Annotated in this window: 60 protein-coding genes and 1 pseudogene (2 of these 61 running past the window's edge); 47 read left to right on the forward strand and 14 right to left on the reverse strand. The window is 62.8% G+C overall.

Going from position 1 to position 54,734, the window contains the following annotated elements:
* The 6 genes from AC5P9I_RS09785 to AC5P9I_RS09810 form a co-directional block, all read left to right on the forward strand.
* Nucleotides 1-696, forward strand: the 3' portion of a protein-coding gene (locus AC5P9I_RS09785; protein ID WP_481527127.1) for a DUF262 domain-containing protein. Its footprint begins 1,182 nt before the window's first position; the window shows 696 of its 1,878 coding nt (coding positions 1,183-1,878); the start codon falls outside the window, past its left edge; it ends in the stop codon at nt 694-696.
* Between the two features lie 13 nt (nt 697-709).
* Complete coding sequence (locus AC5P9I_RS09790) at nt 710-1,684, forward strand: SOS response-associated peptidase family protein (RefSeq protein ID WP_481527126.1); 975 nt, start codon at nt 710-712, stop codon at nt 1,682-1,684.
* Between the two features lie 74 nt (nt 1,685-1,758).
* Nucleotides 1,759-2,046, forward strand: a complete 288-nt coding sequence (locus tag AC5P9I_RS09795) for a hypothetical protein (protein WP_481527125.1) — start codon at nt 1,759-1,761, stop codon at nt 2,044-2,046.
* Nucleotides 2,047-2,145: 99 nt separating this feature from the next.
* A complete protein-coding gene (locus tag AC5P9I_RS09800; protein WP_481527124.1) occupies nt 2,146-2,658 on the forward strand; it encodes an H-NS family nucleoid-associated regulatory protein in 513 nt (170 codons plus the stop codon).
* Between the two features lie 2 nt (nt 2,659-2,660).
* Nucleotides 2,661-3,056, forward strand: a complete 396-nt coding sequence (locus AC5P9I_RS09805; RefSeq protein ID WP_481527123.1) for a hypothetical protein — start codon at nt 2,661-2,663, stop codon at nt 3,054-3,056.
* Nucleotides 3,056-3,688, forward strand: coding sequence for an ankyrin repeat domain-containing protein (locus AC5P9I_RS09810; RefSeq protein WP_481527122.1), 633 nt, complete (start codon nt 3,056-3,058; stop codon nt 3,686-3,688). The genes AC5P9I_RS09805 and AC5P9I_RS09810 overlap by 1 nt, the downstream gene beginning before the upstream one ends.
* A gap of 253 nt (nt 3,689-3,941) precedes the next feature.
* On the opposite strand, the gene AC5P9I_RS09815 is transcribed toward AC5P9I_RS09810, so the two are convergent.
* From AC5P9I_RS09815 to AC5P9I_RS09825, 3 genes are read right to left on the reverse strand one after another with little or no spacing between them, the layout of a single operon-like run.
* On the reverse strand, nt 3,942-4,763 hold the full coding sequence (locus AC5P9I_RS09815) for a GIY-YIG nuclease family protein (RefSeq protein WP_495217201.1): 822 nt from the start codon (nt 4,761-4,763) through the stop codon (nt 3,942-3,944).
* Nucleotides 4,760-5,611 (reverse strand): HNH endonuclease, encoded by an 852-nt coding sequence (locus tag AC5P9I_RS09820; RefSeq protein ID WP_481527120.1) that lies wholly within the window; start codon nt 5,609-5,611, stop codon nt 4,760-4,762. Before AC5P9I_RS09820 ends, AC5P9I_RS09815 begins: the two co-directional genes overlap by 4 nt.
* A gap of 3 nt (nt 5,612-5,614) precedes the next feature.
* The gene (locus AC5P9I_RS09825) at nt 5,615-8,950 is read right to left on the reverse strand and encodes a UvrD-helicase domain-containing protein (protein ID WP_495217202.1); all 3,336 of its coding nucleotides are present in this window, start codon (nt 8,948-8,950) and stop codon (nt 5,615-5,617) included.
* A 271-nt stretch (nt 8,951-9,221) separates the two neighbouring features.
* On the opposite strand from AC5P9I_RS09825, the gene AC5P9I_RS09830 reads away from it, so the two are divergent.
* Complete coding sequence (locus AC5P9I_RS09830) at nt 9,222-10,118, forward strand: PDZ domain-containing protein (RefSeq protein WP_495217203.1); 897 nt, start codon at nt 9,222-9,224, stop codon at nt 10,116-10,118.
* Nucleotides 10,091-10,585 (forward strand): hypothetical protein, encoded by a 495-nt coding sequence (locus AC5P9I_RS09835; protein WP_481527117.1) that lies wholly within the window; start codon nt 10,091-10,093, stop codon nt 10,583-10,585. The genes AC5P9I_RS09830 and AC5P9I_RS09835 overlap by 28 nt, the downstream gene beginning before the upstream one ends.
* Nucleotides 10,586-10,594: 9 nt before the next feature.
* Here the strand turns inward: AC5P9I_RS09835 and AC5P9I_RS09840 are convergent, their stop codons facing one another.
* Nucleotides 10,595-11,716: a COG3904 family protein gene (locus AC5P9I_RS09840; protein ID WP_481527116.1), complete on the reverse strand. Its 1,122-nt coding sequence runs from the start codon at nt 11,714-11,716 to the stop codon at nt 10,595-10,597.
* 388 nt (nt 11,717-12,104) lie between these two features.
* Between AC5P9I_RS09840 and AC5P9I_RS09845 the strand changes: the two genes are divergently transcribed.
* From AC5P9I_RS09845 to AC5P9I_RS09870, 6 genes are all read left to right on the forward strand, one after another.
* Nucleotides 12,105-12,311 carry a hypothetical protein gene (locus AC5P9I_RS09845; RefSeq protein WP_133320387.1) on the forward strand — a complete coding sequence of 69 codons (207 nt, stop codon included), beginning with the start codon at nt 12,105-12,107 and terminating at the stop codon, nt 12,309-12,311.
* 49 nt (nt 12,312-12,360) lie between these two features.
* Nucleotides 12,361-12,552 (forward strand): hypothetical protein, encoded by a 192-nt coding sequence (locus tag AC5P9I_RS09850; RefSeq protein WP_481527115.1) that lies wholly within the window; start codon nt 12,361-12,363, stop codon nt 12,550-12,552.
* A 190-nt stretch (nt 12,553-12,742) separates the two neighbouring features.
* Nucleotides 12,743-13,114 (forward strand): hypothetical protein, encoded by a 372-nt coding sequence (locus AC5P9I_RS09855; RefSeq protein WP_481527114.1) that lies wholly within the window; start codon nt 12,743-12,745, stop codon nt 13,112-13,114.
* A complete protein-coding gene (locus tag AC5P9I_RS09860) occupies nt 13,095-13,325 on the forward strand; it encodes a hypothetical protein (RefSeq protein ID WP_481527113.1) in 231 nt (76 codons plus the stop codon). Before AC5P9I_RS09855 ends, AC5P9I_RS09860 begins: the two co-directional genes overlap by 20 nt.
* A complete protein-coding gene (locus tag AC5P9I_RS09865) occupies nt 13,322-13,513 on the forward strand; it encodes a hypothetical protein (protein WP_277433441.1) in 192 nt (63 codons plus the stop codon). The genes AC5P9I_RS09860 and AC5P9I_RS09865 overlap by 4 nt, the downstream gene beginning before the upstream one ends.
* The gene (locus AC5P9I_RS09870; RefSeq protein ID WP_481527112.1) at nt 13,510-13,695 is read left to right on the forward strand and encodes a hypothetical protein; all 186 of its coding nucleotides are present in this window, start codon (nt 13,510-13,512) and stop codon (nt 13,693-13,695) included. Before AC5P9I_RS09865 ends, AC5P9I_RS09870 begins: the two co-directional genes overlap by 4 nt.
* 99 nt (nt 13,696-13,794) lie before the next feature.
* Here AC5P9I_RS09870 and AC5P9I_RS09875 read toward each other — a convergent pair whose 3' ends face one another.
* Together AC5P9I_RS09875 and AC5P9I_RS09880 are read right to left on the reverse strand one after the other, a co-directional pair.
* Nucleotides 13,795-14,136, reverse strand: coding sequence for a hypothetical protein (locus AC5P9I_RS09875; protein WP_481527111.1), 342 nt, complete (start codon nt 14,134-14,136; stop codon nt 13,795-13,797).
* Between the two features lie 24 nt (nt 14,137-14,160).
* Nucleotides 14,161-14,511, reverse strand: a complete 351-nt coding sequence (locus AC5P9I_RS09880) for a helix-turn-helix domain-containing protein (RefSeq protein ID WP_481527110.1) — start codon at nt 14,509-14,511, stop codon at nt 14,161-14,163.
* 143 nt (nt 14,512-14,654) lie between these two features.
* Between AC5P9I_RS09880 and AC5P9I_RS09885 the strand changes: the two genes are divergently transcribed.
* From AC5P9I_RS09885 to AC5P9I_RS09955, 15 genes are all read left to right on the forward strand, one after another.
* Nucleotides 14,655-15,512 carry a hypothetical protein gene (locus AC5P9I_RS09885; RefSeq protein ID WP_481527109.1) on the forward strand — a complete coding sequence of 286 codons (858 nt, stop codon included), beginning with the start codon at nt 14,655-14,657 and terminating at the stop codon, nt 15,510-15,512.
* Complete coding sequence (locus AC5P9I_RS09890) at nt 15,509-16,630, forward strand: hypothetical protein (protein ID WP_481527108.1); 1,122 nt, start codon at nt 15,509-15,511, stop codon at nt 16,628-16,630. The genes AC5P9I_RS09885 and AC5P9I_RS09890 overlap by 4 nt, the downstream gene beginning before the upstream one ends.
* Nucleotides 16,631-16,651: 21 nt before the next feature.
* The gene (locus tag AC5P9I_RS09895; RefSeq protein ID WP_277434258.1) at nt 16,652-16,963 is read left to right on the forward strand and encodes a hypothetical protein; all 312 of its coding nucleotides are present in this window, start codon (nt 16,652-16,654) and stop codon (nt 16,961-16,963) included.
* A 134-nt stretch (nt 16,964-17,097) separates the two neighbouring features.
* Nucleotides 17,098-17,592, forward strand: a complete 495-nt coding sequence (locus tag AC5P9I_RS09900) for an ABC transporter permease (RefSeq protein WP_495217204.1) — start codon at nt 17,098-17,100, stop codon at nt 17,590-17,592.
* A 266-nt stretch (nt 17,593-17,858) separates the two neighbouring features.
* Nucleotides 17,859-18,356, forward strand: coding sequence for a hypothetical protein (locus AC5P9I_RS09905; RefSeq protein WP_481527106.1), 498 nt, complete (start codon nt 17,859-17,861; stop codon nt 18,354-18,356).
* 32 nt (nt 18,357-18,388) lie between these two features.
* The gene (locus AC5P9I_RS09910) at nt 18,389-18,592 is read left to right on the forward strand and encodes a hypothetical protein (protein ID WP_481527105.1); all 204 of its coding nucleotides are present in this window, start codon (nt 18,389-18,391) and stop codon (nt 18,590-18,592) included.
* 230 nt (nt 18,593-18,822) lie between these two features.
* On the forward strand, nt 18,823-19,167 hold the full coding sequence (locus AC5P9I_RS09915; RefSeq protein ID WP_481527104.1) for a hypothetical protein: 345 nt from the start codon (nt 18,823-18,825) through the stop codon (nt 19,165-19,167).
* Nucleotides 19,154-19,651 (forward strand): ankyrin repeat domain-containing protein, encoded by a 498-nt coding sequence (locus AC5P9I_RS09920; RefSeq protein ID WP_481527103.1) that lies wholly within the window; start codon nt 19,154-19,156, stop codon nt 19,649-19,651. Before AC5P9I_RS09915 ends, AC5P9I_RS09920 begins: the two co-directional genes overlap by 14 nt.
* A gap of 246 nt (nt 19,652-19,897) precedes the next feature.
* Nucleotides 19,898-20,152 (forward strand): hypothetical protein, encoded by a 255-nt coding sequence (locus AC5P9I_RS09925; RefSeq protein ID WP_481527102.1) that lies wholly within the window; start codon nt 19,898-19,900, stop codon nt 20,150-20,152.
* A 142-nt stretch (nt 20,153-20,294) separates the two neighbouring features.
* A complete protein-coding gene (locus tag AC5P9I_RS09930) occupies nt 20,295-20,519 on the forward strand; it encodes a hypothetical protein (RefSeq protein WP_481527101.1) in 225 nt (74 codons plus the stop codon).
* 66 nt (nt 20,520-20,585) lie between these two features.
* Nucleotides 20,586-21,425 (forward strand): ankyrin repeat domain-containing protein, encoded by an 840-nt coding sequence (locus AC5P9I_RS09935; protein WP_481527100.1) that lies wholly within the window; start codon nt 20,586-20,588, stop codon nt 21,423-21,425.
* A 477-nt stretch (nt 21,426-21,902) separates the two neighbouring features.
* Entirely contained in the window at nt 21,903-22,568 is a 666-nt protein-coding gene (locus tag AC5P9I_RS09940; RefSeq protein WP_495223778.1) for a hypothetical protein, read from the forward strand.
* 68 nt (nt 22,569-22,636) lie between these two features.
* Complete coding sequence (locus AC5P9I_RS09945; RefSeq protein WP_481527098.1) at nt 22,637-23,122, forward strand: hypothetical protein; 486 nt, start codon at nt 22,637-22,639, stop codon at nt 23,120-23,122.
* A 261-nt stretch (nt 23,123-23,383) separates the two neighbouring features.
* A complete protein-coding gene (locus AC5P9I_RS09950) occupies nt 23,384-23,824 on the forward strand; it encodes a DUF6573 family protein (RefSeq protein ID WP_481527097.1) in 441 nt (146 codons plus the stop codon).
* Between the two features lie 87 nt (nt 23,825-23,911).
* On the forward strand, nt 23,912-24,826 hold the full coding sequence (locus tag AC5P9I_RS09955; protein ID WP_495217205.1) for a hypothetical protein: 915 nt from the start codon (nt 23,912-23,914) through the stop codon (nt 24,824-24,826).
* Nucleotides 24,827-24,868: 42 nt separating this feature from the next.
* Here AC5P9I_RS09955 and AC5P9I_RS09960 read toward each other — a convergent pair whose 3' ends face one another.
* Nucleotides 24,869-26,956, reverse strand: coding sequence for a type 4 pilus major pilin (locus AC5P9I_RS09960; RefSeq protein ID WP_495217206.1), 2,088 nt, complete (start codon nt 26,954-26,956; stop codon nt 24,869-24,871).
* A 346-nt stretch (nt 26,957-27,302) separates the two neighbouring features.
* Here AC5P9I_RS09960 and AC5P9I_RS09965 point away from each other — a divergent pair, with 346 nt between their 5' ends.
* The 3 genes from AC5P9I_RS09965 to AC5P9I_RS09975 all read left to right on the forward strand — a co-directional run bounded on the left by AC5P9I_RS09965 (nt 27,303) and on the right by AC5P9I_RS09975 (nt 29,119).
* Nucleotides 27,303-27,821, forward strand: a complete 519-nt coding sequence (locus AC5P9I_RS09965) for a hypothetical protein (protein ID WP_481527093.1) — start codon at nt 27,303-27,305, stop codon at nt 27,819-27,821.
* A gap of 99 nt (nt 27,822-27,920) precedes the next feature.
* Complete coding sequence (locus tag AC5P9I_RS09970; protein ID WP_495217207.1) at nt 27,921-28,517, forward strand: ParA family protein; 597 nt, start codon at nt 27,921-27,923, stop codon at nt 28,515-28,517.
* Nucleotides 28,518-28,552: 35 nt separating this feature from the next.
* Complete coding sequence (locus tag AC5P9I_RS09975) at nt 28,553-29,119, forward strand: hypothetical protein (protein ID WP_495217208.1); 567 nt, start codon at nt 28,553-28,555, stop codon at nt 29,117-29,119.
* Here the strand turns inward: AC5P9I_RS09975 and AC5P9I_RS09980 are convergent.
* Together AC5P9I_RS09980 and AC5P9I_RS09985 are read right to left on the reverse strand one after the other, a co-directional pair.
* On the reverse strand, nt 29,113-29,982 hold the full coding sequence (locus AC5P9I_RS09980; RefSeq protein ID WP_481527090.1) for an HNH endonuclease: 870 nt from the start codon (nt 29,980-29,982) through the stop codon (nt 29,113-29,115). The two genes, AC5P9I_RS09975 and AC5P9I_RS09980, sit on opposite strands and share 7 nt — an antisense overlap.
* Nucleotides 29,983-30,040: 58 nt before the next feature.
* Entirely contained in the window at nt 30,041-31,096 is a 1,056-nt protein-coding gene (locus tag AC5P9I_RS09985) for a hypothetical protein (protein WP_481527089.1), read from the reverse strand.
* A gap of 769 nt (nt 31,097-31,865) precedes the next feature.
* Between AC5P9I_RS09985 and AC5P9I_RS09990 the strand changes: the two genes are divergently transcribed.
* The 9 genes from AC5P9I_RS09990 (at nt 31,866) to AC5P9I_RS10030 (ending at nt 41,376) form a co-directional block, all read left to right on the forward strand.
* A complete protein-coding gene (locus tag AC5P9I_RS09990) occupies nt 31,866-32,264 on the forward strand; it encodes a hypothetical protein (RefSeq protein WP_481527088.1) in 399 nt (132 codons plus the stop codon).
* Between the two features lie 31 nt (nt 32,265-32,295).
* The gene (locus AC5P9I_RS09995; protein WP_481527087.1) at nt 32,296-32,940 is read left to right on the forward strand and encodes a hypothetical protein; all 645 of its coding nucleotides are present in this window, start codon (nt 32,296-32,298) and stop codon (nt 32,938-32,940) included.
* A 61-nt stretch (nt 32,941-33,001) separates the two neighbouring features.
* Nucleotides 33,002-34,195, forward strand: a complete 1,194-nt coding sequence (locus AC5P9I_RS10000; RefSeq protein ID WP_481527086.1) for a hypothetical protein — start codon at nt 33,002-33,004, stop codon at nt 34,193-34,195.
* A gap of 66 nt (nt 34,196-34,261) precedes the next feature.
* On the forward strand, nt 34,262-34,597 hold the full coding sequence (locus tag AC5P9I_RS10005) for a hypothetical protein (RefSeq protein WP_481527085.1): 336 nt from the start codon (nt 34,262-34,264) through the stop codon (nt 34,595-34,597).
* A 15-nt stretch (nt 34,598-34,612) separates the two neighbouring features.
* Nucleotides 34,613-37,564, forward strand: coding sequence for a TraM recognition domain-containing protein (locus AC5P9I_RS10010; RefSeq protein WP_481527084.1), 2,952 nt, complete (start codon nt 34,613-34,615; stop codon nt 37,562-37,564).
* 87 nt (nt 37,565-37,651) lie between these two features.
* On the forward strand, nt 37,652-38,170 hold the full coding sequence (locus tag AC5P9I_RS10015) for a hypothetical protein (protein WP_495217209.1): 519 nt from the start codon (nt 37,652-37,654) through the stop codon (nt 38,168-38,170).
* Between the two features lie 148 nt (nt 38,171-38,318).
* Entirely contained in the window at nt 38,319-38,516 is a 198-nt protein-coding gene (locus tag AC5P9I_RS10020; RefSeq protein ID WP_481527082.1) for a hypothetical protein, read from the forward strand.
* A gap of 240 nt (nt 38,517-38,756) precedes the next feature.
* Entirely contained in the window at nt 38,757-39,521 is a 765-nt protein-coding gene (locus tag AC5P9I_RS10025) for an ankyrin repeat domain-containing protein (protein WP_481527081.1), read from the forward strand.
* On the forward strand, nt 39,499-41,376 hold the full coding sequence (locus tag AC5P9I_RS10030) for a helicase HerA-like domain-containing protein (RefSeq protein ID WP_495217210.1): 1,878 nt from the start codon (nt 39,499-39,501) through the stop codon (nt 41,374-41,376). The genes AC5P9I_RS10025 and AC5P9I_RS10030 overlap by 23 nt, the downstream gene beginning before the upstream one ends.
* Here AC5P9I_RS10030 and AC5P9I_RS10035 read toward each other — a convergent pair.
* Nucleotides 41,373-41,855 carry a GIY-YIG nuclease family protein gene (locus AC5P9I_RS10035; protein WP_481527080.1) on the reverse strand — a complete coding sequence of 161 codons (483 nt, stop codon included), beginning with the start codon at nt 41,853-41,855 and terminating at the stop codon, nt 41,373-41,375. The genes AC5P9I_RS10030 and AC5P9I_RS10035 overlap by 4 nt on opposite strands.
* 63 nt (nt 41,856-41,918) lie before the next feature.
* On the opposite strand from AC5P9I_RS10035, the gene mobF reads away from it, so the two are divergent.
* Nucleotides 41,919-44,747: a MobF family relaxase gene (mobF, locus tag AC5P9I_RS10040; RefSeq protein WP_481527079.1), complete on the forward strand. Its 2,829-nt coding sequence runs from the start codon at nt 41,919-41,921 to the stop codon at nt 44,745-44,747.
* Here mobF and AC5P9I_RS10045 read toward each other — a convergent pair.
* On the reverse strand, nt 44,737-45,192 hold the full coding sequence (locus AC5P9I_RS10045; RefSeq protein WP_481527078.1) for a GIY-YIG nuclease family protein: 456 nt from the start codon (nt 45,190-45,192) through the stop codon (nt 44,737-44,739). The two genes, mobF and AC5P9I_RS10045, sit on opposite strands and share 11 nt — an antisense overlap.
* A 118-nt stretch (nt 45,193-45,310) precedes the next feature.
* On the opposite strand from AC5P9I_RS10045, the gene AC5P9I_RS10050 reads away from it, so the two are divergent.
* On the forward strand, nt 45,311-45,898 hold the full coding sequence (locus tag AC5P9I_RS10050; RefSeq protein ID WP_481527077.1) for an ankyrin repeat domain-containing protein: 588 nt from the start codon (nt 45,311-45,313) through the stop codon (nt 45,896-45,898).
* Nucleotides 45,899-45,961: 63 nt separating this feature from the next.
* Here AC5P9I_RS10050 and AC5P9I_RS10055 read toward each other — a convergent pair whose 3' ends face one another.
* Together AC5P9I_RS10055 and AC5P9I_RS10060 are read right to left on the reverse strand one after the other, a co-directional pair.
* Nucleotides 45,962-46,117 (reverse strand): hypothetical protein, encoded by a 156-nt coding sequence (locus AC5P9I_RS10055; protein WP_481527076.1) that lies wholly within the window; start codon nt 46,115-46,117, stop codon nt 45,962-45,964.
* Between the two features lie 290 nt (nt 46,118-46,407).
* Nucleotides 46,408-48,480 carry a YadA-like family protein gene (locus AC5P9I_RS10060; RefSeq protein ID WP_481527075.1) on the reverse strand — a complete coding sequence of 691 codons (2,073 nt, stop codon included), beginning with the start codon at nt 48,478-48,480 and terminating at the stop codon, nt 46,408-46,410.
* A gap of 260 nt (nt 48,481-48,740) precedes the next feature.
* On the opposite strand from AC5P9I_RS10060, the gene AC5P9I_RS10065 reads away from it, so the two are divergent.
* The gene (locus AC5P9I_RS10065; RefSeq protein WP_481527074.1) at nt 48,741-49,535 is read left to right on the forward strand and encodes a M15 family metallopeptidase; all 795 of its coding nucleotides are present in this window, start codon (nt 48,741-48,743) and stop codon (nt 49,533-49,535) included.
* Between the two features lie 285 nt (nt 49,536-49,820).
* Here AC5P9I_RS10065 and AC5P9I_RS10070 read toward each other — a convergent pair.
* Nucleotides 49,821-50,024 (reverse strand): annotated as a pseudogene (locus AC5P9I_RS10070) (barstar family protein); the annotation flags it as partial.
* 470 nt (nt 50,025-50,494) lie between these two features.
* Between AC5P9I_RS10070 and AC5P9I_RS10075 the strand changes: the two are divergent.
* The 3 genes from AC5P9I_RS10075 to AC5P9I_RS10085 form a co-directional block, all read left to right on the forward strand.
* Nucleotides 50,495-52,717: a methyl-accepting chemotaxis protein gene (locus tag AC5P9I_RS10075; RefSeq protein WP_049464916.1), complete on the forward strand. Its 2,223-nt coding sequence runs from the start codon at nt 50,495-50,497 to the stop codon at nt 52,715-52,717.
* Between the two features lie 165 nt (nt 52,718-52,882).
* On the forward strand, nt 52,883-53,251 hold the full coding sequence (locus tag AC5P9I_RS10080) for a glycine zipper 2TM domain-containing protein (RefSeq protein WP_049464899.1): 369 nt from the start codon (nt 52,883-52,885) through the stop codon (nt 53,249-53,251).
* Nucleotides 53,160-54,734, forward strand: the 5' portion of a protein-coding gene (locus AC5P9I_RS10085; protein WP_176422011.1) for a hypothetical protein. The gene runs 36 nt beyond the window's last position; only the first 1,575 of its 1,611 coding nucleotides appear in the window; the start codon lies at nt 53,160-53,162; the stop codon falls past the right edge of the window. Before AC5P9I_RS10080 ends, AC5P9I_RS10085 begins: the two co-directional genes overlap by 92 nt.

Consider the following 54,734-nt stretch of genomic DNA (forward strand, 5'->3'; position numbering starts at 1 on the left):
GTGCCCGACGACCGCGCCGAGTTCGACAAGGTGTTGGCGGTGCTCGACTCCTTCCTGATGCGTCGGCTCATCACCAACTATACCGGCAAGAACTACAACCGGCTGTTCGTGGACCTGATCAAAGCAATTGAGCGCGCGGGCACGGTGTCGGCCAAAGCCGTGGCTGAACAACTCGGGAAGGGAACCGGCGAAAGCACCAAGTTCCCCTCAGACATGGAGCTGCTCACCGCCGTGTTTGAGTGGCCACTGTATGGGCGCATCGCGCAATACAAGGTTCGGGCAGTCCTTGAGGCGTTGGACGCGGCGTCCCAGTCTACAAAAAGTCCTGTGCTATCAATTCCAAGCAACCTGACGATCGAGCACGTGCTGCCTCAAACTTGGCAAACGCACTGGCCGTTGCCAGCTGAACTGAAGGACGATCCAGTGGCCGAACGAGAGGCAATCGCGAAGCGCCAAGTGATCCTCAACACGTTGGGCAACCTCACGCTCATTACCGGTCCGTTCAACTCATCGCTCCAGAATGCAGCCTGGGGTGCCAAGCGTCCCGAACTTTTGAAGTATTCGAAGATCAATCTCACTCAGTATTTCCACGGCCCCGAGGCGGACGAGTGGGACGAGGCCGCTATTCGAAAGCGCACCGAGCACCTGTTCAAATTGCTGCTCCAGGTTTGGCCTGACGCCAGCAAGGTTGCCTGATAGGGGGAACGACATGTGTTACTCCGCTGAAGCATGGACGTTGCTGGAAAATTTCCGAAGGGAAACGGACTCCGAAATCGACATCAAGGCGTTCTGGGAAATCTACTTGCGGCGGGACGAGGCCTACCGCGTCCACAAGCCGGCCAAGTTCACCCCCAAGATCCCGAAGGGCATGGATCTGAACTTCCTGCCGCCCAAGTCGGACCTGGAGCGGCAGATCCAGGAGCTCATCTCCGAGTGGAACGGGCGCAAGCTCGCTGAGAGCGAGGCCGAGCTCGACGCGCAGAGGGCACGCCTGGCCGCCGCTGAGGCGAAGCTGGCGAAGAAGGAAACCAAGGCCGCCCTCAACGATCAGCGCATCGCCGGGAACAAGATCAAACAGATGGAGCGCTGGATCGCCGACGCGAAGCGCACCAAGTTGGAACCGGCCAAGGACAACCGGATCTTCCCCGACTGGTATGTCCCCGTCCTGATCTCGGAGAACGGGCGCAAGGTCGTGCGGCCCATGCGCTACCACTGCCGCCCCGCCGGCATGGATCCGTCGATCGACTGGACGAAGGATGGGCGCGTGTCGGGCACCTACAACGCGCGCCGCGACAACCTCCAGCGCTTCTGGCGCAACCAGTTCGGTTACACCCACGGCCTGATGCTGGCCGAAACGTTCTACGAGAACGTGGACGACGGGAAGGGCGGATCGAAGGAAATCCAGTTCCGTCCCCGCACCGGGGAGACCATGTATATCGCCTGCCTCTACTCCCACTGGGTGGACCCGAAGGGGGAGGAGCCCGATTTGTGGTCGTTCGCCGCCATCACCGACGAGCCCGAACCCGAAGTGGCCGCGGCCGGTCACGACCGCACAATCATCAACATCAAGCCCGAACACGTGGATGCCTGGTTGAACCCGGATCCCAACAACCTGGATGCCTTGTTCGCCATCTTCGACGACAAGCGCCACCCCTACTACGAGTTGGTCAAGGAAGCCGCGTAGGCGTGATTCATGGCCACGCCATTTGTTGCTATCGTTCAAAGGCCGCCAGGAAGGCGGTCTACAGGGGATTGCCTATGCACTTGAAAAAGCTGGGTCTGGCCGCCGTGCTGTTGGCCGCGTCCACCACCGTTCTCGCCAAGCAAGGAGAGGTCTGCTCTTCGAAGCCCGTGCTCAAGGACGGAACCCTCACCAACGACACCGTGTTCGAGTGCAAGACCGCCGGCTCGCTCACCATCCCGCAGCTCTACGCCCAGGGGTGGCGGGTCATCAGCGTCTTGCCGCAGGCCACCATGGGGACGGACCCGAACACCGGGTTGCCGCAGGCCAGTTTCGCGTGGACGGTCGTGGTCGAGCGCGATTGATCGGAAGGGGCCGGGGATTACTCTAGATTTTGGCCACTATGTGGCCGAAATCTAGACTTATGGGCTATAACCCCTGGTTCCTCGTAACGGAGATGCCCCTTGGCCCTGACCACCCTTCAGTCCATCAACGCGGAAATCAAACAGCTGGAAGCCCAGCGTAAGCTGGTCGAGAAGCGCGACGGCGAAGTGCCCAAGGCGCTGGCCGTGCTCCAGAAGTTCGCCAAGGTGTTGAGCCCCTCCCAACGTCGCCAGGTGGCCAAGCTCATCGGTGAAACGCTTGAGGACAAGCCGGCGCGCGCGACCAAGGCGGCCACCGCGTCCCGCAAAGGCCGCAAGCTCGGCAAGGTGGCCCCGAAGTATCGACTGCCGACCGGGGAAACCTGGGCGGGCCGTGGGCTGACCCCCAAGGCGTTTGCCGCGTGGGCGAAGTCCGCCGAGGGCAAGGCCTGGGCCCAGGCCAACCCTGGCGCGAAGTTCCCGCCGGCCAGCGGGGCGACGAAGACACCCGCGAAGGCGACCAAGAAGGTGGCCAAGGGGGCGAAGAAGGCGGCACGAAAGGTCGTGAAGAAGCCCTTGAAGAATGTAGCGAAGAAAGCGGCGGAGAAAGCCTGACCGTGCGAGGACTGTTCCCCAAGCGGAAGAGCAGGCTGACGGCGCAGGGCAAGGCGGTGGCCGCCATGCATGCCCTGCTCGACACCGTCGAGGGAAAAGTGGACGAGAAGGCCGCCGCGGCCAGGCTCCGTGAGCAGGTGGGGCTCAACTGGTCGTTTCTAACGTGCATGCAATACCTCTCGGGCAAAGAAGCATTGGCTGCCATTGAGTCGCTGCCCGTTGGATGGGAAGAGCAAGGGCGGACCAAGCGCCATGCCTTTGCTGCATCGGTGCTGGCGGCCCACACCGTGGCCAACCTAAGGTCCGACGGCACGATGCTGTGCGCCAGCCACCTGGCAGAGGAGCTGAAGGGGAAGACAGCTGATCAATGGTTGGCTGAACAGAGAGGGGGAGGATAGTGCGCAATCTGCAAGAACAGCTCTTCGACGCGGCCAAATCCGGGCGGGCAGAGGAGATTCGGAAACTCCTCCGTAGGGGCGCGGATCCCAACGTCGCCGTTGAGGTGGAAGACACCTGGTTTGTCGGCGTCGAGATGCCGTTGCATCGATCGGCGCAGCAGGGGCACCTGGAAGCTTGTGTGGCACTGATCTCTGCTGGCGCCAAGGTGGAGAGCGAAAGCCATTGGCACCATTCGATGGATAAGCCTGGAGATCGGCCGCTGCACGCGGCCTTGCAACAGCAGCACTTGGCGGTAGCCGAGCTGCTGTTGCTTGCCGGTGCCAATGTCAACGCCGCAGGTTACATGGGGGAAACGCCTTCCCACGAAGCTTTGATGACCGAAGAACAGATGGCGTTGCTGAAACGGCACGGCGCCGACTTCAACGCGATGAACGATGAGGGCGATACCGTTCTGGCTGCAGCAGTGCGTGGTGGATACGACTATGAGGTGTGCGAGTGGCTGTTGGCCAATGGTGCCGACCCTCACCTGGTAAACCTGGAGACGTTGATGGACGAAGCACCTTCGAAAGACACCTTTGAGCTGGTGGTGCAAGCGCGCGGGGAAACCTTGGGAGACTGGATCGACCGTTGAATGTCGGAGAAGTCCGAGCGGAAACGCGGGGGTTTCCTGTCCCCACGCTGCGCTCCACGCCGATTTTCCGGCCTTGGGCTTGTGTGTATTCTGTCCCCGTCGCCCAAGCCATTGCACCCGCAAAACGCGTAATCAGAACGGAAGCACCGCGGCCGACTTGCTCGCAAGTCAGGCGCGGCCGGGAAGGGGGCCGGCGGTAGGGAGACCCCGCCACGAAGCGCAGGAGCGACAGCCCCGGTCAGGCCGGGGCTTTTCAATTGCGGTTGTAGCCGTGTTCGCGCGACAGCAGCACGGATTTCCAGTGGCTTTCCCGCTCGCACAAGTCGTCCTCGGTGGCGGACAGGTCAGCGATTTCCAGGACAGCGAAGCGCAACGCGTGCCGGCGTTCTTCCGTGGCCTCGATGCCGAATTCCTTGCGCAACGCCACGTTGCCGCCGTGCCCATTGGCCGCATACGCGCACCAGCGTCCCCAGATCGCGTCGGCCCCAGAGGCCTTGCCGACGTAGAGCTGGCCGGTGGTCGTGTCGGTGATGACGTAGATTCCCTTCACGGAGGACAAGGCCGCGCGCCATGCCGCGGTTTGCTGGCGCACAACGATGTCCAACTGTGCCTTGGTCAGGTTTACCGCCTTGAATCCTGGGAAGTCTGAGATGGACAGCCGTTCGGCCAACAGCTCAGTCACCGTCAGGTCCTCGGCCAGTGTTTCCCCCTTGGGGTAGGAGTGGCGCTCGGTGTATCGGCTTTCCAGGAAGAGGCGGCCCACCCATTCCTCGCACGAGGACACCCGTTCCAACGTGTAGTAGTAATGAGGCTTGGGATCGCCCTCCTCGACATGGTCAAGGGAGCGGAAAAGGCCCGCATAGAGCCAGCGGGTGGGCGAGCCCGTGCTGATCAAGGCCACGACAAACTCGCGCTGGAAGTTGCGCTTGCTCTGCCAGCGCTGCCATTCGTCGAACTGACCCTCCAGGAACACGTCCAGTGGGCGCTCGTTGCCGTTGTAGCGCGCCAGGTGGACCTTCGCTTTTTGGGCCTCGAAGGTGGGTTCCCACACCTTGATCAGGTCGAACAATTTCATGGGTGCGAACCTTGGGTATGACGGGCCACGCACGCCGCCGCGTGCTCGGTAAGGTGGGCCGGGTTGGGCCGATGGGCCTGCGCGGAGGGCAGGGCCAGAGACCTGCCCTCCAGGGCCGCGTAATCGGTGGCGAGCAACGAGGGTGCCAACGCCACGGTGTGCTCGGGGGTGATCCAGAGCAGCCCGCAATCGAAAAGCGTGTGGAGGTCAGCACGCAAGAGCAGGCCGTTGTCCAACCGGTTGGTGTGCTCGCCCTTGTAGGGGAGCACGTGCGCCGCTTCCAGAACCTCCACGGCCGAGCACCCGGTGATGGCGCATCGTCCGCCGTAGGCGTCCAGCAGTTTGGCGCGGAAGAGCGGTTGACCACGGCGCTGGGCCACGGCGCGCATCGCCCACACACGAGCGTCGTGGGCGCTGTTCAGCGGGGTGTCGAATGCATCGATCTGCGCCTCGGCTTCCACCCTGGCTTGGTCGTCCAGGGCCAGGGGCGCGGCTTGCCACTTCGTATCGGCACCCCGGAGCAGGTTCCAGTGGCCATGGGCGGCCGGGTTGAACAGCACATAGCGAGTTCGTCGCGGTGGGCCCATGTCCACCACCTTGAAGAGACGGTCGTGGGGATGGTCCTGGTCGCTTCGCCAGTTCGTGCGCGAATAGTTGTAATGCACACGGCTGGGGCTGTTGACCGTGAACAGCTCCAGGTCGGCTCGAGCGTTGCCCAGGGGATCCTGTGGAAAGCGCTCGCGGTCCCAGGCTTCCACCTCGGCCAGGGTGGCGCTCCCCAGTTCGGCAATGGCATCCACCGCCCGCCAATACTTCACCCCGTCGCGTTTGGTGCGTGTCTGCGGCATCGACTACGTCCTTCGTTTCAGTGTTCCGCGGGGGTCGAGCGTGGCCCAGTAGTGCACACCGTTCAGCTGCTTGAGCGTTTCACCGAAGGACGCCAGGAGCGCCGGGTTGCGGGCCAACTGGGCGTGGGCCGTGGACAGGAAGGCTACGCGGTCCTCGCGCAATCCCTCCACCTTGGCCGTGATCGCCCGTTGTATCTCCGGATGGTGGTGGGAACCGACGCGCTCGAAATTCGGCAAAGGGTGACGCTCGATCGGCGTTGCCTCGGCCTGCGGTTCGGCGGCTTGGACGCCCAGGAGTTCGGCATACGATTGTTCAAACCGGGCCCGAAACTCGGGACCTCTGGCCGCGAGCTCTTTCTCCAGATCCAAGGCCTGTTGGGACGACTTGAGCGCGGTTTCTATCGCCCGCCGCTCTGCATGGAGGTGCCGTGACAACTCGGCCGTCGCGGATTGCAGCGCGAGGGAGCGGTCAAAGGAGTGCGAGATCTCCCCCAACGCGTGGTTGACCTTGCCCAGGAACGACACCGGGGCCTTCGTGGGTTCTGCTGGGGGAGGGGTTGCGCGGGTTGGAGTCGCCACACGGGGGGCGCGGGGTGACACGGCTCGGACAGGAGTGGCGGTGCGTTGTGGGGCCAGCGGAGACGGTTCCACCCCGCGCCGCTTCGGCTTGTAGCTACACAAAGGGAAATTGGAGCAGGAGCGAAACTCCCCATAAGGCCCCGTGCGCAACACCAGCACGCCCTGTTTGCAGGCCGGACAAGCCTCCTCCTGGACGGCCTTGCCCTCGGTGTCGGTGAGCACCACGGCGCCGTCTTGTTCGAGCTCGCGAAGGAACGTCGAGCATTGGCCCTTGGCGGTGAACATCGCCACGCTTCGCCGGGCACGGGTCAGGGCGACGTAGAACAGCCGGCGTTCCTCGCCCAGGTGGAAGGTGTCTCCCTCGGGCATGGCCAAGGCGAGCACCGGATCGTCGGTGCGGGTGTTGGGAAAGCTGCGCCCTTTCAAGACGGAAAGCATCTCAGGCAGGATGACGTAGTCGGCTTCGCTGCCCTTCGAGCGATGAATGGTCAGGAACGACACGTCCACCCAGCGGTTGAACCGGCTTTGCCTCGTGGGCACATACTGCCGATCAGCGTTGTAGCGGCCCAACACGTAAACCGACACCTTGCCGTTGCGCCCCGGTGGGATCGTGCCGTCGCGCACGCCCTCGGCCAGGTTCACCATGAAGCGGTCGATTGCATCGGCCAGTTTGTCCTTGCTGTCCACCTGGAACGCCTGGAGCACCGGGCCGTGGCCGGGGGTGGTCGAATGCACGCGTTTGGCGATCTGGGCGGGGTTCTTGGAGACGAACGCGCTGGACACGTCGCACAACGCCTGCGGGCAACGGAACGTTTGCTCCAGCTTCAGCACCTGTCCGTGGCCAAACCATTGCCGGAAGCCCGTCATCACCGACACGTCGGCGCCGGCAAACCGGTTGATGGACTGCCAGTCGTCGCCCACAGCGAACAGGAAGCGGCCGGGCGCCTGGACCAAGGCGCGGCACAACCGGGCCCGCGCCCGTGACGCGTCCTGGAACTCATCGGCCATCACCAAGTCGTAGGGCGATTCCACGCGACCGCTCTCCAGGTGCTCGGCGGCTTGATTGAGCATGTCCTCGAAATCGATTCCGCCCTCCGCGGCCAACGCCTTGTCCCAGGCGTCCATGATCGGTGCGGCAATGTCGAGGAACATTTCATAGCGGTGCTTGAAGGCATCTGCAGGAAGTGAGCTCAGCTTCTGATGCAGCATGGGAATGGTGAGGCAGTTGCTTTTGGCATGGCTCATGAACGTGCGAACGAGCCCGATAAGCTCCACGGAATCCATGGGTCTCTGCCCGCCCTGGGGAATCTCCCGCTCGGGGTTGGGATCCATCACCACTCCACGGGATGTCAGTTCGGCCTCGAGGCGAGGGAGATCAACCTTGGACCGAAGACCGTGGGAGGTGGTCTCGAACAACGTCGTTCCCATGTCCTTGTGCAGCTGTCGCTTCCACTGGACGCCCTCCAGATAGCCTTCGAAGTCGGGTGGGGGAAGGCCTTGGGCGTTGAGTGCGAAATGCTCGTGGTAGAGGTCCAGCTCGGGGTAGTAGAAATCGGGTCTGTATTGGCGGTGAGATTCGTCGGCTGTGCGATGCTGGTAGGAGGGTTCGTATTGGTAGTCGACACCGTTCAAGAACAGGAAGTTGGCGATCATCACTTCCTCCTGGCTTTTGACACGCTCACCCCGGGTGGTGACGAGCGCACCCTTGCCCTGCGCATCCCAGACGTCGGCAGATTCCGGGGCGCCAAAGGCCGGCAGGTCTTTCCCGAAAACAAAACGGAACAAGTCCCATTGGTTGCGAAACTCGGAGGAGCGATCCTTCAACTCGTCCACGATTTCGGTGAGTTTGCGCACCCCTCCGGCTGCGTCCGTGGCCCACTCGGGTATATCGGGTTTTTCTCTGGTGGCCTTCCCGATGAGGCGCAGGCCCAAGGCGTGGAAGGTGGATGCTTCCACCGCCACATCCACCATGCCCAGTCGCTCGAAGGCCTTGGTAGCGCGCTCCTTGAGCTCATCAGCGGCCTGCTTGTTGAAGGCCAACAGAACAATCCGCTTGGGATCCACAAATCCGCGGTGGATGGCGTAAGCCGCCTTGGCCACCATCGTGGAGGTTTTGCCCGAGCCGGCCGAGGCCACCACCTGCACGCGGTTGTCGAAGCACACCACGGCCCTTGCCTGTTCCGGCGTAAGCGGTTTGCTCTCCACCCGGTCCAGTAAGTCTTTGCAGGCCACCAATTCGCGTTCCATGTGGGCTGCGTTCAGTGCAGCCCAGGCCGGGCGGTGGTTGGCTTCCCATTCCACCAGCGAGCGCTCGATCGCTTGAGCCACCGTTCCCATTCGGATTGCCACCCCTGGATTCTTCAGGCGTGAACGAAGTGCGGCCGGATCAACTTTGGGGCGGGCCGCCTGAATATCGCCCTGTTGTTCGTGGGTAAGCCATCGGCGTTGCTCGAGGCAGGCTCGCTCTTGTTCTGCCTTGTAGTTTAGCCATGCGTCAATCAAGCGCTGCTCGCCTTCGAGGAATGCCACGTCTTCTCGGAGGCGCTTGTCCGCTAAAGCCAGGTTCACAGCGTGGGTAAGGGCGGCGCCCTGAGCGTTGGGCAGGCCGTCGGCTTTCACCTCCTGGCCGTGCCCGGTGTGAAAAGTAATATCCGTCCAGAACGTGCCTGTGTGGACACGGTAAGTGGCCTCGTCCTCGACGTTGACCCGGTGGGTCCGGCCCTCCAGTGTCAAGGTGAGCTCCAAGCCTTCCAGGCGCAAGCGCCAATCCGATGATCCGGTTAAATGTTGGCCCCACCACGAGGGGGCCCATTCCTTTGCCATTTCTTGCCCCACCTTTCCCTTGGAATGCCGGCGTGACAGACCGCGACAACCGGCTGTCCCATGGTAAATGGCATGGGCTCTTGCGGTAATGCCTGATCTGGCCCTACATGCTGGGGCGCCGTCTCAGCCCGTGAGAGCGCCCACGGGCACGCTGGCGCCCATAAACTGGGCCGGGGAACGGGCCTTGGGTCCGAACAAGGGGGAAGGGATGAAGCACCGTGTATGGGCCGGCGCGTTGGCGCTGGCATTGATTGCAGGCCAGGCCTACGCCGATCCAGCCAAGCTGGGGGCCACGCCGGCACCGGTGGTGACGGTGAAAGGGCGCAGCGTCCAGGACGTTCAGAACGCCATCGTGGCGATGATGCTGCCGGCGGGGAAAACCCCGACCCGGCAGGACCAGAACGTCATGGTCTATGAGTTCCCGCTCTCGTTCTGGCAATCCATTGGCGTGCAGATGGCGCAAGGGAACAGCGGGTGGCAGGAGCCCAAGGGGCGCTTGACCTTCACGATGGCCCAGATGGGTCCCGACGTGATGGTGAGCAACAAGTTCGAGACCGTGGCCACCAACATGTTCAACGCCAGCAATTCGGTGGAGATAACCAACCCGGTGGTCTACAACGAGAACCACTTGGGCTTGCAACTCATAGCGGCCTTCGCCGAGGGACGAATGGTGCCCGGGGACCACAACGCGCTGGGCATTCAGGCCTACGAGAAACCCACCCGAAAGACCCGCAAGGTAGGGGCTGTGATCGAAACCCTGGTGCCGGGCGCGCCCGCCGAACAGGCCGGACTACGCCCCGGCGACGTCATCACCCACATTGGTGGGGTCCCCTTGGCCGAACAGAGCCCGGCCGCCATCCAATTGCTCGGTTTTTTGCAGATCGGCGAGGCAAAGCTACAAGTCCTCAACAAGGGCGAAGTGATCGTCCACAAGCGTCCAGCGCCCAACGCCCCTGCAGTGGCTCAAGCCATCGCCACTCCTGCACCCGCAACGACCGCCGTTCCCGCCGCTGCCGCAGTTCCGCCCTCCGCGGCGTCCGCACCTGCCACGCCAACGCAGGAAAGCGGACAAGGCTGGTGGCAGAAACAGAAGCAGGGCGACTGATCGCCATGCGAGGGGTGGGGTGGGGCCTCATCGTGGTGCTGTTGGCCGCCGGCTGGCTGCTACAAGCCATCGGGGAGACTGCCTTCACCGCCGTGGTCTGGATCGTGGTGGGCTTGGTCTTGCTGGCGCAGGTCGCCGGGCTACTGGCGAGAATGGGATTGTTTCGACTCCCGGTGCCGCCGCCTTCGGGACAATTGAGCCCCCGGGACGAACGGCGGTGGCAACGCTCCCGCCAGCAACGCGAACGGGGCGTGGCGTCACTCCTGGTGGCCGTCGAGCATCGCGACCGGGCCGAGGTGGAGCGGTGCGTGCTCCATGAAAACGTCAGCCCTTACGAGTCAGGCCTGTTCCAGAATCAGCGGCTGATCAGTGCCTACGCCCTGGCCAAGGAAACTGGCTTCGATGAGGCGATTCGGTTCTTCGAAGCATGGACCCGTGATGGGCCTGCCGCGCGAATCGAGCGATGAGCCGTTCTTTCAGCGGTGGCCGTAGTCCCGGTTCGAGCATCCTCGTTGAATCCACGTGGTGATGTTGGCCCGGCAAAGATCGTAGTCTTCCCCATCCACGTTGGTCATGCCCGTGGGTGGGGCCGACCACATTTTCTGGAGCACGTAACGGGGTTCGATGCCCATGCGCATCAGGTAACCGAACACCTGGCGGTAGGGCTCGCTGTCGAACGGAATGGGCTGGCCATCCGAGGTGTAGATCTGGTGAAAACCCAACTTGGGGTAGGGCGACCAGTTCTGACGCTCGACCCCCGCCATGAACACCAAGGGACAGGCGGAATAGCAGTTGTTGAACAACGTCGTGTCTAGGCCCATGGAGCGGATGTAGGCCCCCGCTGTCATGGCTTCGTGAACGTAGCCACCGCCGCTCCCCAAGGCAACGACCTCCACGGTGGGATTGGCTTCGATGGCATCGCGGATCTTCTTCGCAAACCCCTCCTCGATGTCGCCCAGCACTTTCAGCGCCTTGCCGTCGTTGGTCACCACGTAGAAGGACGACTGGCCATCTTGCTTGATGAAGGCACGGGGCAATCCCATCTGTCCAGCGCAATCCAGGTTCCAGGTGACCACCCGTTCGTCGTATGGCATCCCCAGGATGTGCTTGGCGACGCTGGCGAAGTTGTGGAGCGAATTGCTCATGATTCGCAGGTCGGAGGCGTTCTCCGTGGTCTGCGTGTCGTAGTCGGGTTCGTAATCGATGGCCAAGGAGCTGACCAGGTCGGCCTTCCCGAGCAACTGGCCAAGCACGTAACACTTGTGCTCGGGGATGTGAATCTCATTGAAGGCCGTTCCCGCGTGGGTGTGGCCATCGATTGCCACGCCGGCGTCGAAGACCTTAGAGCCCAAGGCGGATCGTTCGTCGATGAGCTTGCGCAGTCGGGCAACCACTGCCGGATCATCGACGTGCCCCTTCGGTTCCTCGGCGACGGGAGCGGGCTCTTCGACCGGCACCGGCTTCGTTTCCGGTTCGGGAATCGGCTCGGGTAAGACCGGAGCGGGAGTCGGTGCCGCCACGGGTGGCGAGGGTGGTGTGGGCGCGTTGCATCCCACGAGCATGGCCACGAGGGCCAGGCCAATGATCCGTTGGCTCATAAAGTGTTCTTCCCCTGATGGGGAAAGAATACCCGAGGCCCCGAGGGGTCGCATGGTGGGGCGGTGACCCCCGCGCCAGCACCGCAAGGCCACGGCTTCCCTTCCCGGTGCGGCCACACCGATTTCGGCCGCCGAGCACCCCGGACCATCCTCCACCAGAGCGAGGCGACGGCGGGAGGGACGTGGGCCACTGCTCCATTGGGCGCGATTGCCTGAGGCGAAACCTTGGGTCCACGCGTCCGGGCGCAAGTGCGTTGCACTCCTCCACGGTGTTTCGGCCTCTAAGGGCTCCTGCGCTGCCGCTTCGTCGCTGACGAGGTGCTGCACGGCCTTTCGTCTCCCCGGATCGGTTCGCGAGCAATCCGCTCGAACCCAACGGAGAAAGACCATGGCCAAGAAGAACCAGCCCGCCAACGACCGCCTCGACGCCTTTCTGGTGGAGGAATACGAAGTCCAGGGCGAGAAGCGCAGCAACTGGTCGAAGATCGGAGCGGCGTGGCCGCACCAGGATGGCAAGGGCTACCGCCTGGTCCTCAACGCGGTGCCGGTGAACGGGGTGGTCGTCCTGCGCCTGCCCGAGCCGAAAGAAGACTGACCACCACGGGGCCCTTCGGGGCCCCATTCTCTTCCTCAAGGAGAACACCATGACGACCCTCAACGCCCAATGGCGCGACGCCTTCAACACCGCGCTTCAAGCGCACTTCGCCATCACGATCCAGGACGCTGGGCTGACCGACACCGAGCTGGCCCGCTTCGCTGATCTGGAACCGAAAGAAGCCGCGCTGCAGTTCGGCGAGGACTACGACTTGGACCGAGTCGACCGGGGTTGGCGCTGATACACGCAAGGGGCCTTCGGGCCCCGCTTCGTTTACTTGCCTAACAAAGAAGCGAGCGGTGCTTCGCGATTTTCAACTTTAGTCTGCAACGCCCCCTTGCGCGTTTGTCGTGCAGATGTATCCCAGAGGCATGACGAACGGGATACGAGCGTCATACACCGACAAACGAAACGCTTGGGGAGGAAAAGACATGTTCATCAGTTTCAGAGTGACGCGCCGATGGGTCGTCAACATCATCGTCGCAGCCATCTTGGCCCGTCTGTTTTTCATGGGCATGGACGGGGTCGATCGCTTCTCCAGCGACTGGAATCGCGTGACGGGAGCCAGCATGCCCGGCTCAAGTGGGGTGCGCGGTGCCGTCTCCGACATGCGTTCGACCTTGCCCAGCGAGCTGGACGCGTTCGTGGCGCGTGCTGAAGCGGACGCCCGTAACAGTCGATCCTTGCTGGACGTGCTCAAGAGCGTGGCCGGCATGGCTGACGCGTCCACCACCCCTGATCAACCCTTGCCTTACGGCGCCGCCCAACAACTGGAGAGCCCTTATGACCGCTATGCCGATTAAACCTCTGGCGCCTATCACGCTGCGCGATTGGCGCGACCTGGCCTTGTTCATGTGCGGATGGACCATGCTCAAGATTTGCGCGCAAACGCTGGTCAATCCGAGCGCTAGGCTGCCCGACCTTGCAATCGGCGTGGGCGGATTGGTCACGACGTATGCGGTGATGAGCGCGTGGGTGATGGTGCCCACGGTGTTGTTGGCAGGTGCTGCATGATCACCTTCGGTGCCATCGCCACCACCGTCTGGGTGGTCCTGTTCCTCTTTATCGTTTTCTGCATCGCTGGCATTCACTGGAAGAGCGCGAAGCGACAGGCGGGCGTCGCCCGCCGCCGTTCGCTCCTGAAGGCCGCGATCATTGCAGGCCTGGCCGTGGCGGTGGTGCTGTCCTTGGCGATGCCATGACCCGGCCGGCCTACGTTCAAATGGCCGTGCGCGTGCCCAAGGATCTGAAAGCGCGGATGGAGCAGCTGGCGGCGGAGGAGAGCAGGCACGTCAGCGAGCTCGTCCGTGAACTGCTGACGGAGGGTCTGAAGGACAGGGGAGCCCCCATCAAGCCGCCGGTGCCTTCACGATCCGGTGATTGAGCAGGGGGCGAACGAAGTTCCCCGAAGTGGCGGACGTATGGCTGGCCGATCCTTCGCACGTCGCCAAAGCCGTGTTGCGCTTGCCGGCCTTACATGGCGCTAGAAAGCGAGTTGTCGAAGAGAGCGGTGAAGATCGCTTCGCAGAAGCTCAAACTCGCCGTTGAGTAAGCGGGCTGTTCTCCGAATGGTCTCCCAGTCGGGGGCCTGCGCAGGGATCGTCCGTGCTTTGTCCAGGAGCGCGTCAGCGGTGCTTGAAAACACAACGAGGCGCTGACGGAGCCGGTCCGGCAATGCGAGGTCCTGGGCGAGCAATGCCCGGGCTTCGGCCGCATTGAGCTCGACCATGTTCAGATCAACGAGTGCGGCGAGATCGACCCTGGGGGAGGGTTGCGCCTGATCGGTGGGGGTGGGGCGCAGCAGACGGGAAATCCATTTCCACATCGGGATCATTCCTTGTTGTGACTGCTATTCCTTGGTGAGATGTGACAACTGCTCAATGAGCACGTTGCGCTTTTTCGGTGGCAACTCTGAAAGCTTCTCCAAAACCTCCGCCAACCGGACTTGCTGGGCCTCGTTGTGTTCGCCCAGGGCCAGGATGGCGCTGGCCATGGCCGGAGAACTGGCCAACAGATAAGCGGGTGGGACGTCCAAGGCCACGGCCAGCTCGAACAGCGATTCCAGGCTGATGGCCATGCTCTCGCTTTCATAACGGCTGATCCGCGCGGACGCGGTGTCCTTGTCCAACCCCATGCGCACCCCGACCTCGCGTTGGCTCAGGCCTCGCAGCTGGCGGGCCTGGCGCAGGCGCGCCGCCACGACAGCCCGAGGGACCGGCGGGGGAGTGCTCACGGGCTGAACGGATGCAATGCAGGCATGCCGACAGGATGACCCAGGCCCTACGCCCCGGGTAGACTCTACGCACCACGTAAGTTCGTGGCAAGGAGCCGACAGGGGGTTCTATGGCAAGCAAAGGGTGGGCCGGCGCGCTGGCGCTGGCCTTGGCGTTCCAGGCCCAGGCCGGGGACGGGAAGGGGTTGCTGGAGACCATCGGGCGGGCCCTGGGCAACACGCCTCGGGTGGTGGCAGAGAAGGCGCGCAGTCCTTACCTGGAACCGGCCGGGACCTACTGGGATCTGGATCAGGAGATGCTGGAGGGGGCGCAGCACCTCCGGGTGGGCCTGACCGCGACCGCCAGTGGTGGTTCGGACATGTGCGACATGAAGCTGCTTGCGATGGCGCACTCCAGCTACCGCCTGGATGCCAAGGATCGGCAATGGTGCCTCTACCAATGGTGGTTCGCCGACACCAGAATCAACGGACCGAACGGGATCGAGCAGACCCAAACGGACGCCATCGAGCGTCGGTATGGGCCGGCCTTCGATGCACGGCTGGAGAAGTTCAAGACCACGCGCCGCTTCGCCGTGCGGCCCGATCTTGTATCCTGGGGCGGGGTCGAATACAACGCTGCTCGCGGAGCCATGGAGGTCTACGTTCCCCTGCCGGAAATCTCCGCCGGTGGGCTGTCCGTGACTGGCAAAGGGTTCGTGCCGTGGTCCCAGCGAACCGATAGGGTGGTCTTCAGTCCCAAGTGGGCCGGCCGATACCAGCTCTTGATCAGGATGGATTCGGCGGAGGCGGCCAACCTTGCGCGGCAAGGCCGCGACGCGCGCGGTGACCTGGTCGTTTTCACGGTCAACCGCGTCTGGGTCGAGAACACCGTGCCGAAAATGGACGTGACGGTCGAGCGGGTGCGCGTCGGCTACCGCAACGAAACGATCGAAGTGGATCTCACCAACAAGCAAGGAGAAGGCGCATGAAGAACGCAGCAATCGCACTGGCACTCCTGACGATGGCGCTGGCAGCGTGTGGAAGCAAGAAGGACATGCCCACGGCAGAGCAGGTGGCCAAGGCCTACGAGATGCACATGAATGCCAACCTTGTTCCGGAGCTTGGGCAGCGGATTGAGATTCGCGGCTGGGACGACCTGGAGGTGGACTGCAGTGCCAGCGGCCCCGATCGGGTCACCTGCGTGACCGGTGGGACCGTGGACATGGTGGGTTTCCATGGTGGCAAGCAGTTGAAGCCGGAGCCGGTTCCGGTGCCGGCGCAATTCGACTTCACCTTTGCAAAGCAAGGCAACGCTTGGGTGCCGATCAGCGCGAAACAGAAAACGGCAGCGGCCAACGGCGAGCCAGCAGCCCCAGCGACAACTCCCCAGGCGCAAGAAAAGGTGGCCTGGCCGGCCTCACCTGACGGCTATCTCGAGCTCCATCCGGACGACTTAGCCTGGGTGCTGGCCTCGCGTCTAGCTGGCCAGATCACGGACGAGAACCTGGCCCAGGTCTTTGTGGAGGGCTATAGCCAGGCAAGCGACGCCTTCGCCAAGCAGGACCTCCTGAAAGCAAAGCTTCCCGCTGTCAAAGAGCGGCTGGCAAACCTCGCCAAGACGCGCTTTTTCCGGATGTCCTCCATTTCGACGGAGCGCATGGTGGGCAAGGTGGCTGGAGCAACAAAAGACGACTTCGTGGGGCGGGATGTCAGCGTCCAGGGCTACGACTTCCAAGTCAAAGCGTTCCCGTTCTCCAGCCAACAATGCCTGATGGGCGAAGGCTACGGTTCCATGCAGTATGAGGAGCGCGGCATGCGCTACCACTTTTTGCCCTGGGGCCATATGCAGCAGCCGGCCTGCCAATTCAAGGTCGAGGACGAGGGTGTGGCCCGGCGCATCGAGCAAGCCCGCGCCAACTACAAGCTTCAGACCCGAGAGACTCTCTACTTCCGATTGACCGACGAGCGGTCTCCCGGTGGCGAGATCCAAGCCGAGGCTCACCGCATGGACCTGGCGCTCTTTGAGACCACGAATCCCTACTCCAGCAACGAGGGATACACACCGCTGGCCGAATTCACCCTGACGGCACCGCCGGCCCAGCACTGACCCCTTGGAGGAAGAACAAACATGAAGATCAAGCAACTTGCGGTGGCGTTGGCCGCTGCGCTCGTCCTGTCCGCTTGCGGGGGCAAGCCGTCCAACGGGGATGCCAAGCAAGCGCTTTCCACGCTTCTTCAGCAAAGCGGTGCGGGGGAGGTGGCTGACATCCAGGACTTCGAGATTTCCGGATGCACGAAAGCGGACGGAATGGATGGGTATCGCTGCGATACTCGTGGCACCTTCACCATCAGCGTCATGGGGCGCACCGCTCCCCTCCCGGTCAACAAGAACTTCCGCTACGCCAAGGTCGATGGCAGCTGGCGCGCATACGCGCAATGACTCCAAAGGCGAAGACCTCCGAAAGGTAAGCGGCGCGCAGAAGTGTTTCCAGCCGGGTAATCAAGCCTTATCGGCTCTTGTCAGTTTGCCAGGATGAAATAGGATGAGGTAATTCGATAGAAATGGAGGGGGCAATGACCTACACGCCGCAACAGCAAAGCAGATCCAGTCACATGCAATGGGGTTTGTTGGCTCCAGCCACCGTCATTTTGGGTGGTGCGGGATTGGTCTTCCTTGGAGGTGCCCAAGAGCACGCGCAGAACGGTGCTTCTGGCTGGGGGGTCGCCTTGGCTTTGTCGGCAGCGTTTGGTATCTGGGGGCTGTTAGCCTTTCTCTACGTGCTCAACTGGCGGGCCGCGGGTGTCCGAGCCGCAATGGCCGTGAACCCCTTTATCCGCCCCCGTAAGGGCGGGTTCTTGAAGGGTGCCATCATCGGCACGCTGTTTGTTGTAGTCCTCCAGATAGCCAGTGTGCTCATTGGATTATTTTATCCTGGTCTCGAGCAGGGGGAGCGCAATTTCTTCTTCTCGGTTCCGACCTTTTACCTGACTGCCCTCTACACGGTTTTTCCGATCGCTCCTGTCTTGGGTGGGATTGTGGGAAAGCTCTGGCGATCCACCAGCATTTGACAAGAAAATGTGATTGTCAGGGCAAGAAGCCCCCGAAAGGGGGCTTTTTTGTGCCCAGCGAAAAGCATCTGAAAAGCACCACTTGGCGGTGGAAAGCCCATCGCCTTCGGCGCGGGTTCGATGTTAGGAATATTTGCTTCCCAAGGCCGCAGATTTTCACTTTAGTCAAGAAAAGATCCATGGATCGCATGGACAAAATCGCATGGCGATCTACCTTGAAATGGTAGGAGGCAATCACGCCTTCCGAAACCATCAAGGAAATCGACATGAAAATTCATCACCTCGTCAGCGACGGAATCCAAGCGGTCGCCATCACCCAATCTGCATCGAGTGGCGGTGGTTACGCTCACCCGGTGAAGCTCTCCACCATTCGCTTCGATGTAAAAGACGCCGAAGCGGTGTTCCATGAGCTCAACAAGTCTGGCCATCGTCACGAGAAGACGTTCGAAGTGATCGAGCGCTGGGATGCTGATGCTCGCAACCAGGGTCCGAACTCGAAGTTCGGTCGAACCCTCGCCGCTCTGGTGGACGAGGCGCGGGACCACCTGAAAGGGTCAGTGATCTACGAGGCCAAGGACATGTCGCAGGAAACCATGGGCGCGCTTAAGGCGCGTTCTACGCAGGCCAAGCTTTCGCAGGCGCTTCCTGCCGCCAGCGGTCCGAGCATGGTCATCGGCGGCCAGGTGTGGAGCCCGCGCGTAGAAGCGCAGAAGGAAACGCCAGTGGCCAGTCAGGAAGTCCCCCAGCAGCGCATGCGCCTCTAAACGCATCCATCCCCACAATCAGGAGAACCCACATGAACGTCCAGATCGCCCAATCGATGAACAACGCCAACGATGACCAGGAGCGCTACGCCATCCTGGCCGGCTTCGCCCGCGGCAACGACGAGTTTCGCACCAAAGGTGCTGCAGAAGAACTGGTGGACGCGCTCTACTACGCGGGCGCCGCATTCAACCGCTGGAAGGCTATCGCCACGGTCCGCGAAGCCGCGGCGGCTTGAATCATGAGACGCTCAGCGAATGCTCCAATCCCTGTTGGAGAGAAAATCCCTCCGCGAAAGATTGTTGTTGACGGTCATCGTGAGGGTGGATGGACACCAGGAGTCTTTCTGGTTGTTGACGAAGATCGGTGCAACCCGAATTTCGTGATGTTCTCTGGAGCAGACGCAAACGAACGTTCGGAAAGCTTTGCCGCCGAGCGCAATCGGGCACTAGGCCTGGAGGATTACTGATGCTGTCCCTGCGCAACCCCCGCCTGGACAACCCCATGGGGCGTTTACCGACGTCCTTCATCAACGCCCGCGATGCCGACGAGGTCCGGCGGTTGGCCGAGCATCACGGTATCCCGTTCAACGAAGCCGTGCGACAGATTGTGACGCTCTACTTCCGCCAGCCATTCCCACTTTCAAGCAAGCGAATGGGCGACAGCAAGACCGACCGGTTGCCCGAGATGGTGGCCCCGCGCCACATTGTCGAAGGCATTGCTGTTCTGGCGTCTTCGTTGGGCCACACCCGCGGCGAAGTGTTGCGTCAGATCATTCGGGGCACGTTGAGGAAGCACCGTGGCCGTGATTGATCGCACCCCGCCACCGCCCGGCAGCCCCAGCGCGGAACTGATTCACGCGTGTATCGAGGGCAACCTGGTGGGGGTGCTCGAGGCGCTCCGCAATGGAGCGAACCCCAACGCATGGCGGGAGAACGAGGGCCCAGCCATCCACTCAGCGCTGGCCTGGCCGCGCATCGTTGAAGCCCTGATCGAAGCGGGGGCGGAACCTCACGCGCGCAACTTCTGGAGTGAACGGCCGCTGGAAAAGCTCGCAGCGGACTACCAGTCCAGCGAGCATCCGGTGGAGCGGGGGCGCATGGAGCAGACGGCACGGCTGCTGATGAGGCTTGGCGGCAACGCCTACCGCGCCAGCCCGTTCTGGCGGACAGGAACCCTGCGCGATGCAATGCCCAAGGTGGTGGCGAAAGTGGAAGCGGAACTGCGGCAGGAGTTGCTGCAGGACAGGCTGGTGACCGTAGCCTACACGCCGACGGTAAGCCGGCCGCGTCTTTAAGCAAGAGCAACTGCACGACGCCGCCACCGGCCGCTGCGCGCCCGGCGATCTGAGAAGCGAACGATGGAGAAAGGGAAGCAACGCCTTCGTCGCATTTTCGATGTTAGGAATATTTGCGTGAGATTCAGCAGTTCTTGATTTTAGTCTTGAAAAGATCCATTGCAGCAATGGACATTTTCATGAGGCGATCTACCTTGGAGTCATAGGGACGCAACAACGCCGACCGGACAACAAGGGAATTCCACCATGAACATCAAGACCTACACCCCCGCCGAAGCCCTCCATGCCGCCATTGCTGAAGGTTGCATCGAAATTGCCAGCGGCGTCCATTTGAGCTCTCAGGAGAACATCGTCGCGGATCAGGTCGATTGGATGCAGGAGGGTGAAAAGGTGCATGACTTCACCCAAGCCCCGTTCTGGATCACCGCCGACGATGGCCAGGTCCAACCGGTTTATGGCGAAGACGACGAGGGCCTGATTGACGTCCTCGCCAACGCCTAACCGACAACGCTACCAGGACCGACAGCCATGACCCTCTCCATTCTCTTCTCCCTCGCCCCCATCGTGCTGCCCGTGAGCGTTCTGCTCGGGGCTCGCATCTCGGACACCATCGAGAACGCCGCCTGGGCGGTCTGAGGTCACCATGGCAGCTCGGCACTACTACTTTGCTTATGAGCGCACCGATGGCGAGGTGTGCTACCTGCCCAAACTTCTGCACGAGGGCATCCAGCGCTATCCCCACACCATCGGGCACTACCACCTGACGCAATGGCTGGGCGTGAGCAAACTGCTGACGCCCGAGCAATACAAAGCCATGGGGTGGATGGGCACGAACCGCCAGATGGCCAGGCGCGTGGCCGCAGCGTAACAATGATTCGTTGTGGCTTACTTCTCTCCGACTCGACTTTTCCCAAGGTTGAGATACACCAGAGGGATGACCACGACCACCCTCAAGACCATCGCCGATGCCCTGGCCCCGTTCGACCTGCACGACCGCGAGGGCTTGGCCGACCGCGTCCATGCCATCCTGCCAGATGAAGAGCTCCACCCCGCGGAGCTGCTTGCCAAAGCGGTGGAGCATTGCCAGGCCCCCGTCGTGGGCACCTGCAGCTTCCAAGACCTGGTGTGGCGGATTGGGCCCCATCCCTACGGCTTGCCATGGGTCAACGTCCATCTCCACCGAGAGGGGGATGACGATTGGACGGCCTTCGGTGCAGTGGCCCCGCACTCGCCCGAATCCCTTCAGCGGGAGTTTCAGGACGCGCTGCCTCACAGTGCGATGGTCACGGACTACCTCGAAGAGCAGCTGAATGACGAGGACCGCGAAGACGCATGGCAGCGCATGGCCCAGGACGCCCACGCAATGGGCCAGCGGCTGAACGACGCGGCCACCATTCGGGCCGAATGCGGTGCCCAGTCCATGCTTCACGATGCCATCGCGGCGGGTGATCGGAGCGTGTCCTCCGCTGCCATCCAGCTGGGCGCTGGGCTGAACCGGCCCGATAAGAACGGAAACACCGCTATGCATCGGGCGGTGCTCGCCGGATACTCATCGTTCATTCCGTGGCTGGTGGAGAACGGCGCGTGGGTAGACGCGGTGAACTTCGAGGGCCGCACTCCGTTGCACCTTGCGGCAGCACGCCACGACAAGGCGTCGTGCATCGAACTGCTGGAAACTGGCGCCGACATGGATCGCGTCGATGTGACCGGAAGGACACCCGCTGACTTGGCACGGGGTAAGGCGCGGCAGCGCGATCGCGGGTTTGGCTTTTAGTCGAAGAGTCAACAGCAACAACAGCAACAGCGGCTGAAAAGCATCCCATGGCGGGGAAGGCACCACGCCTTCGGCGCGAAAGCGTTGTTATGAAAAAGTGCGAAGTGAAAGCCGCAGAATTTCACTTTAGTCAAGAAAGTGTCCATGAAATCCATGGACAATTCGGTATGGCGATCTACCTTGAAATCGTAGGGGGGGGCATTCGCGCCGACCCACCCACGATTAGGAAGCCACCATGATCAAGCAACCACGACCCAGCCGGACCACCCTCGAACACTTCGCTCAGCGCCTTGGCTACGAACTGCGACGGGCTTCAGGGCCAAACCAGGTGTGGAGCGACGGCAATCAACCCGGGCCCAACCGCTGGGCGATTGTTTGCCCTCGCACTCGGCGCTTCGTCAGGGGCCTGGGAACGCTTCAGGATGTTGCGTTCTGGCTCGACGAAAGGGAGATCTTGGCGGCCCACCAATGATCGCGATGAACCGGTTGTTCTCCTTTCAGGGGAGGAAATCCACGGTCTCCCCAAATCAGCGGCTGATCGCTTCGTGCGAAGTCAGGGCTAATCCAAATCGCGGAAGTTTGGTTCGTCAGGCGCTGGCCGCAGGTGCGGATCCCGATTGCGACATTGACGACTACAAGTATCCAACCCTCTTGATTCATGAGGTCATTTGTCAGGGCGACGAGACGGAGGTTGACTTTGAGGTAATGGATATGCTGATCGACGCCGGCGCCGACCTGTATGTGGAAATGCCGCATACAACTGGGGAGGGCGCCTTTGGTTTCGCTGTTTCCCAAGGTCGATACAAGGTCGCACGCCACCTCATTGCCCGTGGAGTGGATGTGAACCGTCACAATGCCTTCTGGAACTTTCTTGCCTACGAACGGGATTACGATAGTCGAGACGTCGAAATGGCAAGGGCCATGGTGATGGCGGGCGGGGATTGTAGTCCTGAGCTGATTGCCTTCATGAGGGAGCAGCTGCCTGGCCATTACCTAACCGATACAGAGAATTTCTGGGAACCAGGAGCGCCTACGATGATCGACTTGCTCCTCCAGTGGGCGGCAGAGAAGCGGGCGGCCGATCTACAACAAGTGCTACTGACCTTGCAAGAACAGCCGATGATGGCGAAACCCCGTCTCTGACTTCTCCATGAAACGTGTGCGTCGAAGTTGTCTCACTTACTGACACGCTGGCGGGGCACAATGGGTTCATGAATCAGTCCGCCGTTCCAGATCCCTACCAGTCCTTCCTTTGCGCCCCGGCCTACGGCCTGTTGCTCGGGCAGACCACCTGTCATTTCTGCCACGCCCAGACCCCCACGGTGGCGGTGTGGGTGCCGTCTTTCGAAGAGAGTGACGAAGATGGCCTGGTGGACCAAGGGGAGGGCGCCTTGCTGCGTTACATCGAGCACCTCGACGACGGCGTCCTGGCCTTTGTGACCAGCCACGCCCCCTGGCTTCGCTACGCCTCCACGCGGACCTCCGGCCAGACCTACCTTGCCCACCACTGCACCACGTGTGGGGCACTTCAGGGCGATCATTACGTCTTTTCCCCGGATGGTCCGTATTGGCCGCAAGACGACGTTGACCTTGCGCGCCTGACGTTCGTTCATGGCCTTGGCCCACTCACCGCTCGGGCATCGGCGGGGCAGAGCGGTTGGATGGACCGCGTTCCTCAAGTCTGCTCCCAGGCCTGAAAGAATCCTTGCTTCAACTCCGAATCGGTGTGCCGCACACGGCACGTCATCAAGGCCTCGTGCGCTCCGCGCGGCCCCATCGCCCGCCTTCTCCGGTCAAGGGCCATTCCAGGGCCCGTGTCCTCGCTGCGCTGCGGGCCGCACCAGCCCTTCCATTTCCTCGCTTGACCGCGTCGTGCGGTGGGGCAGTGGGTTTCCCATTCCAAGTCATCCGGACCGGATGCCCTGGACCGGGCCATTACTCACCAGCGAGGAAACAACATGTTCGAGCCTTCCGATCTCATCCATTCCTACACCCGCGCCCAAGCGATTGAGGACGGCGTCCTGGTGGACGTGTCCGACGTGGCGAAGGAAGCAGGCTTCAAGCTGCCCGTGGCCATCACCCACGCCGCATGGGCACGCTACGTGGAAGTGCCCGCGGGGCTGGAGCTGCGGGGGCAGTCCGTGGAGGGCCGGCTCTGGGACGTGCTCTTCCTGCTTCACGTGGCGATCCAGCGCGAGAGCAGCAACACGTCCGAGATCCACTACCAGCTGTTGGTGGCCATGCCCGATGGTGGCGACTGGCAGCCCAACGAAGCAATTCCGGATGATCGCTCGGGCCTGACCCGGTCGACGCACCGGCTGGTCACCCTGAAAGCCTTGTGCGGGCCGGGGGACAACCTGGAACCCGTGGTGACGATCTTGCTGCCACGCGAGGATTGACGAGGGGGCCGGGAAACCGGCCCTATTCGTTCTCCGTAACGGGTCCCGCGGCTACCATGGTGGGACGACAAGGGAGGGGGGTAGGGGATGGAGAAGTTCAGCTGGAAACGGATTCCGTTGGCGCAGAGCGAGAAGCTGGGGCCGCTGGTCCCCGATGCCTTGCCCATTCTTCTCCGGTGGGCCAAGGAGGGCGACGATCACACCTACACCGACCTGGCCCGTGAGCTCCACGACCGCAACGGCCATTCCATCAAGCACGTCCTGAACTACGGACGAGTGGCAGGTGGGGTGGCACAGGCCATCGAATGGTTGAGCAAGCAATGGGGGGAGCCCATTCCTCCCCTGCATGCCATCGTGATCAACAAGAACAAGGGTGTTCCGGGTGACGGGGCGGTGACCATTGTTCCGGCGTTTTTCGTTGGCAAGCCCATGGCGACAGAAGAGGATCGCAAGGCACAGTTCGAAGAAGCCAAGCAGGATGTCTTCACCTATCCCCACTGGGACCGGGTCGCCCGCGCCCTGGGGGCTCCCATCCTGGAGCCTGACAGGGGAGAGAAACCCCAGGACGAGGCGCAGCGCGTCATCCCTCTGCCGAAGGTCCAGCAGGGTGGTGGTCCTGAAAGCGACGAGCACATTGCATTGAAGAAGTGGGTGGCACACCATCCCGAAGAGTTCGTGGACTACGGTCACTTCCCCGCAGGCACCAATGAAAAGATTTTGAGTTCTGGTGACCGGTTGGATGCGCACTTTGACAATGGCAGGCATCGCCTGGCGGTGGAAGTGAAAACCAGCCGGTGTAGCGAGGACGAGCTCCAGCGGGGCGTCTACCAGGCGGTGAAGTATCGGGCCATCGTTCGGGCCGAGCAGAAAGCGATCCGCCACGTGCCCAACGGGGAGGCTGTCCTGGTCTGCACGCGCGCGCCCAGCAGTGAAACTCGGGCCCTCATCCAGCGCTTGCATGTTCGGTTTCAGCAGGTTCCGCTGGAAGCTGAAAAATCTTGATCTACGAGCCTGTCGGCCGCTGCGCTGCCGGTGATCTGAATCTCAATTACATTGAATATCGGCGTAGCAGCCGATCTGGTAATCCGGAAAGTGGTGAATTGTGCCACCTGACCCTATCGAAGCGCCGGCGCAGAGAGCACGAGCTTGTTGGTCAAGAGATGACAACGCGTAATTGGTTTCGGACCAACAAGATTCACTCACGACAGTGTAGTTTCCAGTCGATACGCATTGGGTGCGATAGCCGAACTGGTTCTCCATTCCGCCGCCCCAGTTGGTGTATTCGCTCAGCGAGTAATAGGCGCCAGGGGAAAGCGGTTGAGTGGGGATCGAGCTGCGGCAGGCGTGGAAGGCACTCTGGTCTGTGATCCCGCTGCGGCCGCCCCAGGCGGCATTGCACCCGCCACCCCGGCCGTCGTCGTAGGAAACTGTTTCACCGTCCAGGTTCCCGAAATTGGGGGCCAGCGAGTAAACGTCCGTGACCCATGAACAGGACGGGCCGGTGATGGGAATGCAGGTGTTGCTCGCAGTGGTCCATGAACCGATGGCCGACCATCCCGACCACGTCGACCAAGGATTCCAGGCAAACGACCCTGTCACGGTGGGGCAATAGGCAGATCGAGAACGCGTGCGTTGCTCCTGGCGTGTCCTGGTGATTTCGCCCTGCTGACCCGCAGGACAACCAAGCCGTTGCGTGGTGGTCCGGGTCTCTGCTTCAGACTGCGTGCTAGGAGTTGGTAGAGTGCACGCTGGCGTGGAAGGATGGCAATCCCCATTGTCTACGAACACCCCCGGTGTGCCGTCCCACACCCACCCGGTGTTCGTCGGGGAACCCGTGGGGCTTGGACAAGTCCAGGTGCGGCGTTCTCCGGTGGTCCAGTTGCTTCCCGTGCCGGTCCACCCCGCAGGACACGATGCCTTGTAAGGCGCCGGGCGCCACTCCGGTGCTGGGGCGAAGCAAGCCTGAGCGCATGTGTTGCTGATAGAGGTCCATGCGTTCCATGAGCCCATCCCGCTGCATACGAATGTGCGCTGCTGGCCAATCGAACCCAGTTGGCCACTCGGACAGGCCACGGTCCGACTTTCAGGCCCAGGGCAGGGCGTGCAAGTGTTGCTGGTGTCCGTCCACGGTCCTGCCGTGGTGGAGCCCGCCCACGCTTCGTAAACCGAGGGGTCGGGCCCGCAGTGGTGACGGCGCGACTGGAAGACTTGGCCGACCGATCCCGCAGGGCAGTTCACGGTTCGGGTCTCCGAACTCTCCACGCACGCCGCCACGGTGGTGGGCGGAGGGAGTGGAGGTGTGGCCGGAGGCGCGGGCGGCGTGACCGGAACAACTGGTGTGGCCATCGGCGGCGCAACCGGTGCTGGCGGTGGAGGGGGGAGTGAAGGAGCTGAACTGATGGGGCCCACGGGAGCTGCGGGACCCACTGGCCCAGCAGGGCCCACGGGACCGCCCAAGGGAGGAGAGCCGGGTGGGGTGGTTGAGGTCGGGATGGGGGGGAGCTGCAGCGGTGAGGCCGCCACCGCAGCTCCCGCCACCAGCCCGGTGTGGTAGACGAACGAAATGCGACCATCGCCTTCCGCGCATGCATCGGTCAGTGCTTGAAGGTCCAGGCGCCCCCCGTGGTTGCGAATCACCGAAACGTCGGAAACCTGGATGTCCCACGGGTCGCGCGCGTTGACGGCTACGAAGTCGGCGCAGGAGCGCGCGGGCACCTGGTGGTGGACAATGAAGAAGCCATCGCCGAAGCGAGTCACCGTGTAGGGCTCGACGGTCACCGAACCGCCCCAGGCGTTGGTCAGCAAACCCTCGCCATCGGTCAGCCGGGTGGGGGCGAGGCCATCGCGCACGAGCGCGTCGGCGCTGACGCCTGCGAAGGTGCCCAGCAATCCGAAGGAGTTCTCCACCCGTGTGGACAGCTCGCGCAGGTTGTCGCTCTCCTCCGACACCTTCGACTTTGCGGACACGTGCGCATAACTCACGAACGCGACGACGGAGAGCACGGTCAGCCCGGCCAGGGTTAGCAAGGTCTCCACCATGCCGAAGCCCAGCGCAGAGCGAACCCCGCTGGAAAGGCGAGAGGGGGAGGGATGTCTGTGCAGAGAAGGAAATGTCGTCATGCATTTCAGCATGCGATGCACTGGTGGTTTGGCAAGTCCCTGTTTTAGTCAGACTTTCTGCAATTTACCCCCTTGACTCGACCTGTCGGTGTGGTTGCATGGGGTTAAGCCGATTAAAAGAGTGGGACGTCCTACTCATAAACGGTCAAGCCTAAACCGACAGGAATCACCCCATGCACCAAATCTTACTGACCGTGCTCCAACCCCGCTCGGGCTTGTTCATGAGCGCTGCCAACGAGCCTTGCCGAGGCTACGTTGAAGCCGCCCACATCCCCAACTCGAAGCGCCACCGGCTGGTTCGTCTGGCCAAAGAGAAAGCCCACTTCGAGCAGAAGAGCCGGAGGGAGGCGAAATGGAAATGAGCACCCTCAACCCCAAAGAGCGCTTCGCCCGCGAGCTCCACGCCGCGGTCCAGGCCAACAACCCGTTTCTGCTGCGCCACTTGGTGCGCCGCATCCATCAGGCCCGCATCGACGCCTGGACGTCAGGGGACGACAACGCCATCTTTCCGTCCCTTGATGCCCCGGTGAGCCTGCAGGGCATCACCGCTTTCCACTTGGCCTGCATGGGGTGGAAGGCGTATCGCGACAGTCCGCACTTGGCGTATGGGTTCGACCAGATGGCACTCATCCTGGCCGCCGCGGGCGCGGACCCCTTCGCCGAATACCGTATCGGCAATCAGCGCCGAACGATCTTCGAGGAACTGGGTCGCGAGCTGCCCCCGTCGCTGAAAACCTGGATGGCCGAGCAGCCGTTCGATCTCCACGCCTCACCTTCGGAAACGGTGATCACCCAGCGGACGCTGCCCCCCGTCAGAGATGGCGTGAGGTCGCCCCGGAAGTGCGCTGAGTTCAAGGGACTTCGTCCGACGGCTTAACGGCTAAAAGGTTTGCAAAAACATGCACTTGCGTTGTGATTGACACTCTGTAGAGTCGGTTGGGCTATCCCTACCTACTCATGCGAACGGAGTTTCCCAATGCGCTTGTGCTGCTTTTCCTTGAAAGGAGGTGTCGGCCGCACCACGATGGCCCTCAACCTGGCCGGGTGCTATGCCCGTGACCCCAGGCTGCGTGTGCTGGTCAACGACCGGGACCCCCAGGGCGGCGCCAGCGCCTTTGCGGCCCTGTCCGATGAAACCCCGTTCTCGGTGGGCCGTTCGCGCTCGCCGGGTTTCAACATCGAGATCACCGACACCCCGCCCAGGCTCCCGGACAATGAGGTGATCCCCGAGGCCGACCTCTACCTCGTCCCCACGTTGCTGGATGGGGCCAGCTTCCTCATCTTCCTTCGGACGGTGGAGGTGCTGGAGAAGAAGGGCAAGCGTTATCTGCCCATCGCCAATCGGGTCAACAAGGATAGAGCCTCCCACCGTCGCCGGCTCGAGCATCCCAAGATGGCCGGAGCAGTTCTTGTGCGTGACAGGGCGCTGATCGCGGACTGCTACGAGCAGGGCCAGACGGTGTTCGACGCTGCCGACCGGTGGGCACTGAAAGCCCAGGAAGAGATCCACGGGTTGGCCGTGAAGGTGCACCACACCCTCAAGCGTGACGGCAAGGGGAGGGCTGCGGCATGATGGATCTTCCTTTGGTGTCTCTCCCAGACCTACCCATGGCCACTCGCAAAGCTCCCGCCAAGAAGGCGACGAAAAAGACTGCCAAGCGCACGCTGGATGACGTCAAGGACGTCACTCACGCCAAAGCATCGCGCACGAGCACGAAAGAAGAGCCGGCGATCGGACACATTCCCGAGCACATCCTGCTGGGGCCGGGCGATTACCCCGAGCGGAAGTCCTACTTCGACTACGACGACAGCCAGCGGGCGGGCACGGTGGGTGGCAAGCGGGTTCACATGGTCATGCCCCGATCGGTCACCCTCCACGATTACCGCCGGCGCGAGGATGGCCTGCGCCACCACCGGGCCATGGTGACGATCCCACCGAAACTCCGGGAGAACATTGCCAAGCTGTTCGGCTACGAGGACTCCGAGGACGCCGGCCGGGAAGTGGCCCTGACCACCGCGATGGTGGCGCTGGCGGACTACGCTGCGGCCACGCTCATCAAGGAGAAGACCCTGCTGATCGTGAGCTCGCCGGCAGACGAGCACGCCGAGGAACGGAAAGCCGCCAGGGTGGCCGTGCGGAACCGGGGCAAGGCCAAGAACGGGAAGATCTACTGACCCTCACCCAGTTCTGACAATTCAGTTCCGGCGGCACGCTGCTTCAGTGCTTGCCTGGACATCCTGGGCGGGGCCGTCAGCGTCAATTCCTTCCCATCGAGGGAACGGTAGAACGGATCGTCCACCCCCGCGCTCACGTAAACGATCAGGTCAGGCCCGATGGTCAGCAACCCGGCATCGAAGAGGGCGTGGATGTCCTTTCTCAGTAGCAAGCCGTTGCTCAATGCGTTGGTGGAAGCCCCGTTGTAAGGAACGATATGGGCGGCGTCGATGACGCTGGCCTGGGCTGTCCCCGTCACCATGCACACCGCCCCATAGTGGGCGACAAGGCGCTTTCGGAACTCCGCTTGTCCTTCCCGAATCACCCGTAGAACTTGCTGCACGCGCTTGCCCTCGGCCGCCACGGCTTCCTCGGTCGGGGGCAATGGCTCCTCCACCGTCAACCGTCCGTTCTCTTCCAGCACTCCCCGGAGGGCTTGGATGGCCTCGTGGGACAGGAACTCGGCCGCTGGCCGCAACTGGGGATCGATCCCGGCCCGGTGGCGTATCTCGGCCAACAACAGGGCGGCGTCTTCGAGGTAAGTCAGCTTTTCACGGCGCATGCCCCAGAGCTGGTTCAGTTCGTTCAGACCCCAGGTGTTCAACGCCAGTCGGACTTCCCCAGAGCTCATCCTGCGGGCGCGATTGCCCTTCGCAAGGTTCTGCCGCACGAGGTATTCCTGGAGCTCCGGGGGATCCGTCAGCTCGTCATTGTCGATGGTGAAGAGGCTGCGGTAGGGCTGCTGAGACGCTTTTCGCTGCTCCTCCCGGCGCTGCCGCCGTTCGGCGCGCCACTTCGCGATCCGTTCTTTCTCGCTGTCCATGCCAGTGTCTGGGATTGAAAACGGATCCATGGTAGTGGAAGCCAAGCCGGGTTTCTCTTCAGGCCGTGGGAGTTGGTGCAGGGCACACACGCTTGCGGGCTTTCAACCAGGCCTGCGCCAGATCATCCACGTCAGCCTGCAGGGCCGTCCGCTCCCCCGGCAGCCATGGCCGAACCTGACCGGCGTCCACTGCGGCATCCCGAAGTTCCAGCCGACGGCGGGCTTCCAGCCACCTCGCTTTCGTTTCCGCCTCCCTCGACGCTCGCCGCTTCTCCCGCATGCGCACCGAGCCGGCCTTCTCGCTGTATGACCTGATCTGCCCATCGAGTGCAGACGGCCACGGAGTCTCATGGGCGCCACTGCGCCGCTGGCGCACCTGGCGCAAGGTCGGATACTGGGCCTTCCAACTGTTCAAACCGATCCGCTCGCCGTCGGCGGCGTTGTCCGGGCTCAGGTCGATGACCAGGGCGTGGTGCCCGATGAGCTGCCATACAGCGGCTTGAAAAACTTCTCCCGGCACGTCGAAGCCCACCACCTCCACATGCTCCATCCACCGGGCTTGGTGCACCTGGCGCAGCAGCCCAGCGGCATCGTTTCGGGCCGTGAGGGTCCGCTGGCCCGACGGCCATCCAACGAACCATCGGTTCTCATGGCGTTCGACGTATACGACAAAGCGGGGATGCTTCCAGCGTTCCCGTAGGAGGGCCAGCACGGTTCGGTCTTTTGCGTAGGGGCCCGCAGACGTCAGGTGATTGTCCGAGCGGTGCAGCACGGCCACTCGGGCTTCCTTCAGGGCGTTCAGGTGGTCGGCGGGCACCCGGCCTGCCAACTCTTCCCAGGCTAAGAGATCGCGCGCGGCGCGTTCAACCGCACACGCCTTGCAGGCCATCCGCAAATTTGACGGTTCGACGGGGCCGCCCTGGTTGAACGGAACGAGGGGTGACAGACCCCACGACTGCCGCCGGCTCAGGTCGATGGGCGAGCAGCAGAACACACACGTCGGGTTGTCTTGTCGCCGCAGTAGGTCAATGGCCCACCGGGGGTTATCGGCAGCACGGGCGCGGTGTTTCTCCAGCACCCGTTGGGCGAATGCCTGGAAGTCGGAGGTGGTCATGGGGTTGCCTCCAACGAACGGAAAGCGATCCGGAGTGGGGTGTCATAGATGGGGCGCGAGCACCTCATCAGCTCCTTCAATGGATTGACTAAAACGATAAGGCGCGCGGAATTCCCAGCTATGTTTCGGGTTGCAAGGGTGACTGCTCTCGTGTGACTAAAACGACCGGTGCGGTGCATCCAGCGTCCCCAAATTGGTTTGACTAAAACGATTGCCTCACCGGTTTTCGAGCGCAGCGCCGATGGGTTGCGGTGGTCACGGACGAGGGTTGGCCGGCGAGAAGAAACGGGTGGCCGAACGAACGCAACTGGCTTTCCGTGCGAGGGGCCACGGAACGCGAGAGGGGCAGGGGAGCGTGGGGTCTGGTAAGGCATGGCGTGAACGTGGGGAGAGATGAACCGGTGGGGGATGCACCACCAATACCTCTGCACTGGGGAATCGCAAGGGGTGGCGAAAAGCAACGGCAACAGCTTCGCGTCGGTTGAAGCAGTGTCGGCCCAGGCACCGAAGCAGAAGCCTGGAGGGTGTCCTGGACTCGTCATACACATGACGCACTGAAGTGGGTGTGCGCTTCGCGCCCAGAAATCGGCATCACGCCTGGCTAATTCTCAATGCAATCAAGGCCTGACCTTGTCACCAGTCAATGGAGACAGGGTCGGAGCTTGTTAGGGCGTTTCGCCCATGTTTTTCAGGCTCCTGCGGTGGGGCCTTGCCAACTCGCGGATTCCAGGTATCGGTGGAGTAATCCCGAAACGGAGTTACTCGACCCATGGCGTTCGTTCGTCAAAACGTAAACCTCGACCCAGAGCAACTGAAGTTGGCGCGTCGTCTTGCAGGTGAGAGCGGTGTTCCGTTCAACGCATACGTTCGCGATGCAGTGGAGCGCCACAACGCGGGCGTCACTTTGACGGCGGCGCTGGAGAACTCGAACGCCCACCTGGAGCTTCTGCTCGATCAGCTCCGCGAGGAGAACGCAACCCTGCGCCGCTCTCTCCAGCAAGACCACCAACAGCTTCGCGACGAGATGAGGGCCGAGCAGGCCCAAGCCATTCAGAACTACGAAGACGTGCTGCGTCGTGTCCTGACATCGCTCTCCCAACACCCCGCCAGGAGCACCGGTGCGGCCAAGGCGCCCGCACCCAATCCCATGCTCGCCCCCCGCGCCTGACTTCCTCCCCCACGTATAGGAGATCCATCCCATGAAACGTTCCACCCTCCCCATCACCCTTTGCCTGATCGCCTGCCTGCCGATGGCAATGCCGCTGCAGGTCATGGCTCAGTCCAACCCGTCGGAGGCGGTCGCTTCCAGTGAGGAGAAGCCCACGACCGACAAGAGGCGCGTCTTCAAGGCCGGTGGCATCGGCTGCGTCGCCGGCGGCGCCCTGGCTTACCTGACCGGCAAGAAGGACCGAGCCGTTGCCGCATGCGCCGCGGGTGCGGCCGTGGGTGCCACTGCGTCCTACGTGAAGCAGCAGCGTGAGCACGCCCAGGAGGCAGCTGAGGCCGCGCGTGCCGCTGGCATGAAGGCCGAAGTCGTCACGAAGACCGAGACGGTCGAAGGCAAGCAAGAGACGGTGCTGGATTCGCTGCGTTTGAACTACAACCCCGCCGACATGAAGCGTCTGGACAGCGACACCCAGGCGTTCCTGGACAAGTTCGCCGGCTTGCTGACCAAGTCGACCAACGGGCTCACGGTCGTGTTCCAGGGCGCCGACAAGGCCGCCTGCCAGGTGCCCATTGTGGAGCTGGCCAAGCGCGGTGCGCTGTCGAAGGTGACGGTGGACGACCGCTGCGGCAGGGGCGAGCACGTGATCGTCGTCACCCCGGTTCCCGACGTTCGCTGATACCGATTGCCCGGGTGTCTTGCGATACCCGGGCTTCCTTCCCCCATTTCCAGGAGAACCCATGACCCCCGAAGAACTGATCCGCAAGCGGAAGCGCGATGAGCTGTTGAAGCGCGCCAACGCGGCCCAGACCACCGCGCCATCGGTGGAGGATAAGCTGGTGTCCGACAACACCAAGGAAGCCCTTAAAGCCGCCGGTCACTGGGCCGGGGTCATCGGCAAGCGCGCCGCCGAGCTGACCCAGAAGGGGGCGGCTGCCGCAGCGGAGAAGGCAAGGGACGTCAAGGCGACCGTTGACGCCAGACTAGCCAAGGCCGCGGAAGAGCGAGTTGAAGCTACGGAAGAAGGTGGGTCGAGCACCACGACGGTCCAAGCGGCTGAAGTTGAGGTGGCGACAAAGTTCTTGAAGAGCGAACGAGCGGGTTCTCTCGTGACGGACGGAATGGCTCATGACCTTGTGCTTGTTGATGGGGAGGTGTGTGAGGGCAATGCACCCACCGACGAAATGGCATCCGAGGACGTGGTCGAAGCGTTGTCCGTCCAGGAGCCCGCCGCAATTCCCGGCGAAGCAGGTGCGGTTGAGGTGGGCGAAGCGGTTCTCGTCGAAGCCCAGACTGAACAATTGCAGGTTGTGGAAGTGCCTGGATTGGCACCGGAGGTGGGCGCTGTATCGGACCAGCCAGCAGATGGTGTCGAAGAGCCTCAGGTGACCGATGACGTTTCGATTGGGCAGAGCGAGCTGTCTCTCGGTGCTGTTGAGGAGCCTAGTCACTCACCGGACGCCACGGCTCCAGAGGGGCCGCAGGTGTCCCTGCAATCTAGGCTCCACTCTCGTTGGCCCTGGGTCGTGGGTGGCGTGGTGGCGGTGGTATTGGTCGCTGGGGTGCTCTACGCCCTGCAAGAGAAGAACGACCAGCCGCTGCCGAGCGCGTCCGCTCCCGTGGCACCGGTTGCCGCTCCGGTGGTTCCCGAACTGGTGCCCGAGGTGGTGGAAGCTCCCGTGGTCGCGCCCGCGCCAGCAGTGATTCCAGAGCAGGCCAGGCCAGTGTCCACGATCGCGAAACCCGAGCCTGTCGCCGCTCCCACGGCGACGGTGTCCGCGCCGAAAGAGACTCAGCCCAAGCCTTCGCCGAAACGTGCGTCTGCCCCGTTGCCAAAGAATGCCCCCGCACCAGCTGCCGAGCAGAAGAACGATTGGCAGCAGAAGGCGAGCGATGACCTCGACGCTTGGGCGGAGAAATCCGGCATCAAGTGATCCCCCTTGCCAACTCACGGATTCGATCTAGAAAGAAGTGACCTACTCATCATTCAAGGGGGAAACATGTTCCAGTGGCTGTTCACGCAATACCGGGAACCCGGAAAGATCCACTTCGGTTCGAAGTGGATGAACCTTCATGGGCGACTGCTCATTGGTAGCCCGGAGTCGCTGGGCATGGGGCACCTGACGGAAGCCGTGAGGCGTTCGTTCTACTACTTGCGCGCCGATCGCGTGCCGCCGGTTGAAAACGACGCGGCCTACGAGGCCTGGACCAAGGATCGGCTCTACGCGAGCCAGGTGGAGCAGGTGGCTGAGCGCTGGGTAGCCCAGGCGGGCTTCCTGGTGATCGCGCCGTTGTGCGCCGTGCTCGCCGTCCTGTCGCACTGGCTTGGCAACTAAGGGAGGAACAAGACCATGGCATTGAACATCAACATTCTGAGCGCCATCGACTGGACGAGTGGCCTGGGACGCAAGTTCCGCCGCAAGGAAGGCGAGGCCGCAACCATCCGCGAAACCATCATCGTTCAATCGAACGCACAGTTCGAAAACCTGGTGGGGCGCTTCGATCTGAGCGACCGTGTGCGCAGCCGAGTCCTGGACGTTCCTTCAGAGGACACCCAACTGGCTGCCGAGTGCGGCGCCGTGTGGAACGAGGAGAAGAGCGCGTTCTTGGTCCCCGAAGGGAAGAGCGAGGACGACTTTCAGGAGTGGTGGCCCAAGGTCCCAGACGACCTGCGCGACAGCCAATCCCGCATCACTATCACCAAGGACGGCCGCCGGGCTGAAGGCTTCCTCCAGGGCAACGACATGGGGCAGGGCAATGACAGCATTGCCACGCCGCTGATGTATCTAGCGTTCCCCGCGATCGGGGCGCTGACGCTGTTCCTGGTCTCGTGGATCGGCTGGGCGGGCTGGGCCTTCCTGCTGACGAGCATTCCCTACTTCATCGCCCTGAAGCAGGGCGAGAGCATGAAGGAAGCACTCAAAGCGCTGGTGCTCCTCCAGTGGATCCCGATGGGCATGGCGGGCATGTCAAAGTTCAGCGCTCTAGGAGTCGGAGGTGCGGCAGCGGGTTCGGCTGGGCTCCAGGCTTACATGGCTTTCTTCACCAAGGCCGCGGTCATCGGCTTTGGCCTGGTGGGTGTGATCTTCGTGGTCTGCCTGGTGGCCGCCGCTTCCCATCCCCACCGCGGCGTCATCGGCGGCACCGCCGCCCGGTTCATCCAGGCGATGAAGTGGGTGGGCATCATTCTGGGCGCGCTCCTGGTTGCCAAGGTTCTGCCCTGGGGCCTGGGTGATGCTGTGCCTTTCGTGCTGGCCTGCATGTATGCCATGCAGTTCACCGAGGGCAACTTCGTCCAGACCGGTGCTCGCCTCTGCCTGCAGAACAACGACAACAACTTGGGCACCCAAGGGGCCTTGGTCAACTCGCACGTGAAGGCGCGTGAGCAGCAGGCTCAGAACGCGCTGAATGACACGACGCCGCTGATCACGATCGGCCGCGCCACCGGCCATCTCACCGACAAGGGTTACGGCTATTCTCCTGACAAGCGGACGATCATGAGGCTGTCCTTGCGTGACCTGACTCAAGGCCTGATCGTCTTTGGCATGCCCGGAACGGGCAAGTCATACAGCATCCTGCGCCCGATTGCGCGCCGCTATCGGCGGGCGGTAGAGGCCATTGCACGGAAGGCTGGCAAGAAGGGAATGGCGGGTGGTGCACTGATCGCTGATGGAAAGGACGGGGCCATCATCTCCGACCTGGAGGATTTGTTCGACATCGTGGTGAAGCCGGGTCTGGCCGTCGGTCCTTATGAGGGATTGGAGCCGGATCAGATCGTGAAGGCGTTGCGTGGTGCGTCCGGTGGCGTCGTGGATGAAAAGTCCAAGTTGTGGTCCGACGGTGGCGATGCGTTCATCTACCACACCGGAATCATCTTGAAGGCCTTGGTCGAGCACGAGAAAACCTACCGTGCTTGGTGCATGGCCAAGCTCGATGGGTTGGAAGAATCCCAGCTGCTCCTGAAACTCGAAGAGCGCAAGCTCCGCAAACTTGGCCAGAACACCACCGAAGTGGAAGAACGGTTGGCGGAGGTGGTCCAGGAAATGGGTCTCTACTCCTGCGTGGTGGATTCTGATCGTGGCTGGGCCTACACCCCCTTGCACCACGCCAAGCTTCTGTCCAACGTCGAGCGAGTGATTCCCACCGGGACGATCCCCAAGCCCAACCCGAAGATCATGGAAGTGATCAAGTATCTGGGACTGGAAGAGCCGGACAACAGCCTGGATGAAGAAGGGCGTGCGACGCATGCCGCGTATCTGAACGCTTACCGGAAGCGCCAGCAGAACGAGCCGCAAACGATCCACCCGGATCTGAAACGTCCCATGTCGCAGCTTCAGAGCTCCCTGGAGTGGGCGCTGCTGGAAGTTCCGGCCATGAACGCCGAACAACGGCAGTCGTTCACGCTGAACTCCCGTGGTCTGCTGGAGAAGCTGTTGCGGGGTGAGAAGCTGCGCGACGCCAACGACATCCCCTGGCACTCGATCGAGAAGGGTGAGGTGGACGTGTCCAAGGCACTTTATGGCGAGATGGTGGGCCTGTTCCTGCCGCCTACCCAATACGGCGACGCGGGCGAGATGATGATGCGTCTGCTCAAGCAGCGGGTGATGAATGGCATCAAGGCCCGCGGTGCGCACGGTGACAAGTGGCGGCAAGCATTGCCAGGCCAGGTGGAGGTCATGCTGATGATGGATGAGGCCCACCTGTTGCTTACGGCCGACGACACGGACATGTTCTCCATTTCACGCTCGTTGGGCCTGATGCCCGTGTTGGCAACCCAAGGGTTCGAGAGTCTGGAGGATGCATTTGGCAGTCGCACGAAAGCTGAGCTTCTAGCGAACCTCATGCAATCGGTTGGCGCGCTGAGGTGCTCTTTCAACACCGTGGAGTATCTGATCAAGCGGTTCGGCCAAGCCATGCTGACGACCTTCAAGCAAAAGACGCGCGGCATCGACTACAAGGGTGGCCTGGAAAACTACCGTCACTCGGTCCTCAACGATCCGAACCACCCCCATGCGGCCGTCTTCGACAAGATGCGCCTGGAAGGTGCGGGCCGCCTGACCGCCTTGCGTGTGGATCCGGCCACGGGTCGCCGCTGGAGGATCGGCGCGGAGGACGTCATTGGTCAGGACGAGCTGGCCCGTGACATCGACATGCCCACTGGTGGGAAGCGGGAAGTCCAGCCTCTCTTCGGGCCTGAGGAGTATCAGGCCCTGCTGGAGCCCCGCGGCCACGCCATCGTTGCCTTGAACCGCGCCGGTCACAAGCGCATCGACCTGGCCGAGCTGGTTCCGGATCTGGACTGACGGAGAGCGGCAAGGGGGTTCGCCCCCTTGCCAATCCGCCGATTTGATCAACTCTCGATGTATCCCATCCCCACCGGAGAACCCCACATGAGCGACACCCTTACCCAACCCATGGAAACCCTGACCGACCTGCGCACCCTGCGGGCACAGCGCAACGAGAAGCTGTTGGGCGATCGCCCCCCCGTCCAGAAAGAAGAAGCCAGGGCGGCCTACGATCAGTCCGTGGGCAAGGACCAGCAGGCCATTGAGGAGCGCCGGCAGCGGTTGCTGGATTGGGCCGAGAAGGCCAGCCCGGAGCAGATCGAGGCCTTGCAGAAGAAGATTCAGGAGACCGACAAGGCCAGGGCCGAAAGCCAACCCGACAACCAGCACGAACAGGTGGCCTTTCAGACCGTCCAGCAGTGGCGCCAGCAGCGTCAGGGGGAAGAGCAGCGCCCTCCCATGCTGACCCGTGAGCATCGGATGGAGAACGGGCCGGGGCGCTTGGGCTACGCCGAGTATGCCCGCACGGCCCCGAAGGAGGCTGCCTTCATGAAGGAATATGAGAAGAACTTCGACTGGGACAAGCACGAGAAGCAGCGCCAGCGGAACGTCTTCAATCAGTAACTCCGCCCCTTCCGACTAAAGACAAAAATTGCCCGGTTCTTCACAGAATCGGGCTTTTTTGCGACTTGACACCCAGTTCTGGTGTGGTTTCCTGAAGGTGTAAGAAGAGTAGGCCGACCTACTCAAGAACATCCCCATGGAGACCGACATGTTGATTGAAGCCCTCAAAGATTTTGCCTTCGCCCACCTGATTCCGCTGGTGGTGACTGCTTTCGTGCTCATCGCAGCCTTCGCCGCGGCCTTCGCCTTCTACCCGCCCGCCGTGCCCGTGCTGTTCAAGGTGCTCATCATGAGCGTATTTGCTTTCGTAGCAGTGGCATTCGTGGCCCGGAGCTCCTTCAACTGATGAGCAGTTCCTACCGGCGTTGTCGCATCTACCTCCGGCGGAGCCTCCGCCGGTTCGAGGGCGACTCGTTTATGGCCGCTCTTCTTCCGACGATCGTCGTCTACATGTTGGGCTGGATCGTCTTCGGCCCCATCCCGGGTTGACGGACGCGGATTCGTCTTTACAACCATGGGGATGAACCCCCGTGAATCTCTCCAGCACCAATTACTCCCCCTGGGTCTCCACCGAACGGAAGTCCTGGTGGACGCCTTGCTGCGTGAGTTCGGCAACGAGCCGCAGCACGCTTCCGTCGTCCTGGCCCGCGCCCACGCCTTGAGCTTGGCGCCCGTCGAGGGACGACGCGGCGACCTGGTCTGGCAGGTTTGCCACGGCGACGCCGACCGAGCTCCCCAGGTGGATCTCCGGTGGGGGCTTCACCGCTTGACCTTCGATGCTCCCGAGAACGCCTCGACCCTAGACATGGTCCGGGCCTTCGAGCGGCGGTTGGGCGACAAGAACGAGCCCATGGCGTTCAGCGCCATTGCTGATCACGTTTCGCGCCTCACCCCTGCCCAGCACACGGGGCTGTTCCATGACCTGTCCATGGCGGCTGAAGAAGCCGGCGTAGCTCGCGCCGACGCGCAACGACTCCAGGAGCATGGCCTCTGGCAAGCCTGGCTGACGGGCGCCTCCCGAGCGGGCCACGAAGCGGCGCTGTTGGCCTGTATCAGCATGGGCGCCAGCGTGCGCATGCCTGATCCCAACGGGAACACGCCACTTCACCATGCGGCGCGGTTCGGCCACGCCCACCTGGTCACCCCCTTGGTGAAAGCCGGTGCGGACGTCTCGACATTGAACGAGCAGGGCTGGGCACCGCTCCACCTCGCATCGCTCCACAAGCACGCCCGCGTCTGCCTGCAGCTGATGGCCCAGGGCGCTAATCCTGAGCAGCCCGGCTGGCGTGGACGCACCCCCACGCGCATGCACCAGCACCAACACCGGCATGAGCAAGCCCAAGCCTTATGACGCCCTGGGCGAGGTGCCCGGCAACGTCGCCCCTTCGCAACCGGTTCGCTACTGGCACCGCGCTTTGCTGGGCGGTGGGTTCGTGTTCGGGGTGGTCTACGTGGGCGCCATGGGCGTTGCCTGGCTCATCCCCAACCCGGATGGCCAGCTCATCCGCTTCACCGATGCCTTGAAGGGTGGCTTGGTCACTGGCTACCACTTCCTGACCGCCGGAATCTCCGTTCGTGGTCCAGCGCGGGAGTTCATCGAACTGGTGTCCTACCACCACCCCCTGGCCACCTGGACGCGAATTGGTGCGTCACTCCTGCTCGCGGGGTATCTGGCCGTCCGAGTGTTCCTGAAGGAAGCCAAGCCGGTGAGCAACACCTGGCACCTGGCGGGCCCGCAGCTGCTGGAAGGAGTGGAGGCCATTGCCGAGGCAAGGCGACGCTCACTGACGCCGAAAGAAGCAGAGGCAGATCCGTTCGCCTTGTCGTTGCATCCCGACCTGATGTTGTCGAAGAAGCAGTGGGCACGTCACGTGCTCCTCACGGGGTCGGTGGGCTCGGGCAAGAGCGTCATCCTCAAGCACATGCTGGAGCAGCTGGTCAGGATGAAGGCGGCCAAGCTGTTCCTCTACGACATCAAGGGGGATTTCACCTCGATCTTCAAGCGTCCCATCATCGTGTCGCCGTTCGACGCACGGTCCTACGTGTGGGACGTGGCCTCTGACGTGCGCACGCCCACCCAGGCGGCTGCCTTCGCGGCTTCCCTGATTCCTGAAGGAGAGGGCAGCTCGAAGTTCTGGACCATGGCCGCCCAGGATCTCCTCATCGGGTGCGTGCGTGAACTGCAGAACACGCAGCCGGGCACCTGGGGCTTCCCAGAGCTGGCCCAGTTGCTGCGGCGGCCTGCGGCGGTGATGTGCGAGGGCATGCGCCACCACTACCCCCGCGGCGCGGCCTTGGTCGTCAACGCCGAGAGCCAGACCACGGCCAGCGTGCTGTCCACGCTGGGGGGCTTCACCCGCCTCATCGACGATCTGGCCACCGCCTGGCCCAAGGTGGGCCAGCGCCGCTTCTCGATGACCGAGTGGATTCGAGACGACTACACCGGCCGCAAACAGGTCATCGTTCAATCGGGACCCGATCCCACGCTGACCAAGGCCTACATCGCGGCCATGATCAACGTGGCGGTTCCGGATCTCATCGGGCCTGCGCTGCCGGACAACGAAAGCGGGCGGGGGCTCTACTTCGTGTTCGATGAGCTCACCAGCGCTGGACGGTTGAACATCGATCCCTTGTTGGCGTTGGGACGCAGCAAGGGCGTTGTGGCCGTCATGGCGGTCCAGGACCATGCCCAGATCGAATTGGTCTACGGCGACAAGACGGCGCAGGCGTTTTCATCCCTGGTGGGCACCCATGTGGTGTGCCAGGTGCAGATGGGGGTGACCCGCGACAAGCTGGCCAGTCAGCTCGGCAAGCACAAGATCGCCTGGCGTTCGCACGAGGACAAGGCGCAGGTTCATGAAGAGAGCAGGGCGCTGATTTCCAGTGGGGAACTCACCGACCGGCTCGGCTTCCGCATAGGAAAGCGCTATGGGCCGGAGAAGTGGGGCGTCGAGGCGATCGTCCAGATGGGAGGGGACGTGCTGTTGCTCGGATGGCCCGGCAGGAGCTACCCCGAAGTGAGGAAAGGACAGGTGCCTGCCGCATGGACCACCAAGCCCGCTGGGCCTGTTGAAGGGGAGGCGACGCAGTCGGAAACGTTGCCAGGCGGGTCGTTTGCCTTCCCCGTCACCCAGGGGGGCGTCGAAGACATTCAGCGCGTGCTGGCCATGACCCCCGAAGAAATCGACGCGCTGTTCAAACGCTAATCGTCTTCTTGCCCATCCTGGTCCGAGAAGTCAGTGAGCGTGTCGCAGTTGAGGCAGTGATACATCTGGGCTGGCTCGTTGAAATACATTCCGCAGAAGCAGCCGCAGAAGGGGCAGCATTCCTCGATCTCGAAATCTGCCCACTTGCACACGCCCAAGTATTCTGGAATGCCATCCTTGTCATACCCCACGATCTCGAAGGCGTCAGCGTTCTTGGGGATGAAGCCGCGGTGGCGTTGAAGCTCGGCCAGGACGTCGTCGACCGAAAGCTGAAACCATTCCCCTCTCTTGCGCTTGTTAGCGAATTTCAGATGTAGCGCCCGTTCCAGGGCGTAGTCGTCATGGACATCCAGCCAGCCCATGAGTTCAAGCGCCGTGGGGTTGCCGGTTTGTAGAGCCACCATCCGTCTCGGGATGTCCTTGGACTTCCCCACCTTGGTCAGTTCATGAGATGGATCGACGACGAAATAGACGGCCATGGCGCCCCTTGCGTGTCTGTGGATTTCTGGGACCTTGGATCATCCCACGGTTTCGGAGGCCCCATGATTAACTGCACACGTATCGATGCCCGCGGCCGCAACAAGGGCAACGGCAACATGTTCGACTACATGCTGGCCACCGAGCGCCTGGCCATCGACAGCGCGGTGGCTTACTACGCTGGCAGCGGGCCCGATCCCCGACAGACGATCAATTGGGGCGGCAGCCTCGCCGCCGGACTCGGCCTGGAAGGGCAGGCGGTCACCCGCGAGGTGATGGAACTGCTGGGCAAGGGCTTCTCGCCCACCGGAAGGCCGTTGTGCAAAAACGCGGGTGAGGAACCCCGGCTGGTCATCAAGACGGATCGCTGGGGCAACGTGCGATTGGACAACGACGGCAAGCCGATGGAGAAGTGGGAGGGCGGCCATCGGGTGGGGTTCGATCTGACCATTTCCGCCCCCGGGGATGTGAGCGTGGCGTTTGCGCTGGCGGACGAGCGCGAGAAGCTGGCCATCCTGGAGGCCCACCGCCAGGCCTGCGCCGTGGCCATGGGCTACATCGAGAGCAAGGTGGAAACCCGACGGGAGAAGGGAGGAAAAGAAGTCATCGGAACACAGGGCCTGGTGTGGACCGCGGCCGATCACGTCAGTAACCGGAACGTGGAGCCCGACCTTCACACCCATCACCTGGTCTACGGGATCTCGAAGGGCGAGGACGGCAAATGGGGCACCTTCGACGCCATCGAAATCTACCGTCACAGGCACGCCGCGGATCACCTCTACAAGGCCGAACTCTACGCCGCGATGAAAGCGTTGGGCTATGGGATTCAGCGGGAACGCGAGGTGGATGTGATGGGGTGCGAGACGGGCCAGATTCTCACCACCATTGCCGGCATCGAGCGGGAGCTCGTGCTCCAGACGAAGACCCGCCGCCAGGAAATCCTGGACTACGTCAAAGAACACCCGTCGGCTAGTCACGACGAAGCCTGCAAGGCCACCCGCAAGAAGAAGGAAGAACCGCCGTTCGAGCAGGTGGTCAGGGACTGGAAGCAGACCTTCGCCAACATCGACCAAGAGAACCCGGGGCTGGTGCCCTCCACCCAATCGCTCAAGCAGACCCAAGGTCGTCACCTCGACCCTCATACGTTTGACGAGGTCTTGAAGCGCATGCACGAGAACGAGGCGATGTTCTGCGAACACGACCTGGTCCGCGAACTGGGGATGGAGTTCGCTGGTCAGAAGAGCGCCGGGGAGGTGCTCAGAATGGTGGAAGAGTTCACCCAGCAGGACGACCTGGTGCGCGTGAAAGCCGAACACCTCCACGAAGACGACCGGGGACAACGGTTGGCGCGCAAGCACCGCGAGGACCGATTCGCCGCCACCTGGATGGTCGAATGGGAGGCCGAGATCATCCGGCGCTCGAAGGAGCGGGAGAACGAGACGGACCTGAAGCTTTTCCGCTCCACAGTGGACCGGGAGATCGCCGCGTATGAGAAGCGCAAGGGGTTCACGCTCACCGAGGAGCAGAAGGCCGCCATCGGCCACCTGACCTACGGAACCGCAGGTGTCGGCGTCATGTCGGGATTGGCAGGGACGGGCAAGACCACGGTGGCCGAGGTCTACAAGCAGTGCTTCGAAGCCGAGGGAAAGCAGCTGATGGGACTGGCGGTGGGTGGTAAAGCCGCCAAGAAGCTAGAAGAGGAGTCCGGGATGCCTTGCATGTCGGTGGCGAAGTTCTTCTCCCAGGTGCGGCAGGGCAAGGTGGCCCTGACGAAGAAGGACGTGGTCGTGCTCGACGAAGCCGGCATGGTGGCCACGGGTGACACCCTGAAGCTCATGACCTACTGCCAGTCGGTGGGAGCCAAGCTCATCATGCAGGGGGACAGTGACCAGCTCCAGCCCATCGCCGCGGGCAACGGCTTCGAACTGGCGAAGATGGCCTTGGGCGACACGAAGCTGACCGAGATCCGCCGGCAGAAGAACGGCGGTGACCTGATCACCGCGAACAGTTTCTACGAGCGCGACCACCACGGGAGGGTCAAGGACATCCGCCGCGGGCACCGCAGCCGGCAAGGCTCACTCGATATGGGTGCGGACATCTTGCAGAACCTCCAGGATCGCGGATGCATCGATGACTTCGGCACGGATAAGCAGGCCATCAAGGCGCTGGTAGACGACTACCTGAAAGACCCCACCCCGATGGACGAGAAGTTGGTTCTGGCCCACACACGGGGCGAGGTCACCACGCTCAACATGTCCATCCGGAAAGGGCTGCAGGAGCAGGGGGTGCTGGACAAGGAGGAAGTCACCTTCCGGTCGATCGTGAAGGGACAATGGGAAGACTTGACGCTGTCCCGGCGAGACCGAGTGATGTTCACGGCGACCAACAACGACCTGGGCGTCATCAACGGCACGGAAGGCACCGTGGAAAGCATCCGTAAGGACAAGGCGGGCGGCTACGACCTGGTGGTGCGCATCGAGGCCTCGAACCCGAAGGAGAACGGGCGCCTCGTGCGGTTCAATACGAGCGAGCACAACGCGCTGGCCCACCGGTATGCCATGACCGTCCACAAGTCCCAAGGGCAAGGCAAGGCAGAGATCTACCACCTGGCCACCAACATGGGCATGCTTGACCAACAATCGGCCTTGGTGGCGTTCACGCGCCTGACCAAGGGCAGCTACCGAATGTATACGACGGACGACGTCATGGAGCGTATGACCGAACGCCTGGGCACCGAACGCCATAAGGAGATGGCGCTGAGCGTAGGTCTATCCGAGACCCAGGCCGCTCCCGTGCGCAACCTGGTCCGGGACGTGGAAGAACTGCTGGCGGGGTTGAAGCCGAAACCCCAGGTGCCGGTGGAAAAGCAGAAAGGGCCCGTGCTTACCCTATGACGCGGCGGGCCAGCAGCAAGAGGCTGGCTCCCACGAGAATCCACGGCCACCACCGGATGCGTTCCGAGGGACGCCTGCTTGGCGTGCCCAAGGTCCATCGGCACTGGAGGGCCAGCCATCGCACGTGTGGCGTCGCTCGACGGTGGGGGTTAATGACGATCCCCGGGGGCTTGGCGTAGACGCGCCAGCCTTCCTTCGACGCCCTCACTCGCCAGGCCTGTTCGTGTGCTTCGGCTTCCGCTCGGGTGGCCGTCACCACGTTCAGCACATGAAACTGGAAGGGGCGGTGCCAGCCGCCTTGGCGCGAGCGGTGCTGTTTCTCCCGCTGATTCGGATTCGAGCTCTGGCCGATGTAGCAGCCCCCGTCGTCGAACAACAGGGCGTAAAGGGTGCGGGGCAGGGCGTGATACTTCTCGCTCCGGCCGAGTTTGTGGCGGTGGGTCATGCTCTATCCGTGAGTGAAGCGACCCACTCACGAATAGATCAGATTCGAGGACTGGCAACCCCTTGCGCGTTCCCCGTGGCGATCTACCGTGGCTTATCGACCTCGAGATGGAACAGCCATGGACAACCGATGGATGCGCGCGGCCCGCGTGGGCGACACCGACGAACTGAGCCAACTCCTGGAGACAGGCATGGATCCTGGCCGCTATGTGATGGTCGATCAGGGCATGGTGTCCCAGATGGCTGAGCAGGTGACGGCGCTCCACCTGGCCGCATTCGGGGGCCACCTCGATGCCTGCCGATTGCTCCTGGCCAATGGCGCGGAAGTGGATGCCCTGACGTTGCCCTTGGAGCGCAGGGAGGGCGGAGACACGCCGCTGATGCGCGCCGTCTGGGGTCGCTCGCTCGCGGTGGCCGAATTGCTGTTGGAGGCTGGGGCGGACGTGGACGACGTCGACGGAATGACGGGGGACGCGCCGTTGCTGGCCGCGGCTCGCTCGGGCCAGCCGTCCATGTGCCAGTTGCTCCTGGGGCACGGCGCGGACCTGGAAACATTCAACCAGGATGGCGAGGGCGCCATGGACCTCGCCGACGATTCGGAAACGCTGGAAGTGCTTCAAGCCTGGCGAGCGTCCAAGAAGGCGGAGCGCTTGGCACAAGCGTGGGCGATGCCGCCTCCTGAGCCAGCGACCCGAGCTCGGCTATAAACGCTTAAAAGAAAAGCCCGGGACCAGCCCGGGCTCTTCGTTTGGGTCAGCAGGGAGCGGGGCTCACCGTTCGCTGACCTGGTGTTGCTGGAGGAGCGCCCCTGCTCCCATCCCAACGGTCGTGTTGTAAATCACATCCAGAACGGCGCCTATAACGTTCTTGAATGTCTTGCCCTTGTTGCCATTACCTGTATTGCTTGAACGGTTTGCTTTCTTCATGACGTATTCCTTCGTGTTGTCATTGTTGTTGCGGGTGTCACCATTCCTGTTTCGGTTGAAGAACCATCCCTTGGTGAGAGCCAAGGCGATGGCGGCTATCGGCGCTACGACCATCGTGATGGGTAGGGAATTGAACCCCCACCCCTCTGCGAAATTGTTGGGGCCGATTATACGCCCCTCGTGCCCGGAATGCAACTGTAAGTGCTTGTAAATTATAGCAATTCAATTAAAATCCAGCAGGCACGATCAAGGGCCCCGAAGGGCCCCTGCCGAGACGGATCACCTCCTTTTTATCGACCCAAACGAATGGAAATCCCGACCCCGCCCATGGGCTTGGTCTTGCCGCTGCCGAAGGACACGCCGGCACTGACGTTGACGCGTTCCGTCAGGCGGGTGGACCAACCCACGGCGATGGCGGCTTCGTTGCCGTAGAAGCCGACGCCGGCACCGATGGCGACTTCACCAACGGCCAGGCCGTAAGGGCCACCGGCCGCTGCCATCTGGGCCATCGCGGCAGTCTGGGCACCAAGGCCGTTGATGCGCTTGTCGGTGTGGTCAAGGCGACGATCAATCTCGATCCACCGGTCATCCAGCGATTGCTGGAGGTTCCACAGTTGCCCACCGTTGACGGCATCCGTGGAGCCTTGCGTTACTCGGCCGTCGGCCACCTGGGTCACCTGCCGGTAGCCCATAGCCACCTGGTTGGATCCCGTGGTGCGGGTGTTGGCGCCGATGGCCACCGAGTTGGTGTGCGTGGCGCTGGCGTTCACACCGAGAGCCGTTCCATTCACCCCAGCCGCCGAGCCAGCGCCCACCGCGGTGCCGTTTCGCTGAGCAACCGTCGCAGAGCCGACAGCAGTAGCGTTGTCCTGCTGGGCCTGCGCGTTGTTGCCGAAGGCAGACGAGGCGCGACCGGAAGCCTGGGCGTTCGGGCCCACAGCGGTGCTGACGTGACCGGTGGCCGAAGATCCGGCGCCGGCTGCCAGGCTTCCGTTGCGCGCGGTGGCTTGCTTGCCCACGGCAGTGGAGAAGGTTCCCTCTGCAATCGCATCCTCACCGATCGCAGTTGTGGCTGGGCCATGCGCGTTGGCGTTTCGACCCACGGCGATGGCACCAGAGTTATTGTCCCCAGGGTTGGTGTCGGGGTTCGCGACGGCGTTCTCGCCGATGGCGATGCTGCCACTTCCTTCCGCAGACGCGTATCGACCTGCGGCAACGCTGCCCAGTCCGTCAGCGTCCACTTGCGCGTTGTCTGAGCCGTCGTTGTTCCCGTTGGCCTGGAAGTAGCGGTTGGACCCAGTGCCCTGTCCATCCTGGCCATCGACGCCATCGCGCCCGTCTTGCCCGGCGGGACCTTGGGGACCCTCTTGACCATCCACTCCGTCACGCCCTTCCTGACCATTGGCGCCGGCAGGGCCTTGCGGGCCCACATCGCCGCGATCGCCCTTGTCGCCGTTCAGTGAGGCCAGCCAGTCGGCTTCCGTTCCCGTGAAGCCATTGGAAACGGCGACCTGGTAGGCGCTGGCACCGGCAGGACCGGCCGGACCCTGCGCGCCGCCGCCCGGGTTCTGCTCAAGGGTATGGAGGCGGCCGTCGAGGTCGTAGATGGCGGCGGTCACGTTGGTGTGCGTGTTGCCGCTCGACAAGGTGATGGTTGGCGGGACGAACACTCCGTTGACGAAGCCCGCACCGCCCCCGATGGCCCCGGCCATGGTGCGCAGCTGGCCAACCGAGGCAGCGTCGGTGTCGTTGATCCCGTTGGCGAGATTCGTCACGCGGCGATAGATGCCATATCCCACGTTGCCAACGCTGACCTCATCCGAATTCGTGCATTCACTGGAGGCGCCCAGGGCAACGCAACCATCGGCGTCTGCCTTCGACATCGCTCCAATGGCTGTGCCGCGAGCACCGGCAGCTGCAGCGCCAGACCCAATGGCGGCGCCGAAGGTCCCGGACACGGAGGTGTTGGAGCCGATGGCGGTCCCGCTGTCCGAGGCGGAAGCGCCTGCGCCAAAGGCAGAAGAGTTAACGCCCGTCGATTCTGCTCTCGCACCCACTGCGGTTGCACTCGGCCCGTTCGCGTGGCTCATGTAGCCCACCGAGGTGGTGCTGCAGCCCTGGGAAGTGGCTTCGTTGCCAACCGCGGTAGCCCCCACACAGGGGTTGCCATCGATCGTGCCGCCATCCGCGAGGGCTCGGGCACCAATGGCCGTGGAGAGGTCCGTGACCGCATTGGCGCCGTCGCCCACAGCAGTGGTTTCGAGGGCGGTCGCGTTGGCGTTGTTGCCAACCTGGACTTGCGCCATCGCTGTGCCCGAGAACAGGCAGGCGAGTAGCGCGATGTGAATGAGAGAGCGTTTCATGGTGGCGAGTCCTCCGATACGAGTAGGGGTGTCTACTCACGAGTAACACGCAGCGGGAAACGCGCAAGGGGGGGGTAGAAGAGCTTCCCGACCCGACTACGGGACCGACAGGAGACCTCATCGGGCCGGGAAGCAGCAGGCAAGGAGAAGGCCTGCCACTTCTTTTCTATACAAGGATTTCGGATTGGCAAGGGGTCTTGCGCGTTTCCGATTTTCCTTTTGCATGAAGAGTAGACCCTTGTGAGTAAGGAGGCCTACTCATGTATTTATGCTTCATCAAGGCGCTGCTGGCGTCTGTCCTATTCTTCGTTGTCACCGTGCCGGCGCATGCCCACGTTCCCACCGACTCGCTCGCCGATGTCCACGGCAAAAAGCCGGGGCTGTTCAAGCGGCTGTTCCACCGCCACAAGGACGCCCCGCAATGGGACGGCGTCCATCCTGACCTTCGGGCCAAGCTGGAACGGATTCAGCAGCAGATGAAAGAGGAGGGCTATGACCTGCGCCTGGCCGAGGGCTACCGGTCGGAGGAACGCCAGGCCGAACTCCTGGCCAGCCAGAAGGGCGTGACCCAGGTTGGCCCTGGTCGCAGTTGCCACAACCATGGCTTCGCCGCGGACATGGTCATCTACAAGCGGGGGCGACCCAGCTGGAACCTCAAGAACGACCACGTTCGCCAAGGCTACGAGCGCTATGGGGAGCTGGCCCAAGCGGCTGGGCTCCGGTGGGGTGGGGCTTGGACCGACTTCAAGGACATGCCCCACGTCGAGCTGCGGGCGCCCTGCCTTCTGGCTATTCGTTCTTATAGGGTGGTGCAGGAGGTGAGGGTGGCGGCCGTGGTGCCCGAGCCCTTGCCACCGCTCTGGCCAGGCCTGGAACCGCTGGCCATCACACCAGTTGAGGTGTGCGAGGGTTTCGTGTGCCGGAGTCAGCTGGAGTGGAACCTGTCCACTTCGATGATGGGCTGGAGCGCGTGGTGGTCGTGGACGATGCCCGTGTTCGAGGAGCCTCAGCAGTGCCCGGTGAGCAACGATTTCAGGACGCCGTGGCGGGCTTGATTGTGTTGCGATGGTGTTGCGACGGGAGTTCCAGATTATTCGCAAGGCCTAGAAAAATGCAGAAAACAGGGGAAATAAGAGTTTTATCTGAACATGCGCCAATGATGCTTCATCAGCGGGGTATGTTCGGCGGACTTGTCTTTGGACATGGGACTCGTGGATCAGGGCATCCGGCCGCGCCGGGCGGCAGCGGCAGCGGAGCGGGTACAGGGCTGTCCATGGTAACTGCTGGGGCCGGCGGGCGCCGCTGCGGTTGGCGGCCATTGCCCGTGGGGAGGCACGCAGTCAGGCGGGAACCAGGGTGATCTGCCGGTGGCTGGCGATGATCTGCATGACGATCTCGAAATAGGTGGGGCCTTCGCCCTGTTGCAGGGCCTGCAGCTGGCGGGCGATGGCCTGGGTATTGAAGCTGCCCGGTGTGTCCAGCTTTGCCTGCAGCCATTGGCAGGTGGCCTCCATGCCCAGTGCCGTGCGGCGGTGGGCGATATCGGCGGCCGGACGTCATACCGCCATCGCGATACACGTCCGTGGATGCCCGGCTTCGCCGTAAATCATCTGCATCAGCCCTATGGATATCAGAGGAACACTCCCGAGTAACACCGATTCGGAATTGCAGTGCAAGGGGCTACCGTCCGTAGTGGCGAAAAATCCATTTTTCATACATGAGGCGGAAGATGGGGCGGCGCGTGCCTCTGGTGGCTTTTTCGTTGCGGAAGTTTCTGCTGGATACCCGGTTGCCGTGCGCCGTCTCCGACCCGCAAAAATAAATCTCAGGGTGGCGTGAACCTCTGCTGGAAAAGGGGTGTCATAAAGGGCTGGGCTGTAGGGTCTATTTGTGCGCTACCTTCACAACGGTCCGCACAGTTTCATATTATTGGATCGAAATAAGAATATCGGCCCATAAAGTTTCCCCTGGCTGCGCCGCCATCGATCGTACGGCCATGATCAAGGGAATTGAGATGCTCGCCTTACGCAACCTCCGAGTAGGATCCCGGCTGGGCGCCGGGTTTGGTTTGCTGCTGCTGTTCATCGTGGCCATCGTTGGCCTAGCGCTGTACGGAAATCACCTGAAGTCCGCCCAGTTCGAGAAAGTGGTGGACGTCAACATGGTGAAGATGCGGCTGTTGAACGACATGCTGGATACCAACAACGCGGTGTTGATGCACCGCCGGCTGATGGTGATCAAGCGCGGCGAGGATTTCGACAGGGATTATCAGAAGGCGCAGGAGCTGTCGCAGACCTACGACGGTATCTGGGCCCGGTACATCAAGATCCCGCGCGATGCCACCGGCGATACCCTGGTGGCGAAAATCGACGCGGCACGCAAGGCCACAGACGCCTCCACCCAGCATCTGCATGAGCGCATGAAGGTCGGTGATTTCGACGGTGCGGCCAAGGAACTGCTGGCCGAGCAAGGGCTGGCAACCGCGTGGAACGAGGCCATCTCGGCCCTGCTGCGGCATCAGGAGGCACTCACCGAGCGCAGCCGCGAGGAATACCGTTCAACCGAATCCTGGACCGGCACGTTGTCGATCGTGTTCGGTGTGCTGAGCCTGATACTGGGTTCGCTGGCCGCATGGGCCATCACCCGCAGCCTGACCCGCCCGCTGGAGGGTGCGGTGAAGCTGGCCGACGGCATCGCCAATGGGCGGCTCGACAACAGCATCGACGCGTCCGGCAACGATGAGGTGACGCAGCTGCTCAGGTCCATGCAGCGCATGCAGGCGCAGTTGCAGTCGGTGATGGCGGCGCAGGGCGAGCTGGCCCGCCAGCACGATGCAGGCAGCCTCAGCTATCGCATGGACGAGAGTACCTTCCCCGGCGACTACGGGCGCATGGTGCACGAGACCAATGCGCTGGTCGGTTCGCACGTGCAGGTGCAGAACCGGCTGATCGAGGTGATGAAGCACTACGCCCGTGGCGACCTGTCGGTGGACATGGATGCGCTGCCGGGCGAGAAGGCGGCGATCACACAGGCCATGGACGAGACCAAGACCAGCCTGTCGGCGATCAACGGTGAGATCCGCCGGCTGGCGACGGCAGCGGCGGCGGGTGACTTCAGCCTGCGCGGCGATGAAGATCGCTTCGCCTATGATTTCCGCGACATGGTGGCCGGGCTCAATCGCCTGATGCAGACCACCGACGAGAACCTGCTGCAGGTGTCGACCCTGCTGCAGGCGATCTCGCGCGGTGACCTGACCGTGCGCATGCAGGGCGACTTCCACGGTGTGTTCGCCCGCATGCGCGATGACTGCAACGCCACCGTCGATCAGCTCACGCAGATTGTAGGCCGCATCCAGTCCAGCGCATCCAGCATCAACCTGGCAGCAGGCGAGATTGCCTCGGGCAACACCGATCTGTCACGGCGCACCGAGCAGCAGGCGGCGAACCTGGAAGAGACGGCTGCGTCGATGGAGGAACTGACCTCCACGGTGAAACAGAACGCCGAACACGCACGCCAGGCCAACCAGCTCGCGATCGGCGCGCACGGTGTCGCCTCGCAGGGCGGCGAAGTGGTCGGGCAGGTGGTCACCACGATGTCGGCCATCGAAGCCTCGTCGAAGAAGATCGCTGAGATCATCTCGGTCATAGATGGCATTGCATTCCAGACCAACATCCTGGCCCTGAATGCGGCGGTGGAGGCTGCGCGTGCTGGCGAGCAGGGCAGGGGCTTTGCGGTGGTGGCCAGTGAGGTGCGCACGCTGGCACAGCGCTCGGCCGGCGCGGCCAAGGAGATCAAGGGCCTGATCGAGGAGTCGGTCGGCAAGGTCGCCGATGGATCGGCGCTGGTCCGCCAGGCTGGCACCACCATGGGCGAGATCGTGGCCTCGGTGCAGCGCGTGACCGACATCATGGCCGAGATCTCTGCCGCATCGCAGGAGCAGAGCTCGGGCATCGAACAGGTCAACCAGGCGGTGGTGCAGATGGACGAGACCACGCAGCAGAACGCGGCGCTGGTGGAAGAAGCCAGCGCGGCGGCGCGTTCCATGGAGGAGCAGGCCAACCTGCTGGCCGAGGCGGTTTCGGTGTTCCGCACCGGTGCGGCGACGGCGGCCGCTGCGGCGCGCCCGGTTCTGGCCGCGGTCACCGCGAAGGTGACGCCGGTACGTAGGCCGGCGGTGCTTGCGCCACGCATCGAGCCGACGCTGGCGGCCAACGCAGGGGGTTGGGAAGAGTTCTAGCAGGGGAGCCTGCCATCAGGGAGACGGCGCCCATCACGATGGCTGATCGTGATGGGCGCGGATTTTTTCCTGAACGCGCGATGGCCGGTGAGCTGCCCGGCACGCGCATTTCACCTCCGGTTGCCAGGCCCGGGAGGACACTTGCGCCATACCGGAACTCAGGAGATGGCGATGAAGACCTCGACCCGATTGCTTGTGCTGGGCACCCTGCTGGCGGCATCGTCGGTGGCCGGCGCACAGACCTATGGGCCGCGCGACGAAGGACGCCGCTTCAACGACGGCAGCCGCGTGGTCTGCAAGAACGTGGAAGTGCAGCGCAACTCACGCGATCCCAACCGTATCGCCGGTACGGCCACCGGCGCAGTGATCGGCGGCCTGCTGGGCAACCAGGTGGGCGGCGGCAATGGCAAGAAGCTCGCCACCGTGGCAGGCGCCGTGGCCGGTGGTGCGGCGGGTCGGCAGATCCAGGGCAACCAGCAGCAGAAGAACGGCGATCGCGTGGTCGAACGCCGCTGCGAACGCGTCTATCGCTGATCGGTTGCTGTCACACACCATTCAGCCCTTCCACGTCGCAGTACTTGAACGCCGGCCCTGTGCCGGCGTTCGTCGTTTCGGACCGGTATCGCTGGCTCCAGTGTCGTGTCTATACTGCGCCGACTCAACGGATGAACGCCCAGTGAACGAATCGGCACCAGCTCCCCAACCGGCACCGCTAGCCGGGCATGACCCGATACCGGAAGCGACTGCCCATCCCCATCGCGTGCGTGATCGCACTGATGAACTGGAGCTCTTCATTTCGGGCCTGCTGGCGTTCGCGCTGCTGGCCGTGCCCGGTTATCTGTTCGACGCCTGGGCGCGCAGCAGCCTGCACACCGAAGGCATGTACTTCCAGATGCTCTGGTTCGGTTTCAGCATCAGTGTTGGCATGTGCTATGTGCTGGCAGTGGCCTTGATCATCCACCTGACGGTGCGCGGCTACTGGATCGGGCTGATCGGCCTCAGGTCGCACTTCCCCGATGGCATTGACTGGGCGCGCCTGCCAAGAATGGGGGCGGTCACGCGCGCCTTCCTGCAGGCCCGGGATGGAGGCCTCGATGGCAGCATCGAACGTGCCGATCGGCTGGCGACGATGCTGTTCTCGACCACTCTGCTTGCGGTGCAGACATTGGCGGGCACGCTGGTGTTGGCCGTTCTGACGCTCGGTGTGTCGATGGTGATCGGCGCGCTGTCCGGTGGCGCCGATCATGTCGCCATGCTTGCCCTGTGCAGCGTGCTGGCCGCAATGCTGGCACTGGCCGTGACCCCCGGTATCCTGGAAAAGATCGTGGCGCGGCGGCGCGCGCGCGGGCAGCCCCATGAACGACCGCAGCGACTGCTGGAGGGCATGCTGTCGGCACTGCAACGGGTTCCGCTGTTGCGCCTGATGCAGGCCATGCAGCTGACCATGCAGAGCAACCTGCGCTCGCGTTCGTTCATGGCGGCCTACCTGTTCGCGGTGCTGGTAGCGATGCTGCTGGCGGCCGTGCAGGTGATGGCGTCGTTGAAGTTCTCGCTGTTCAACCGCTATCAGATCGTCACGGAAGCGGCGGTTGAGCACGGCATGCTGAGTGCGCATTACGAATCGATGCGTTCGGCGCATGACCAGCTGCTGCCGTATCCGATGATCCCGTCGGACACGATCAGCGGTGCGCAGCTTCGCGTGTTCATTCCGCATCGCCCGCAACGCGACAATCCGCTGGCGCGCCAGCATTGCACCGCACTTCCGGACGCGCGCAATGAGGCGGCGGGGCAACAGGCCGCCAATGCCGCAGTGGAGTGCCTTTCCCGGCTCTGGCAGGTCAAGCTGGACGGCACCCCGGTCGACCTGCAGGGCTTCGTGCCCATGGAGCGGCGTGACCTGGATATGCGCGGCCTGGTGGGCTATCTGCCTACCCGGGGGCTCGCGCCCGGGCGCCATGACCTGGAACTGGTGTGGAATGCCACAGGCGGCGAGCGCGGGGGCGGACGGCGTCGCACG

Source organism: Stenotrophomonas sp. YJH_SMC_29, from assembly GCF_059371235.1.

Bases quoted from the DNA above. Each gene is read 5' to 3' on its own strand.
- AC5P9I_RS10075 (WP_049464916.1), top strand. From the start codon at position 50,495: ATGCTCGCCTTACGCAACCTCCGAGTAGGATCCCGGCTGGGCGCCGGG.
- AC5P9I_RS10080 (WP_049464899.1), top strand. From the start codon at position 52,883: ATGGCGATGAAGACCTCGACCCGATTGCTTGTGCTGGGCACCCTGCTG.
- AC5P9I_RS10005 (WP_481527085.1), top strand. From the start codon at position 34,262: ATGTTCCAGTGGCTGTTCACGCAATACCGGGAACCCGGAAAGATCCAC.
- AC5P9I_RS10015 (WP_495217209.1), top strand. From the start codon at position 37,652: ATGAGCGACACCCTTACCCAACCCATGGAAACCCTGACCGACCTGCGC.
- AC5P9I_RS09985 (WP_481527089.1), bottom strand. From the start codon at position 31,096: ATGACCACCTCCGACTTCCAGGCATTCGCCCAACGGGTGCTGGAGAAA.
- AC5P9I_RS09845 (WP_133320387.1), top strand. From the start codon at position 12,105: ATGGCCAAGAAGAACCAGCCCGCCAACGACCGCCTCGACGCCTTTCTG.
- AC5P9I_RS09790 (WP_481527126.1), top strand. From the start codon at position 710: ATGTGTTACTCCGCTGAAGCATGGACGTTGCTGGAAAATTTCCGAAGG.
- AC5P9I_RS09955 (WP_495217205.1), top strand. From the start codon at position 23,912: ATGGAGAAGTTCAGCTGGAAACGGATTCCGTTGGCGCAGAGCGAGAAG.
- AC5P9I_RS09960 (WP_495217206.1), bottom strand. From the start codon at position 26,956: ATGCTGAAATGCATGACGACATTTCCTTCTCTGCACAGACATCCCTCC.
- AC5P9I_RS09980 (WP_481527090.1), bottom strand. From the start codon at position 29,982: ATGGACAGCGAGAAAGAACGGATCGCGAAGTGGCGCGCCGAACGGCGG.
- AC5P9I_RS09910 (WP_481527105.1), top strand. From the start codon at position 18,389: ATGAACGTCCAGATCGCCCAATCGATGAACAACGCCAACGATGACCAG.
- AC5P9I_RS09795 (WP_481527125.1), top strand. From the start codon at position 1,759: ATGCACTTGAAAAAGCTGGGTCTGGCCGCCGTGCTGTTGGCCGCGTCC.
- mobF (WP_481527079.1), top strand. From the start codon at position 41,919: ATGATTAACTGCACACGTATCGATGCCCGCGGCCGCAACAAGGGCAAC.
- AC5P9I_RS09895 (WP_277434258.1), top strand. From the start codon at position 16,652: ATGAAGATCAAGCAACTTGCGGTGGCGTTGGCCGCTGCGCTCGTCCTG.
- AC5P9I_RS09925 (WP_481527102.1), top strand. From the start codon at position 19,898: ATGAACATCAAGACCTACACCCCCGCCGAAGCCCTCCATGCCGCCATT.
- AC5P9I_RS09820 (WP_481527120.1), bottom strand. From the start codon at position 5,611: ATGCCGCAGACACGCACCAAACGCGACGGGGTGAAGTATTGGCGGGCG.
- AC5P9I_RS09860 (WP_481527113.1), top strand. From the start codon at position 13,095: ATGACCGCTATGCCGATTAAACCTCTGGCGCCTATCACGCTGCGCGAT.
- AC5P9I_RS10065 (WP_481527074.1), top strand. From the start codon at position 48,741: ATGTATTTATGCTTCATCAAGGCGCTGCTGGCGTCTGTCCTATTCTTC.
- AC5P9I_RS09885 (WP_481527109.1), top strand. From the start codon at position 14,655: ATGGCAAGCAAAGGGTGGGCCGGCGCGCTGGCGCTGGCCTTGGCGTTC.
- AC5P9I_RS09995 (WP_481527087.1), top strand. From the start codon at position 32,296: ATGAAACGTTCCACCCTCCCCATCACCCTTTGCCTGATCGCCTGCCTG.
- AC5P9I_RS09965 (WP_481527093.1), top strand. From the start codon at position 27,303: ATGAGCACCCTCAACCCCAAAGAGCGCTTCGCCCGCGAGCTCCACGCC.
- AC5P9I_RS09875 (WP_481527111.1), bottom strand. From the start codon at position 14,136: ATGTGGAAATGGATTTCCCGTCTGCTGCGCCCCACCCCCACCGATCAG.
- AC5P9I_RS10050 (WP_481527077.1), top strand. From the start codon at position 45,311: ATGGACAACCGATGGATGCGCGCGGCCCGCGTGGGCGACACCGACGAA.
- AC5P9I_RS09915 (WP_481527104.1), top strand. From the start codon at position 18,823: ATGCTGTCCCTGCGCAACCCCCGCCTGGACAACCCCATGGGGCGTTTA.
- AC5P9I_RS09945 (WP_481527098.1), top strand. From the start codon at position 22,637: ATGAATCAGTCCGCCGTTCCAGATCCCTACCAGTCCTTCCTTTGCGCC.
- AC5P9I_RS10055 (WP_481527076.1), bottom strand. From the start codon at position 46,117: ATGAAGAAAGCAAACCGTTCAAGCAATACAGGTAATGGCAACAAGGGC.
- AC5P9I_RS10060 (WP_481527075.1), bottom strand. From the start codon at position 48,480: ATGAAACGCTCTCTCATTCACATCGCGCTACTCGCCTGCCTGTTCTCG.
- AC5P9I_RS10000 (WP_481527086.1), top strand. From the start codon at position 33,002: ATGACCCCCGAAGAACTGATCCGCAAGCGGAAGCGCGATGAGCTGTTG.
- AC5P9I_RS09900 (WP_495217204.1), top strand. From the start codon at position 17,098: ATGACCTACACGCCGCAACAGCAAAGCAGATCCAGTCACATGCAATGG.
- AC5P9I_RS10035 (WP_481527080.1), bottom strand. From the start codon at position 41,855: ATGGCCGTCTATTTCGTCGTCGATCCATCTCATGAACTGACCAAGGTG.
- AC5P9I_RS09870 (WP_481527112.1), top strand. From the start codon at position 13,510: ATGACCCGGCCGGCCTACGTTCAAATGGCCGTGCGCGTGCCCAAGGAT.
- AC5P9I_RS09830 (WP_495217203.1), top strand. From the start codon at position 9,222: ATGAAGCACCGTGTATGGGCCGGCGCGTTGGCGCTGGCATTGATTGCA.
- AC5P9I_RS09975 (WP_495217208.1), top strand. From the start codon at position 28,553: ATGGCCACTCGCAAAGCTCCCGCCAAGAAGGCGACGAAAAAGACTGCC.
- AC5P9I_RS09815 (WP_495217201.1), bottom strand. From the start codon at position 4,763: ATGAAATTGTTCGACCTGATCAAGGTGTGGGAACCCACCTTCGAGGCC.
- AC5P9I_RS09940 (WP_495223778.1), top strand. From the start codon at position 21,903: ATGAACCGGTTGTTCTCCTTTCAGGGGAGGAAATCCACGGTCTCCCCA.
- AC5P9I_RS10045 (WP_481527078.1), bottom strand. From the start codon at position 45,192: ATGACCCACCGCCACAAACTCGGCCGGAGCGAGAAGTATCACGCCCTG.
- AC5P9I_RS09970 (WP_495217207.1), top strand. From the start codon at position 27,921: ATGCGCTTGTGCTGCTTTTCCTTGAAAGGAGGTGTCGGCCGCACCACG.
- AC5P9I_RS09930 (WP_481527101.1), top strand. From the start codon at position 20,295: ATGGCAGCTCGGCACTACTACTTTGCTTATGAGCGCACCGATGGCGAG.
- AC5P9I_RS10010 (WP_481527084.1), top strand. From the start codon at position 34,613: ATGGCATTGAACATCAACATTCTGAGCGCCATCGACTGGACGAGTGGC.
- AC5P9I_RS09865 (WP_277433441.1), top strand. From the start codon at position 13,322: ATGATCACCTTCGGTGCCATCGCCACCACCGTCTGGGTGGTCCTGTTC.
- AC5P9I_RS09840 (WP_481527116.1), bottom strand. From the start codon at position 11,716: ATGAGCCAACGGATCATTGGCCTGGCCCTCGTGGCCATGCTCGTGGGA.
- AC5P9I_RS09850 (WP_481527115.1), top strand. From the start codon at position 12,361: ATGACGACCCTCAACGCCCAATGGCGCGACGCCTTCAACACCGCGCTT.
- AC5P9I_RS09950 (WP_481527097.1), top strand. From the start codon at position 23,384: ATGTTCGAGCCTTCCGATCTCATCCATTCCTACACCCGCGCCCAAGCG.
- AC5P9I_RS09890 (WP_481527108.1), top strand. From the start codon at position 15,509: ATGAAGAACGCAGCAATCGCACTGGCACTCCTGACGATGGCGCTGGCA.
- AC5P9I_RS09935 (WP_481527100.1), top strand. From the start codon at position 20,586: ATGACCACGACCACCCTCAAGACCATCGCCGATGCCCTGGCCCCGTTC.
- AC5P9I_RS10030 (WP_495217210.1), top strand. From the start codon at position 39,499: ATGAGCAAGCCCAAGCCTTATGACGCCCTGGGCGAGGTGCCCGGCAAC.
- AC5P9I_RS09990 (WP_481527088.1), top strand. From the start codon at position 31,866: ATGGCGTTCGTTCGTCAAAACGTAAACCTCGACCCAGAGCAACTGAAG.
- AC5P9I_RS10020 (WP_481527082.1), top strand. From the start codon at position 38,319: ATGTTGATTGAAGCCCTCAAAGATTTTGCCTTCGCCCACCTGATTCCG.
- AC5P9I_RS09855 (WP_481527114.1), top strand. From the start codon at position 12,743: ATGTTCATCAGTTTCAGAGTGACGCGCCGATGGGTCGTCAACATCATC.
- AC5P9I_RS09905 (WP_481527106.1), top strand. From the start codon at position 17,859: ATGAAAATTCATCACCTCGTCAGCGACGGAATCCAAGCGGTCGCCATC.